This window comes from Streptomyces sp. NPDC001315 (genome assembly GCF_042896175.1).
In the GTDB taxonomy this organism is placed as follows: Bacteria; Actinomycetota; Actinomycetes; order Streptomycetales; family Streptomycetaceae; genus Streptomyces.
In genome coordinates this window covers 171,857-229,527 of the sequence record NZ_JBIAWZ010000004.1, presented here as the reverse complement: position 1 = coordinate 229,527, position 57,671 = coordinate 171,857, and the positions used below count along the sequence as shown (strand labels likewise).

50 protein-coding genes (1 of these 50 cut by a window edge) are annotated in these 57,671 nt (G+C 71.8%); 31 read left to right on the top strand and 19 right to left on the bottom strand.

The window, feature by feature from the left end; genetic code table 11:
• The 10 genes from ACFY16_RS14510 to ACFY16_RS14465 all read left to right on the top strand — a co-directional run.
• A protein-coding gene (locus ACFY16_RS14510) for a glycoside hydrolase family 127 protein (RefSeq protein ID WP_390647440.1) crosses the window boundary here: on the top strand, window positions 1-556 show its 3' portion. Its footprint begins 1,400 nt before the window's first position; only the last 556 of its 1,956 coding nucleotides appear in the window; its start codon lies beyond the left edge, outside the window; its stop codon occupies window positions 554-556.
• A gap of 42 nt (window positions 557-598) precedes the next feature.
• Window positions 599-1,849, top strand: coding sequence for an extracellular solute-binding protein (locus ACFY16_RS14505; protein ID WP_390647439.1), 1,251 nt, complete (start codon window positions 599-601; stop codon window positions 1,847-1,849).
• A gap of 69 nt (window positions 1,850-1,918) precedes the next feature.
• Window positions 1,919-2,896 carry a carbohydrate ABC transporter permease gene (locus ACFY16_RS14500; protein WP_390647438.1) on the top strand — a complete coding sequence of 326 codons (978 nt, stop codon included), beginning with the start codon at window positions 1,919-1,921 and terminating at the stop codon, window positions 2,894-2,896.
• Between the two features lie 59 nt (window positions 2,897-2,955).
• Window positions 2,956-3,717 (top strand): carbohydrate ABC transporter permease, encoded by a 762-nt coding sequence (locus ACFY16_RS14495; protein ID WP_390647732.1) that lies wholly within the window; start codon window positions 2,956-2,958, stop codon window positions 3,715-3,717.
• A gap of 58 nt (window positions 3,718-3,775) precedes the next feature.
• Window positions 3,776-5,548 (top strand): RICIN domain-containing protein, encoded by a 1,773-nt coding sequence (locus ACFY16_RS14490; protein WP_390647437.1) that lies wholly within the window; start codon window positions 3,776-3,778, stop codon window positions 5,546-5,548.
• Window positions 5,549-5,746: 198 nt separating this feature from the next.
• Window positions 5,747-6,877, top strand: a complete 1,131-nt coding sequence (locus ACFY16_RS14485; RefSeq protein ID WP_390647731.1) for an MFS transporter — start codon at window positions 5,747-5,749, stop codon at window positions 6,875-6,877.
• Between the two features lie 107 nt (window positions 6,878-6,984).
• Complete coding sequence (locus ACFY16_RS14480; RefSeq protein ID WP_390647436.1) at window positions 6,985-8,766, top strand: beta-galactosidase; 1,782 nt, start codon at window positions 6,985-6,987, stop codon at window positions 8,764-8,766.
• The gene (locus ACFY16_RS14475) at window positions 8,766-11,171 is read left to right on the top strand and encodes a beta-galactosidase (RefSeq protein WP_390647435.1); all 2,406 of its coding nucleotides are present in this window, start codon (window positions 8,766-8,768) and stop codon (window positions 11,169-11,171) included. Before ACFY16_RS14480 ends, ACFY16_RS14475 begins: the two co-directional genes overlap by 1 nt.
• 226 nt (window positions 11,172-11,397) lie before the next feature.
• Window positions 11,398-12,462: a LacI family DNA-binding transcriptional regulator gene (locus ACFY16_RS14470; protein ID WP_390647434.1), complete on the top strand. Its 1,065-nt coding sequence runs from the start codon at window positions 11,398-11,400 to the stop codon at window positions 12,460-12,462.
• Between the two features lie 130 nt (window positions 12,463-12,592).
• Complete coding sequence (locus ACFY16_RS14465; RefSeq protein ID WP_390647433.1) at window positions 12,593-13,873, top strand: PP2C family protein-serine/threonine phosphatase; 1,281 nt, start codon at window positions 12,593-12,595, stop codon at window positions 13,871-13,873.
• A gap of 140 nt (window positions 13,874-14,013) precedes the next feature.
• Here the strand turns inward: ACFY16_RS14465 and ACFY16_RS14460 are convergent, their stop codons facing one another.
• Together ACFY16_RS14460 and ACFY16_RS14455 are read right to left on the bottom strand one after the other, a co-directional pair.
• Entirely contained in the window at window positions 14,014-15,450 is a 1,437-nt protein-coding gene (locus tag ACFY16_RS14460; RefSeq protein WP_390647432.1) for a sensor histidine kinase, read from the bottom strand.
• A complete protein-coding gene (locus ACFY16_RS14455) occupies window positions 15,447-16,136 on the bottom strand; it encodes a response regulator transcription factor (RefSeq protein ID WP_390647730.1) in 690 nt (229 codons plus the stop codon). The genes ACFY16_RS14460 and ACFY16_RS14455 overlap by 4 nt, the downstream gene beginning before the upstream one ends.
• A 151-nt stretch (window positions 16,137-16,287) precedes the next feature.
• Here ACFY16_RS14455 and ACFY16_RS14450 point away from each other — a divergent pair, with 151 nt between their 5' ends.
• From ACFY16_RS14450 to ACFY16_RS14425, 6 genes are all read left to right on the top strand, one after another.
• Entirely contained in the window at window positions 16,288-17,625 is a 1,338-nt protein-coding gene (locus tag ACFY16_RS14450; protein WP_390647431.1) for a ferric reductase-like transmembrane domain-containing protein, read from the top strand.
• Window positions 17,626-17,644: 19 nt separating this feature from the next.
• Window positions 17,645-18,058: an FMN-binding protein gene (locus tag ACFY16_RS14445; RefSeq protein ID WP_390647430.1), complete on the top strand. Its 414-nt coding sequence runs from the start codon at window positions 17,645-17,647 to the stop codon at window positions 18,056-18,058.
• Between the two features lies 1 nt (window position 18,059).
• Complete coding sequence (locus ACFY16_RS14440; RefSeq protein ID WP_390647429.1) at window positions 18,060-18,800, top strand: FAD:protein FMN transferase; 741 nt, start codon at window positions 18,060-18,062, stop codon at window positions 18,798-18,800.
• 193 nt (window positions 18,801-18,993) lie between these two features.
• A complete protein-coding gene (locus ACFY16_RS14435) occupies window positions 18,994-20,178 on the top strand; it encodes an ABC transporter ATP-binding protein (RefSeq protein ID WP_390647428.1) in 1,185 nt (394 codons plus the stop codon).
• Complete coding sequence (locus ACFY16_RS14430) at window positions 20,175-20,888, top strand: ABC transporter permease (RefSeq protein ID WP_390647427.1); 714 nt, start codon at window positions 20,175-20,177, stop codon at window positions 20,886-20,888. The genes ACFY16_RS14435 and ACFY16_RS14430 overlap by 4 nt, the downstream gene beginning before the upstream one ends.
• Window positions 20,885-21,553, top strand: coding sequence for an ABC transporter permease (locus ACFY16_RS14425; protein WP_390647426.1), 669 nt, complete (start codon window positions 20,885-20,887; stop codon window positions 21,551-21,553). The genes ACFY16_RS14430 and ACFY16_RS14425 overlap by 4 nt, the downstream gene beginning before the upstream one ends.
• Before the next feature lies 1 nt (window position 21,554).
• On the opposite strand, the gene ACFY16_RS14420 is transcribed toward ACFY16_RS14425, so the two are convergent.
• The 5 genes from ACFY16_RS14420 to ACFY16_RS14400 form a co-directional block, all read right to left on the bottom strand.
• Window positions 21,555-22,154 carry an ATP/GTP-binding protein gene (locus ACFY16_RS14420; RefSeq protein ID WP_390647425.1) on the bottom strand — a complete coding sequence of 200 codons (600 nt, stop codon included), beginning with the start codon at window positions 22,152-22,154 and terminating at the stop codon, window positions 21,555-21,557.
• A complete protein-coding gene (locus ACFY16_RS14415; RefSeq protein WP_390647424.1) occupies window positions 22,141-22,575 on the bottom strand; it encodes a DUF742 domain-containing protein in 435 nt (144 codons plus the stop codon). The genes ACFY16_RS14420 and ACFY16_RS14415 overlap by 14 nt, the downstream gene beginning before the upstream one ends.
• Window positions 22,576-22,613: 38 nt before the next feature.
• A complete protein-coding gene (locus ACFY16_RS14410; RefSeq protein WP_390647423.1) occupies window positions 22,614-23,090 on the bottom strand; it encodes a roadblock/LC7 domain-containing protein in 477 nt (158 codons plus the stop codon).
• On the bottom strand, window positions 23,087-25,558 hold the full coding sequence (locus tag ACFY16_RS14405; RefSeq protein ID WP_390647422.1) for an ATP-binding protein: 2,472 nt from the start codon (window positions 25,556-25,558) through the stop codon (window positions 23,087-23,089). The genes ACFY16_RS14410 and ACFY16_RS14405 overlap by 4 nt, the downstream gene beginning before the upstream one ends.
• 183 nt (window positions 25,559-25,741) lie before the next feature.
• A complete protein-coding gene (locus ACFY16_RS14400; RefSeq protein WP_390647421.1) occupies window positions 25,742-25,963 on the bottom strand; it encodes a hypothetical protein in 222 nt (73 codons plus the stop codon).
• Between ACFY16_RS14400 and ACFY16_RS14395 the strand changes: the two genes are divergently transcribed.
• Window positions 25,932-26,891, top strand: coding sequence for an ABC transporter substrate-binding protein (locus ACFY16_RS14395; RefSeq protein ID WP_390647420.1), 960 nt, complete (start codon window positions 25,932-25,934; stop codon window positions 26,889-26,891). The two genes, ACFY16_RS14400 and ACFY16_RS14395, sit on opposite strands and share 32 nt — an antisense overlap.
• A gap of 335 nt (window positions 26,892-27,226) precedes the next feature.
• Here the strand turns inward: ACFY16_RS14395 and ACFY16_RS14390 are convergent, their stop codons facing one another.
• The 3 genes from ACFY16_RS14390 to ACFY16_RS14380 form a co-directional block, all read right to left on the bottom strand.
• On the bottom strand, window positions 27,227-27,682 hold the full coding sequence (locus tag ACFY16_RS14390; protein ID WP_390647419.1) for a tellurite resistance TerB family protein: 456 nt from the start codon (window positions 27,680-27,682) through the stop codon (window positions 27,227-27,229).
• Between the two features lie 128 nt (window positions 27,683-27,810).
• Window positions 27,811-28,278, bottom strand: coding sequence for a DUF6114 domain-containing protein (locus tag ACFY16_RS14385; protein ID WP_390647418.1), 468 nt, complete (start codon window positions 28,276-28,278; stop codon window positions 27,811-27,813).
• Window positions 28,279-28,282: 4 nt separating this feature from the next.
• Window positions 28,283-28,975: a DUF6230 family protein gene (locus ACFY16_RS14380; RefSeq protein ID WP_390647417.1), complete on the bottom strand. Its 693-nt coding sequence runs from the start codon at window positions 28,973-28,975 to the stop codon at window positions 28,283-28,285.
• A 645-nt stretch (window positions 28,976-29,620) separates the two neighbouring features.
• On the opposite strand from ACFY16_RS14380, the gene ACFY16_RS14375 reads away from it, so the two are divergent.
• Window positions 29,621-30,274: a Tat pathway signal sequence domain protein gene (locus ACFY16_RS14375; RefSeq protein ID WP_390647416.1), complete on the top strand. Its 654-nt coding sequence runs from the start codon at window positions 29,621-29,623 to the stop codon at window positions 30,272-30,274.
• Between the two features lie 18 nt (window positions 30,275-30,292).
• On the opposite strand, the gene ACFY16_RS14370 is transcribed toward ACFY16_RS14375, so the two are convergent.
• Both ACFY16_RS14370 and ACFY16_RS14365 read right to left on the bottom strand, forming a co-directional pair.
• Window positions 30,293-31,213 (bottom strand): lytic polysaccharide monooxygenase, encoded by a 921-nt coding sequence (locus ACFY16_RS14370; protein WP_390647415.1) that lies wholly within the window; start codon window positions 31,211-31,213, stop codon window positions 30,293-30,295.
• Between the two features lie 210 nt (window positions 31,214-31,423).
• Complete coding sequence (locus ACFY16_RS14365) at window positions 31,424-32,071, bottom strand: ScbR family autoregulator-binding transcription factor (RefSeq protein WP_390647414.1); 648 nt, start codon at window positions 32,069-32,071, stop codon at window positions 31,424-31,426.
• Between the two features lie 215 nt (window positions 32,072-32,286).
• Between ACFY16_RS14365 and ACFY16_RS14360 the strand changes: the two genes are divergently transcribed.
• From ACFY16_RS14360 to ACFY16_RS14350, 3 genes are all read left to right on the top strand, one after another.
• Complete coding sequence (locus ACFY16_RS14360) at window positions 32,287-33,153, top strand: ScbA/BarX family gamma-butyrolactone biosynthesis protein (protein ID WP_390647413.1); 867 nt, start codon at window positions 32,287-32,289, stop codon at window positions 33,151-33,153.
• A 70-nt stretch (window positions 33,154-33,223) separates the two neighbouring features.
• Window positions 33,224-33,871, top strand: coding sequence for a ScbR family autoregulator-binding transcription factor (locus tag ACFY16_RS14355; protein WP_390647412.1), 648 nt, complete (start codon window positions 33,224-33,226; stop codon window positions 33,869-33,871).
• A 27-nt stretch (window positions 33,872-33,898) separates the two neighbouring features.
• The gene (locus tag ACFY16_RS14350; RefSeq protein ID WP_390647411.1) at window positions 33,899-35,101 is read left to right on the top strand and encodes a damage-control phosphatase ARMT1 family protein; all 1,203 of its coding nucleotides are present in this window, start codon (window positions 33,899-33,901) and stop codon (window positions 35,099-35,101) included.
• On the opposite strand, the gene ACFY16_RS14345 is transcribed toward ACFY16_RS14350, so the two are convergent.
• Window positions 35,078-35,338 (bottom strand): hypothetical protein, encoded by a 261-nt coding sequence (locus ACFY16_RS14345; protein ID WP_390647410.1) that lies wholly within the window; start codon window positions 35,336-35,338, stop codon window positions 35,078-35,080. The two genes, ACFY16_RS14350 and ACFY16_RS14345, sit on opposite strands and share 24 nt — an antisense overlap.
• 179 nt (window positions 35,339-35,517) lie before the next feature.
• Here ACFY16_RS14345 and cyc2 point away from each other — a divergent pair, with 179 nt between their 5' ends.
• Window positions 35,518-37,677, top strand: coding sequence for a germacradienol/geosmin synthase Cyc2 (gene cyc2 / locus ACFY16_RS14340; protein ID WP_390647409.1), 2,160 nt, complete (start codon window positions 35,518-35,520; stop codon window positions 37,675-37,677).
• Between the two features lie 265 nt (window positions 37,678-37,942).
• Here cyc2 and katG read toward each other — a convergent pair whose 3' ends face one another.
• Entirely contained in the window at window positions 37,943-40,156 is a 2,214-nt protein-coding gene (katG, locus tag ACFY16_RS14335) for a catalase/peroxidase HPI (protein WP_390647408.1), read from the bottom strand.
• A 289-nt stretch (window positions 40,157-40,445) separates the two neighbouring features.
• On the opposite strand from katG, the gene ACFY16_RS14330 reads away from it, so the two are divergent.
• Window positions 40,446-40,856 (top strand): Fur family transcriptional regulator, encoded by a 411-nt coding sequence (locus ACFY16_RS14330; protein WP_390647407.1) that lies wholly within the window; start codon window positions 40,446-40,448, stop codon window positions 40,854-40,856.
• A gap of 119 nt (window positions 40,857-40,975) precedes the next feature.
• On the top strand, window positions 40,976-41,578 hold the full coding sequence (locus ACFY16_RS14325) for a PDZ domain-containing protein (RefSeq protein ID WP_390647406.1): 603 nt from the start codon (window positions 40,976-40,978) through the stop codon (window positions 41,576-41,578).
• Here ACFY16_RS14325 and ACFY16_RS14320 read toward each other — a convergent pair.
• Complete coding sequence (locus ACFY16_RS14320; RefSeq protein WP_390647405.1) at window positions 41,571-42,326, bottom strand: metallophosphoesterase; 756 nt, start codon at window positions 42,324-42,326, stop codon at window positions 41,571-41,573. The genes ACFY16_RS14325 and ACFY16_RS14320 overlap by 8 nt on opposite strands.
• Before the next feature lie 244 nt (window positions 42,327-42,570).
• Here ACFY16_RS14320 and ACFY16_RS14315 point away from each other — a divergent pair, with 244 nt between their 5' ends.
• Window positions 42,571-43,698, top strand: coding sequence for an aminopeptidase P family protein (locus ACFY16_RS14315; RefSeq protein WP_390647404.1), 1,128 nt, complete (start codon window positions 42,571-42,573; stop codon window positions 43,696-43,698).
• 64 nt (window positions 43,699-43,762) lie between these two features.
• Entirely contained in the window at window positions 43,763-44,740 is a 978-nt protein-coding gene (locus ACFY16_RS14310; RefSeq protein WP_390647403.1) for an aminoglycoside phosphotransferase family protein, read from the top strand.
• A 60-nt stretch (window positions 44,741-44,800) separates the two neighbouring features.
• On the opposite strand, the gene treZ is transcribed toward ACFY16_RS14310, so the two are convergent.
• Complete coding sequence (treZ, locus tag ACFY16_RS14305; RefSeq protein ID WP_390647402.1) at window positions 44,801-46,546, bottom strand: malto-oligosyltrehalose trehalohydrolase; 1,746 nt, start codon at window positions 46,544-46,546, stop codon at window positions 44,801-44,803.
• 173 nt (window positions 46,547-46,719) lie between these two features.
• Between treZ and ACFY16_RS14300 the strand changes: the two genes are divergently transcribed.
• From ACFY16_RS14300 to ACFY16_RS14290, 3 genes are all read left to right on the top strand, one after another.
• Window positions 46,720-47,271 (top strand): FHA domain-containing protein, encoded by a 552-nt coding sequence (locus ACFY16_RS14300; RefSeq protein ID WP_390647401.1) that lies wholly within the window; start codon window positions 46,720-46,722, stop codon window positions 47,269-47,271.
• A 121-nt stretch (window positions 47,272-47,392) separates the two neighbouring features.
• Window positions 47,393-48,754 (top strand): M14 family zinc carboxypeptidase, encoded by a 1,362-nt coding sequence (locus ACFY16_RS14295; protein WP_390647729.1) that lies wholly within the window; start codon window positions 47,393-47,395, stop codon window positions 48,752-48,754.
• Window positions 48,751-49,278 (top strand): SSI family serine proteinase inhibitor, encoded by a 528-nt coding sequence (locus ACFY16_RS14290; RefSeq protein WP_390647400.1) that lies wholly within the window; start codon window positions 48,751-48,753, stop codon window positions 49,276-49,278. Before ACFY16_RS14295 ends, ACFY16_RS14290 begins: the two co-directional genes overlap by 4 nt.
• Here ACFY16_RS14290 and ACFY16_RS14285 read toward each other — a convergent pair.
• The gene (locus ACFY16_RS14285; protein WP_390647728.1) at window positions 49,254-50,504 is read right to left on the bottom strand and encodes a M14 family zinc carboxypeptidase; all 1,251 of its coding nucleotides are present in this window, start codon (window positions 50,502-50,504) and stop codon (window positions 49,254-49,256) included. The two genes, ACFY16_RS14290 and ACFY16_RS14285, sit on opposite strands and share 25 nt — an antisense overlap.
• A gap of 436 nt (window positions 50,505-50,940) precedes the next feature.
• On the opposite strand from ACFY16_RS14285, the gene ACFY16_RS14280 reads away from it, so the two are divergent.
• Window positions 50,941-52,053 carry a cytochrome P450 gene (locus ACFY16_RS14280; RefSeq protein ID WP_390647399.1) on the top strand — a complete coding sequence of 371 codons (1,113 nt, stop codon included), beginning with the start codon at window positions 50,941-50,943 and terminating at the stop codon, window positions 52,051-52,053.
• Here the strand turns inward: ACFY16_RS14280 and treY are convergent.
• Entirely contained in the window at window positions 52,040-54,451 is a 2,412-nt protein-coding gene (gene treY / locus ACFY16_RS14275) for a malto-oligosyltrehalose synthase (RefSeq protein ID WP_390647398.1), read from the bottom strand. The genes ACFY16_RS14280 and treY overlap by 14 nt on opposite strands.
• 82 nt (window positions 54,452-54,533) lie before the next feature.
• Complete coding sequence (glgX, locus tag ACFY16_RS14270) at window positions 54,534-56,651, bottom strand: glycogen debranching protein GlgX (RefSeq protein ID WP_390647397.1); 2,118 nt, start codon at window positions 56,649-56,651, stop codon at window positions 54,534-54,536.
• 192 nt (window positions 56,652-56,843) lie between these two features.
• Between glgX and ACFY16_RS14265 the strand changes: the two genes are divergently transcribed.
• Entirely contained in the window at window positions 56,844-57,656 is an 813-nt protein-coding gene (locus ACFY16_RS14265) for a Tat pathway signal sequence domain protein (protein ID WP_390647396.1), read from the top strand.
• The last annotated feature ends 15 nt before the right edge of the window (window positions 57,657-57,671 follow it).

Below are 57,671 nucleotides of genomic sequence, written 5' to 3'. Positions count from 1 at the left end.
GGACCGGCCCTGGACCCTGTCCCTGCGCATCCCGCAGTGGTGCCGCGAGTACCGGGTGCGGCGCGGCTCCCGGACGTACGACCAGACGGACGCGCCGGTCACGGACGGCTGGCTGCGTCTGGAAGGCACCTGGGCCCCCGGAGACCAGGTCGTCCTGGAGCTCGGCATCGAACCCCGGCTCACCGCGGCCGACCCACGTGTGGACGCCGTACGCGGCTGCGTCGCCGTCGAACGCGGCCCGCTCGTGTACTGCCTGGAGCAGGTGGACCACCCCGGTGGCGGCCTGGACGACATCGTCATCGACACGACCCGTCCGCTCGCCGTGAAACACCGCCCCGACCTGCTCGGAGGTCTCATCACCGTCGTGGCCGCCGGTCACCGCCGGCGGCTCCTGGATGGCGGTTCGGACGGGGGCTGGTGGCCCTACCGGTCCGCCGAAGCGGCCCCCGGCGTCGCGCCCCGAGCGGGCGAGCCCGTCGAGCTGACCGCGATCCCCTACTACGCCTGGGCCAACCGGCAGGACGGCAGCATGCGCGTCTGGCTGCCCACCTCCTGAGCCCGCCCGTCCTCCCGCACTCATGACAACGAGGTCATCGCAATGAGCAGCACCCACCGCACCCTCCTCGCCTGCCTCGCCGCCGTCGGCACGCTCGCCTCCGTCACCGCCTGCGGGGGCGGCGGCTCGGGCTCCTCCGACTCCTCCGCGAAGTCGGGGACGTACACGTTCTGGGACCCGTACCCGCAGTTCGACGCCTCCTCGGACTGGGGCAAGCGCGTCACCCAGTGCGGCACCGAGGCCGGGGTCAAGATCAAGCGCACCGGGTACGACACCACGGACCTGGGCAACAAGGCGCTGCTCGCCGCCCAGCAGGGCAACGCGCCCGACGTGATGCTCGTGGACAACCCGGTCGTCTCCACGCTGGTGGAGGCCGGGATCCTCAACAAGACGAGTGACCTCGGTCTGGACACGTCCGCGATCCAGAAGAACATCATCGGCGCGGGCACCCTCGACGGCGCCTCCTACGGCGTACCGATCGGCGCCAACACCCTTGCCCTCTACTACAACAAGAAGATCCTCACGGCCGCGGGTGTCGACCCCGCCTCCGTCAAGGACTGGGCGTCGCTGACGGCCGCCCTGAAGAAGGTCAAGTCGGCCGGCAAGAAGGGCATCACCTTCTCCGCGATCAACACGGAGGAGGGCAGCTTCCAGTTCCTGCCGTGGTTCTGGGGTGCGGGCGGTGACCTCACCGAGCTCGACTCCGACAAGGGAGTCGCCGCGCTGTCGCTGTGGAAGCAGTGGGTCGACGCGGGCTACGCGCCCAAGGACGTCCTCCAGAACACCCAGACCACCAGCTGGCAGGAGTTCGCCACCGGCGACTACGCGTTCAGCGAGAACGGCACCTGGCAGCTGGCCAACGCCGACAAGGCCGGTTTCGAGTACGGCGTCGTCAGCATCCCCGGGCAGAACGGCGGTTCGGCGCCGGTGCCGACGGGCGGCGAGTTCGTCACCGTGCCGGTGCAGCAGGACACCGCCCGCTACGACGTCAGCAAGAAGATCGTCACCTGCCTGACCAGCTCCGAGAACCTGCTGGCCAGCGACACCGCCCTGACGTACGTCGCCCCCACCGAGGCCGTGCAGACCGAGCAGGTCAAGGCGAACCCGAAGCTCGAGCCGTGGGTGGCGGCAGTGGCTGCCGCGCGGGGCCGTACCAGCGGCGGTCTCGGCACCAAGTACCCGACCATCTCGCAGCCGATGTGGACCGCCGTGCAGGCGGCCCTGTCCGGCGGCAAGAGCCCCAAGGACGCCCTCGACACCGCGCAGGCGGCGGCCGACAAGGGCAAGGGCTGACGCCGGGCGGCACGGCACCACCACCGCAGGCCGCGTACCGGACACCGCCACCCGCATCCAGGAGTTCGCATGACCATCGCCCGAGTCGACCGCCCCCCGAAGCGGTCCCCGGTCGGGGCCGGAGCGACGGACACCGCCGGCCGGCGCGACCGGGCGGCCCGCCGTGGGCGCCGCAGGAGCCGGCTGACCGCGCTGGCCTTCGTCGCCCCGCTCGTCGCCTACCTCGTCGCCTTCTACCTCTATCCGCTCTACCGCAATCTCGACCTGAGCCTGCGTCACTACACGGTCCGGTCGTTCGTCGCGGGTGACGCCCCGTTCTCCGGCTGGGACAACTTCTCCCAGGTGCTGGACGATCCGACCTTCGGGCCCGCACTGCGCCACACAATGATCTTCACCTTCGTGTCGATCGTCCTCCAGTACGCGGCCGGGCTGGCGCTCGCGGTCTTCTTCAACCGGCACTTCCGGCTGGCCACCACCCTCAGAGCGCTGTTCCTGATCCCGTGGCTGCTGCCGCTCATCGTGTCGGCGTCGACGTGGTCCTGGATGCTCAACAGCGAGTCGGGCGTGGTGAACTACGCCCTCCAGCTCGTCGGTGTCCCGCCCGTCGACTGGCTGACCTCGCCGGACTGGGCGCTGACCTCGGTCGTCATCGCCAACGTCTGGATCGGCATTCCGTTCAACCTGGTCATCCTCTACAGCGGGCTGCAGAACATCCCCGGGGAGCTGTACGAGGCCGCCGCGCTGGACGGGGCGAGCGGCCTGCAGCAGTTCCGGCGCATCACCTTCCCCCTGCTGCGGCCGGTCTCGGCGATCACGCTGCTGCTGGGCCTGGTGTACACGCTCAAGGTGTTCGACCTGATCTGGATCATGACCAAGGGCGGTCCCGGCGACTCCTCGTCCACGCTCGCGACCTGGTCGTACCAGCTCGGATTCGGCACCCTCCTGCCGCAGTTCGGCCCCGGGGCCGCCGTCGGCAACATCCTCATCCTCATCGCCCTCGTCTTCGGGCTGCTGTACATCCGCGTCCAGAGGAGGCAGGAAGCGTGAAGTCCCCCGCGAGCTCCCGCCGCCGGTACACCGTGATCGGCGTCCTGCTCACCGCGCTCATGCTGTTCCCGGTGTACTGGATGCTGAACGTGTCCCTCACCCCGCAGCAGGACATGCGCAAGTCCCCGCCCGACCTGCTCCCGCTGCACCCCACGTTCGAGGGCTACCGGGCGGTCCTGAACGACCAGATGCCGTACCTCGGCACCAGCCTGCTCATCGGCCTCGGCACGGTCGCGGTCACCCTCGTCCTCGCCGCACCGGCCGGCTACTCCCTGGCCAAGCTGCGCCCCCGGGGCGGCGGCCTGCTCGCTCTGGCCCTGCTGATCGCGCAGATGGTGCCGGGCATCGTCATGGCGATGGGTTTCTACGGCATCTTCCTCAACGCCGGCCTGCTGAACTCCTGGTGGGGTCTGATCATCGCGGACTCCACCATCGCCGTGCCCTTCGGCGTCATGATCTTCACTGCGTTCATGTCGGGCATCCCCGACGAGCTCACCGCCGCCGCCCGCATCGACGGCGCCGGCACCCTGCGCACCTTCTGGTCCGTCGTCCTGCCGGTGAGCCGCAACGCCGTGGTCACCGTCTCGCTGTTCGGCTTCCTGTGGGCCTGGTCCGACTTCGTCTTCGCCAACACCCTCGACGGCGGCGGCGACATGCGCCCGATCACCCTCGGCATCTATCACTACATCGGCAACAACAACCAGGAATGGAACGCGATCATGGCCACCGCCGTCGTCGCGTCCGTACCCGCCGCCGTCCTCCTCGTCCTCGCGCAGCGGTACGTGGCCGCCGGGGTCACCGCGGGGGCGGTCAAGGACTGACCGGGACGTCAGCTCCCACCCCCCATCCACCTCCCGTCCGTGAGGAGAGCCGCCGCCCATGCCTGCCCCGATATCCCATGCCCCCGTCCGAAGAGCGCTGTTCCGCCGGTCCGCCGCCGTCGTCGTGGCGACGGCCCTGGCCGCCACCGCCACCGCGCTCACGGGCGCCCCTGCCCACGCGGCCCCCACCGCGTCCACCACGCTGGTCGTCAACGCCAACCAGACCCTGCGGTCCGTCACCCATGTCGCCACCGGCAGCCTGTACGGCCTCGCCGACGGCGGCACCCCGGCCGACAGCCTGGTCCAGCCGCTGAAGCCCAACACGTTCGTGCAGATGGCACCCGGCGGAAAACAACTGCCCAACGGCGAGCCCGCGCCCGCCGGTGACTCCCTGGTCGTCGCCTCCAAGGCCGCCAGGGCAGGTGCCAAGGTCGTCGTCCGGATGCCCGACTGGTATCCGAACTTCCCTTACAAATGGGTGAGCTGGAGCGACTGGCTGTCCGCCGTCGACACCCAGGTCGCCTCGGTCAAGTCCTCCGGAGCCACCAACATCAGCGCGTACGAGCTGTGGAACGAGCCCGACTGGACCTGGGACACCGCCAACGCCGGCGCCTTCGACGCGGGGTGGGCACGCACGTACAAGGAGGTACGCGCCAAGGACACCGCCACTCCCATCCAGGGCCCCAGCCACTCGGCCTGGAACCAGAGCTGGATGAGCCAGTTCCTCACCGACGCCAAGGCCAGTGGCACCGTCCCGGACGTCATCGCCTGGCACGAACTCCAGGGCAGCAAGGACATCGCCGCCCACGTCTCCGCCTACCGCGCGCTGGAGAGCAGCCTCGGCATCAGCCCGCGGCCGATCTCCATCGAGGAGTACGCGACCCCGACCGAGGTGGGCGTGCCCGGCTCCCTCATCGGCTACGTCGCCAAGTTCGAGCGGGCCGGTGTCCGGGACGCGGAACTCGCCTTCTGGAACCACTACGGCACCCTCGGCGACACCCTGACCGACACCGGCGGATCGCCGAACGGCTCGTACTGGCTCTACAAGTGGTACGGCGACATGTCGGGGAACATGCTGACCACCACGCCCCCGGCGCAGACCGGCATCGACGGTGCGGCCTCGCTCACCGGTGACGGCAGGCAGATCAGCGTCATCTTCGGCGGGGGTAGCGGATCGACGGCCGTCACCGTCAACGGACTCGGTTCCCTGTCGGCCTTCGGCGGCACGGTCCACGTGAAGCTGGAGTACACCCCCTCCAAGGGCCGTACGACGGCCGTCTCCGCCCCGTTCACGATCTCCGAGGCCGACTACACCGTCAGCAACGGCGCCATCACCGTCCCCGTGGCGATGAACGCGTCCGACGGCTATCACCTGGTCGTCACGCCCAGCGGAACGTCCAGCTCGCCGGCCGGCCGCTACCAGATCACCAACAAGAACAGCGGGCTCGCCCTGGACACGCGGAACGCCGGCACCGCCCAGGGCACCGCCGTCGTCCAGGCGACCCCGACCACCGGGACCGACCAGAACTGGACGCTGGTGTCCGCGGGTTCGGGCCTCTACAGGATCGTCAACCAGGCGAGCGGACTGCTGCTCGGGATCACCGACATGAGTACGAGCGACGGAGGTACCGCCCTGATCTGGGGCGACAACGGCACGGCCGATCACCTCTGGCAGCTCATCCCGTCCGACGGCGGCTACTACAAGATCGCCAACTACAACAGCGGACTGCTGCTGGGGGTCAACAACATGAGCACCGGCTCGGGCGCCCAGGTCCTCCAGTGGAGCGACAACGGCACCGCCGACCATCTGTGGAGACTGACCGCCCGCTGAGGTGACGTGGTGCCCGCTCCCGTGCCCGCCGTCCACCGCGGGCACGGGAGCCTTGCCGTAAAGCGTGCGTACGACCTTGACGCGTCGAATGTTACCGGTAACACTCGTCTCGTGACCGATCAGACGACCGGGGAACCGGTCACCTCCGCCGCGCGTCCGACGTCCCCGGACAGCGACCCCGTCTTCAGCCCGGCCGCCGTGGTGGCGTCCTGTGTGGGCTTCGTCCTCATCGGTGCCCTCCAGGCCCTGTACGGCCCCTCGATCCCGGCCTTCCGCGAGGAGTTCGGGCTGTCTCCCTCGGCCGCGGGCCTGGGGCTGAGCGCCCACTTCGTCGGCGGAGTCGCGGGCGTGCTGCTCTTCGACCGCTTGTTCGGGCGGATCGGCAACCGGCGCATCCTGGGCAGCTCGTACGCGCTGATGGCGGTCGGCGCGGCGGGTTTCGCGGCGGCGCCGAACTGGCCCGCCGCACTGGCCGCCGCCCTGCTCGCCGGGCTCGGCTTCGGCGGCATCGACTACGGTCTCAACCAGCTGTTCGCCGTCGGTTTCGGCCGCCGTTCGACCGCGATGCTCAACATCCTCAACGCGCACTTCGGGGTGGGGGCGATCCTCGGCCCGGCGCTGATCGGCGCCGTCGGCTCCGCGCACTACCCGGCCGTCTTCGTCGGATTCGCGCTCGCCAACCTGCCGCTGCTGCTGTGCCTGCGGGGCGTGCGTGACCGGGCGCCGCAGCCGGGCGGGGCCGCACCGGAGTCCGGTGGGCGACCCCTCGGCCGCAGCCTCGGCTCGGTGCTCGCCGTGTTCGTCACGCTGTACGTCCTGCACGTCGGCATCGAGGCGGGCGTCGGCGGCTGGGAGCCGACGCACCTGGAGACGGTCGGCTACGGGGCGGGCGTCGCCGCGACCGCCACCTCCGTGTACTGGCTGATGATGACCGTCGGCCGGTTCCTGGTCGCGCCGCTCGCGCTGCGCTTCTCGGCTCGGTCGATCATCGCCGTCTCCTGCACGGGCATGACGGCGTGTCTGCTGCTGGCCGCCGTCCCGGGCCTGGCCCCCTACGCCTACGCGGGCGTCGGGCTGTTCATCGCGCCGATCTTCCCCACCGGGCTGCCCTGGCTCCACCGGGCCGCGCCGAGCGCCCGCCGGGCAGGCGCGGTGGTCATCGCCGCTTCCATGGCCGGCGGTGTCGCGGCCGGCCCCGCTCTCGGCAAGGCCATCGAGTGGTCCGGGGTCCGCACCGTACCGCTGCTGCTGTGCGGCGTCTCGGCGCTGTGCCTGGCCGCGACGCTCTGGATGATCCGCGCCACGCGTCCCGTCCCCGTGTCCGGCTGACCCACGTTCCGCCGGTCATGCCTGTCCCGCTGCCCCCGTTCCGGCGGCAGTGCCTCTCCGTGAACCCCTCTCCGTCCGCACACCCGAGCCCGAAGGGAAGCGCCCGCATGCCCGCTCTGACCACGACCTCCGACGGATTCCTGCTGCACGGCGAACCGTTCCGGATCATCTCCGGCGCGATGCACTACTTCCGGATCCACCCCGACCTGTGGGCGGACCGGCTGCGCAAGGCCCGGCTGATGGGACTCAACACGGTGGAGACGTACCTGCCGTGGAACCTGCACCAGCCCGACCCCGACGGCCCCCTCGACCTCGACGGCCTGCTCGACCTGCCGCGCTATCTGAGCCTGGCCCGGGCGGAGGGACTGCAGGTGCTGCTGCGCCCGGGGCCGTACATCTGCGCCGAGTGGGACGGCGGCGGCCTGCCCTCCTGGCTGACCGCCGACCCGGACATCCGCCTGCGCAGCAGCGACCCCCGCTTCACCGACGCCCTCGACCGCTACCTCGACCTGTTGCTGCCCCCGCTTCTGCCGCACATGGCGGCCGCGGGCGGCCCGGTGATCGCCGTGCAGGTGGAGAACGAGTACGGGGCCTACGGCGACGACACCGCGTATCTCAAGCACGTGCACGAGGCGCTGCGTTCGCGCGGGGTCGAGGAGCTGCTGTTCACCTGTGACCAGGCCGACCCCGCCCATCTGGCGGCCGGTGGTCTGCCCGGCACGCTCGCCACCGCGACCTTCGGCAGCCGCGTCGAGCAGTCCCTGGCCCGGCTGCGCGACCACCAGGGCGAAGGGCCCCTGATGTGCGCGGAGTTCTGGATCGGCTGGTTCGACCACTGGGGCGAGCCGCACCACACGCGCGACGGGACCGACGCCGCCGCCGACCTGGACCGGCTGCTCGCCGCGGGCGCCTCCGTCAACATCTACATGTTCCACGGCGGCACCAACTTCGGCCTCACCAACGGCGCCAACCACGACCACGCCTACGCCCCGCTCGTCACGTCGTACGACTACGACGCCCCCCTCACCGAGTGCGGCGACCCCGGACCGAAGTACCACGCCTTCCGCGAGGTGATCGCCCGGCATGCCGCGGTCCCGCGGGAGCCCGCCCCGGCGCCCGCTCCGAAACTCGCCCCCACCCCGGTGGAGTTGAGCCGTAGCGCCCCGCTGCTCCCGCACGTGGGCGCGCTCTGCGAACCGGTGCGCAGTGCCGCGGACCCGGTCACCGCGGACGACCTGGGACTGCGGGCCGGACACGTCCTGTACCGGACGACCGTCCCGGTGGCCGCCGCGCGCACCGGACTGCTGCACTTCGCGGGCGGCGTCGGCGACCGTGCCCAGGTGTTCCTGGACGGCGCCCCCGTCGGCGTCCTCGAACGCGAGCGCCACGAGGAGGTGCTGCCCGTACACGTGCCGCGCCCCGGCGCGGTGCTGGAGGTGCTGGTGGAGAACATGGGCCGGGTCAACTACGGGCCGCGTATCGGCACGCCCAAGGGCCTGCTCGGCCCGGTCTCCTTCGACGGCACCGCGCTGCACGGCTGGGACTGCCACCCGCTGCCCCTGGACGGGCCGGAGGTCCTGGACGCGGTCCCCTTCACCGCGTCCGACGCGGACACGGCCGCCGTGCCCGCCTTCCACCACGGCACCTTCGACGTCGACGTACCCGCCGACGCCTTCCTGTCGCTGCCCGGCTGGACCAAGGGCCAGGCCTGGATCAACGGCTTCCACCTCGGCCGCTACTGGAACCGCGGCCCGCAGCACACCCTGTACGTCCCCGCGCCCGTCCTGCGCCCCGGCGCCAACGAGCTCGTCCTGCTGGAGCTGCAGGCCGTCACCGGCACCCGCGCCCTGCTCACCGACACCCCCGACCTCGGCCCGGAGAACTCCTGATGACCCAGCCGCACCGCGTGCGCGTCCCCGCGCCCGCCGCACCCCCGCTGACCGGCCATCTGCCGTTCGCGGACGCACCCGGTGTGCCCGACCCGATCGAGGTGACCAGCCGCTGGCTCACCCGCGGCGGCCGCCCCTGGTTCCCCGTCTCGGGCGAGTTCCACTACTCCCGCTACCCCGCCCGGGAGTGGGAGGAGGAGCTGCTGAAGATGAAGGCGGGCGGGGTGACGGTCGTCGCGAGCTACGTCATCTGGATCCACCACGAGGAGACCGAGGGCCGTATCCGCTTCGACGGCGACCGCGACCTGCGCCGCTTCGCCGAACTGTGCGCCCGCCACGGCCTGGACTTCGTGCCGCGCATCGGCCCCTGGTCGCACGCGGAGGTCCGCAACGGCGGCCTGCCCGACTGGGTCCTCGCACGCGGGTGCGCGACCCGCACCGACGACCCCGGCTATCTGGCCCTCGTACGGTCCTGGTTCGCGGCGATCGCCGAGCAGCTGCGCGGCCTCGACCGGGCGAGCGGCGGACCGATCGTCGCGATCCAGATCGAGAACGAGCTCTACGACCGGCCCGGCCACCTGAGCACCCTGAAGCGGACGGCCCAGGAAGCGGGACTGAGCGCGCCGCTGTGGACCTCGACGGCCTGGGGCGGCGTCCAGCTCCCCGGCGACGAACTGCTGCCGCTGTACGGCGGCTACCCGGAGGCGTTCTGGACCGAGGCCGACGGCGGCTGGCCCGACACCTGCCGCAAGCACTTCTTCTTCACCCACCAGCGTGACGACGAGGGCATCGGCGCCGACCTGCGTCCGACGACCGTACGCGGCGCCGATCCGGAGGCCCTGGCCGACCGGTTCCCGTGGGCCACCTGCGAGCTGGGCGGCGGCATGGCGGTCGCTTACCACCGGCGGCCACGCGTCGACACCGCCGACGTCGGCGCGCTCGGGCTGACGAAGATCGGCTGCGGTTCGGTGTGGCAGGGCTACTACATGTTCCACGGCGGCACGAACCCCGCAGGGGAGTCGACGACCCTTCAGGAGTCGCACGCCACCGGCTACCCCAATGACCTGCCCGTCCTGACGTACGACTTCCAGGCGCCGCTCGGCGAGTACGGCCAGGTGCGGCCCTCGTACCACGAACTCCGCCTCCAGCACCTGCTGCTGGCCGACTTCGGGCACCTGATCGCGCCCCTGCGGTCCGTGCTGCCGGAGCGGCTGCCGACGGGGCAGGACGACCGGGACTCCCTGCGATGGGCCGTGCGCGGCGACGGTACCTCGGGCTTCCTCTTCGTCAACAACCATCAGCCGCACGAGCCGTTGCCGGACCACCCGGACACCTCGTTCACGGTCGACTTCGCCGACGCGCCTTCGCTGACGCTGCCGAGCAGTCCCGTCACCGTGCCCCGAGGTGCCTATTTCTGCTGGCCGTTGCGGCTCGACGTGGCCGGGCTGCGGCTCGACTGGGCCACCGCGCAGCCGGTGTGCAGCATCGTCGACGGCGACGGGCGTACGGTCCTCGTGCTGGCCGCGACCGACGGCATCGAGCCCGAACTCGCCCTGGACGCGGGAACGGTGGCCGCCGTACGTACCCCTCCCGGTTCCGGCGAGGTCACCGGGTCCGACGGCCGGGTCCTGGTCTCCGGGCTGCGGCCCGGTACCGACGCCCTGGTCGAGGTGGACACGGCGGACGGCGGACGGGTCGCCCTGCTGGTGCTGGACGCGGCGACGGCACGCACCGTCCACCGGGGGGTGGCGTGGGGGGCCGAGCGGCTGGTGCTGTGCGCGGACGGAGTCGTCTTCGACCGTGACGAGGCGAGAGTGCACAGTGCCGCCGCGCAGCCGTCGTTCGCCGTGCTGCCCACCCCCGAGCAGGCGCCGGTCGCGGCCGGCGCGACGGTGAAGGAGTCGGCGGACGGCGTGTTGACCCGCTACACGCTGCTGCCCGACGGCGAACCCGGCGAGCTGCGTGGCAAGCTGCCCCTCACCTTGGTCCGGCCCGCGGGCCCGGCGCCGGAGCCCGCCACGGGCCAACCGGACCGGGCGAGCGCACCGGCCGACGCGCACTACGACACCGCCGCGGCCGTGTACCGCGTCGACGTGCCGCAGGCGCTCCTGGACCGGGCGGCGGGGACGCTGCTGCGCGTCCACTGGACCGGTGACGTGGCGCGCGCGTACGCGGGGGACAGTCTGGTCGCCGACCAGTTCTTCGCGGGGCGTGGATGGGACATCGGCCTCGACCGGCTGCCCGCGGACGCCCTGCGCGAGGGCGGTCTGCTTTTGAGGGTGCTGCCGCTCGCCCCCGACGCCCGGGTGCACCTGCCGGGCCGGGCGGCCGAGGCAGCACGCACGGCGACCGTCAGGCACGTCGAGTGGATCACTACCCGCACCTGGGTGACCAGGGTGGGCTGAGGGGCGCCGTGGCGGGTCGATTCCGGCCGGGGTTGCTGTGGCGCGGCGTGGGCGGTGGCCGTCTCGCGTTGCTCGCACAGGTGAGTGGGGTCATGGCCCGCGCCTGGGTGACCAGTCATCGTCCGCGGCTGGGCGAACGGGGCGGGCCGGCTCGCGGGGACCGGCCTATCCTGTGGACCTGCCGGGCGGGCAGAACCGTAGGACCGGACCGGAGGAAGCACCCACCATGACCCCCAGCGCGGCCGACGGCCCGGTTCCCAAGGGCCGCAGCCGACGCAACTTCGCGGGCGCGCGCCCCGTGATGGACGACGTGGCGCAGCTGGCCGGTGTCTCCAAGCAGACCGTCTCCCGGGTCCTCAACGACCACCCGGCTGTCCGGGCCGAGACCCGGGAGGCGGTGCGGACGGCCATGCGCACGCTCGGCTACCGCCCCAGCCGCAGCGCCCGCTCGCTGGCCAGCGGCCGGACCCGCATGCTCGGCGTGATCTCCTTCGACGCGGCGCGCTACGGGCCCGCCTCCACCCTGACCGCCATCAACACCGCGGCCCAGGACGCCGGTTACCTGGTGAGTGCCATCGCCCTGGACACGGCCGACCGGGACACCGTGGTCCGCGCGGTGGACCGGCTGTCGGCCGAGGGCGCGGACGGCGTGCTCGCCATCGCCCCCCAGGCCTGGGTCGGCCGGGCGCTGGCGGAGGCCCACCTCGACACCCCGCTGGTGGTGCTGGAGAACGACCTCGGCGACGGCACGCCCCTGGTCACCTCGGATTCCGAGACCGGGGCGCGCACCGCCACCGAACACCTCCTGCGCCTCGGCCACCGCACCGTCCAGCATGTCGCGGGCCCGGCCGGCTGGACCTCCGCCGACCGGCGGCTGGCCAGCTGGCGGGAGACCCTCCAGGCGGCCGGCGCGAGCGTTCCCGACCCCCTCGTCGGGGACTGGAGCGCCGACTCCGGCTACGAACTGGGCCGCCGCCTGGCCGAGCGTCCGGACGTCACGGCGGTGTTCGCCTCCAACGACCAGATGGCGCTCGGCGTGCTGCGCGCCTTCCACGAGGCCGGACGCCGCGTCCCCGACGACGTCAGCGTCGTCGGCTACGACGACATCCCCGAGGCCGCGCACCTGCTGCCCCCGCTGACCACCGTGCGCACCGACTTCGCCGAGATCGGCACCCGCTCCCTGCGCCTCCTCCTGGCCCGCATCGACGGCCCGACCGAGCCGCGGGTCGACCCCGTCGTACCCGTGGAACTGATCGTGCGGCGCAGTACGGGGCCGGCGACACGGGGCTGACGCGGCGGGCGCCCGGTGCGGGTGCCCAGTGCGGGCGCGGCACCGGTCAATGGCTCAGGCATGGGAGGTTCAGGGCCCGGCCTCGTCGGCGGCCGATGCGCTTCGCGTTCGGCTTTGTCACGCTTTGAGGGTGTCCAGAGTCGCGCGATGGTTCCGGTCGCACCGCGAACCCGCCCCGGAGGACGACGCCTCCCGCGCGAGCACGTCCGCCCGTACGGACGACCCGGCGGTGCTCCTGGCAGCGCTGCGGTCGGTGGCGGCCGGGGTCGGTACGGCGCTCGACGAGGAGGTCATCTGTGCCGAGCTGACCCGGGCCGCCGCCGGGCAGGCGGGCGGTTCCGCGGCTGTCATGCGGGTCGACGGCCCGACTGTCTCGGGGTACGAATCGATCGCCGGGGAGACGCACACGCTGCCCGACGTCCGGTGGGCCGCGGCGGTGGCACGCGACATGGCGGCCCCCGCGGTCGACATGTGGCGCGAGCAGCGCGTCGGCCACTCGGCGCCCGGCCGCGTCCGGCCCGCGCTCTGCGTGCCCCTGGCGACCGGCGAGCACCGCTACGGCGTCCTGGTGTGCGCCCGGGAAGGCACGCCGTTCACCCACATTGAGACGGAGGTCCTCGCCCTCCTGGCCGAACGGGCGGCCTCGCATCTGCGGCACGCCAGGGAGCACGCCCGGGTCAGCCGTACCGCGGGGGACCTGCAGCGTGCCCTGCGCGCGGAACCCGGCCGGCCGCACCCCAACCTGGACGTCGCCGTCCGCTACCTGCCCGCGGGGCAGCAGGCCCTGGTCGGCGGCGACTGGTGCGAGACCGTACGGCTCCACTTCGGCCGCACCCTCCTCGTCGTCGGCGACGTCATGGGACACGGCGTGGAAGCCGCCGTCGACATGGCCGCCTACCGCTCCGACCTCAGGGCCCTCGCCTCCGCCGACCTCCCGCCGCACCGCGTGCTGCGCCAGCTGGACGCACTCGCCGACGAGCTGCCCGAGCGCAGACCGGCGACCTGTCTGATCGCCCAGGTCGACCCCGTGCGCGGACAGGTGACGGTGGCGGGCGCGGGCCATCTGCCGCCCGCGCTGATCGACCGGGAGGGCGGGACCTCGCTGCTGCCGGTGCCGGTCGGGCCGCCGCTGGGCACGGGGTTCGGCGGCTACGAGCCGGCCACCCACGAGCTGGCCACCGACCGGACGCTGCTGCTGTTCACCGACGGGCTCGTCGAGCGGCGCGGCGAGGACATCGACCGGTCCCTGGACCGGCTCGCCGGACTCCGGTTCGCGGCCACGGCCGGGGTGGACGACATCCTGGACTCCGTGCTCGACCGCCTGGACGCCCAGCACGCGGAGGACGATGTGGCCGTCCTGGCCGCCCGCCCGCGCCACCCTGTACCGCACTCGCACCCGCACCCGCGCTGAACGTGCTCACACGGCCGTGTCTCCCACGCACTTCGCGCCCTGCCGGATCGGCTTCACCACCCTGCTGAGCTTCACCAGTGCCGTGTCGGTCTCGGTGGCCCGGTCGATGACGGTGAGCCCGACGCGTCCGCGCCCGGATTTCAGTTGCCGCCGTGCGTGAGCGGGAGGCCGACCGTGAACACGGTGGTGCCGGGCTCGTCGCCCAGCTCGATGGTGCCGCCGTGCGCGCGGACCAGCGAGCCGGCGACCGCGAGGCCGAGGCCGCTGCCGCCGCGGTCGCGGCTGCGGGCCTTGTCGACGCGGTAGAAGCGGTCGAAGACCCGTTCCCGGTCCTCGGCCGGTATGCCGGGGCCGGCGTCCTCGACCCGCACCACCGCCGTGTCCTGCTCCAGCGCGACCCGCACCGACACCCGCGTACCGCCCGGGGTGTGCACGGCGGCGTTGGTGAGCAGGTTGTCCAGCACCTGCCGGATGCGGTGCGGGTCGAGGCGCAGCTTCAGCGAGGCCGGGCCGGACGTCACCGTCAGCGGGCGCCCCGGATGGCTCGCCCGGAACGCGGCGGCCGCCTCCTCGACCAGCCCCACCAGATCCGTCTCCTGCAGCCGCAGCGGCGCGTCCACCTCCGCCGCGTCCAGCCGGGCGAGCAGCAGCAGGTCGTCCAGGAGGACGCCCATCCGGGCCGCCTCGGTGCGCAGCCGGGCCAGGTGCCTGTCCCGTTCCTCGGGGGCGTTGGCGGCGGCGTACTGGAAGAGGTCCGCGTAGCCTCGTACGGACATCAGGGGCGTACGCAGCTCGTGCGAGGCGTCCGCGACGAACCGGCGCAGCCGCTGCTCGGCCTCCGCGCGGACCGCGAGGGAGTCGTCGATGTGCTCCAGCATGGTGTTGAAGGCGGTGCGCAGTTCCTCGACCTCCGGGCCGCCGCCCCGCTCGTCGGCGCGCAGCGGCAGCCGCGCCGCCGTTTCGCTGAGGTCGTGCGAGGCGATGCCGTGAGCGGTGTGCGCCATGTCGCTCAGCGGCTTCAGTCCCCGCCGCAGCATGCTCCGGCCGAAGACCACCAGCGCCAGCAGCGCCAGCCCGAAGGCGATCACCTGCACCGTGATCAGCCGGTCGATGGTGTCGTCGATCTCGGACATGGGCGCGGCACTGACCAGCACCACCCCGGGCTCGACCGCACAGGCCCTCAGCCGGTAGGTGCCGGACCCGTCGATGTGCACGGTGCGCATGATCTCCGTGTCGGAGTGCGCCATGCTCCTGGCGAGCGCGGTCAGCGGGCGGATGTCGTGCGGGATGTCGGCGGGCTGCCGCAGCTCGGCGGAGTCGCCCGACACGTCGTAGACCGCCGTGAACCAGCCCCAGTACGGCTTCTGCGTCACCGTGCCGTTGGCCGCGGCGTCCTTGGTCTGCACGGTCTGGACGACCTTCATCTGGTAGCCGAGCTGGTTCTCCAGGTAGTCGCGCATGTACGTCGTCAGTGCGGTGCCGACGACGGCGAACACGACCAGTGCCAGCACACCCAGACCGAGGGCGAGCCGGGTGCCCAGACGCAGCCGGCGGTGGTACCGCAGCCGCCCGATCACTCGGCCGCCTGCCGGATCACGTATCCGAAGCCGCGCACGGTCTGGATCAGCGGTTCGCCCGTCTCGTCGAGCTTGCGGCGCAGCCGGCTGACCACCAGCTCCACGACGTTGGAGCGGCCCCCGAAGCCGTACTCCCACACGTGGTCGAGGATCTGCGCCTTGGTGAGGACGGTCGGCGACTTGCGCATCAGATAGCGCAGCACCTCGTACTCGGTGGGGGTGAGGGTGAGCAGCTGTCCGCCGCGCCGCACCTCACGGGTGTCCTCGTCCATGGTCAGGTCCGCCACCCGCAGCACCGACCGCTGGAACCCGGGCCCGGCGCTGCGCCGCAGCACCGTACGCAGCCGGGCCATCAGCTCCTCCACCGCGAACGGCTTGACCAGGTAGTCGTCGCCGCCCCGGGTCAGCCCCGCCACCCGGTCGGCGACCGTGTCGCGCGCGGTGAGGAACACCACCGGCACCATCGTCCCCGAGCCGCGCAGCCGGTCCAGGACGCCGAAGCCGTCCACGTCGGGCAGCATCAGGTCGAGCACCACGATGTCCGGATGGAACTCCGCGGCCCGGCGCAGCGCCTCCTCACCCGAGTTCGCGGTGACCGCCTCCCAGCCCTCGTAGCGGGCGACCGTCGCCACGAGGTCGGCGATCGGCGGGTCGTCGTCCACGACGAGAAGTCGTACCTTTTCCACCCGCTCATAGTGCTTCACTCGGCTCCCGCCGCCGGCGCGGGGGGACCGCCGCGGCCACTTCGATAACCACTTGAAAGACGAACGACAGCAAAATGACAGCTCCCTGCGGACAAGCTCGGTTACCCCGGACCCGATCAAGGAGCTGTCGCCCGTGACGACCGTCCAATCGCCCCCTGCGCCCCCCACGGCGATACGCCCCAGGGTGGTGGCCCGCACCGGCCTGTACGCCGTGCTGGCCGCGAACGTGGCCGTGGTCGCCTACTTCTTCGCCCAGGCCGGCTTCGCCTCGAACGCCCTGATCGTGCTGGGCCGGCTGGCCGGTCTCTACGGCGCGCTCCTGATGGCGTTCCAGCTGCTGCTGGTGGCCCGGCTGCCGTGGCTCGACCGCCGCATCGGCATGGACCGGCTGACCTCCTGGCACCGCTGGACCGGCTTCGGCATCCTGTGGACGCTGCTCGCGCACGTCGTGTTCATCACCTTCGGCTACGCCGAGTCGTCCGCCATGGACCCGGTGAGCCAGCTGGTGGACCTCGCCGAGACCGTCGAGGGCGTGCTGCGGGCCGTCGTCGCACTGGCGATCATCATCGTGATCGGTGCCGTCTCGGCCCGCTACGCCCGGCGCCGGCTGGCGTACGAGACGTGGCACTTCATCCACCTGTACGCCTACGTCGCGGTGGTCCTCGCGTTCACGCACCAGGTCGCGGTCGGTACGACCTTCACGTCGTCGTCCGCCGCCACGACGTACTGGTACGTCGTGTGGGGCGTGGCGCTGGGTGCGGTCGTCGTCGGCCGGGCGGTGCTGCCGCTGTGGCGCAACCAGCGCCACCAGCTGCGGGTGTCGGCGGTCGTCCCCGAGTCCGACGACGTCGTCTCGATCTACGTCACCGGACGCGACCTGGACCGGCTGCCCGCGCGGGCCGGCCAGTTCTTCCTGTGGCGGTTCCTGACCCGGGACCGCTGGTGGCAGGCCAACCCGTTCTCCCTGTCGGCCGCCCCCGACGGCCGCACGCTGCGGCTCACCGCCAAGACGGCCGGCGACGGCACCGCCGCCCTGCGGCACGTGAAGGTCGGCACGCGTGTCTTCGCCGAGGGCCCCTACGGCGCCTTCACCGCGATGCACCGCACCCGGCCCGAGGCCCTGCTCATCGCCGGCGGCGTCGGTGTCACCCCCATCAGGGCGCTCCTGGAGGAGCTGCACGGCCATGCCGTGGTCATCTACCGCGTCGCCACCGACCGGGACGCGGTCCTCTACGACGAGCTGCGGGACCTCGCCGCGGCCAAGGGCGCCGAGCTGCACCTGGTCACCGGACCGGTCAGCCCCGACAAGCTGGCCCCGAGCGAGCTCGCGCGGCTCGTGCCGGACATCACCGACCGGGACATTTTCCTGTGCGGACCGCCGCCCATGATGAACGCGGTACTCGCCGGCCTGCGCGAGCTGGACGTGCCCAAGCCGCAGATCCACTTCGAGCGCTTCAGCCTGGCGGGATGAGGGAGACGAGGAAAACACCGTGAAGCGAGCAATACCTGTCCTGGTCCTGAGCGTCGCGGGCCTGATCCCGGTGTGGCGCTACGCACCGTCGACCGACACGTCGTCCACCGAGGTCGCCGCGCCCGCGTCGACGCCCTCCTCGTCCTCCTCCTCGGGCTCCTCGGGCGCCTCGTCCCAGGTCGTCGCGGGCACGACGGTGAACACGGAGAAGGGTGCCGTGCGGGTGGAGGTCACGTTCGAGGGCGACAAGATCGCTTCCGTGCGGATGCTCCAGCAGCCGAACCATCCGCAGACGACGGCCGCGGTGCCGAAGCTGATCGCGGAGACACTTCAGGCGCAGAGCGCGGACATCGACGCGGTGTCGGGCGCGACGATCACGAGCGACGGCTACAAGGAGTCGCTCCAGGCAGCCCTCGACGCGAAGGGCGCCTGACGTGAACCGCGTCGAACACGTCATGGGGTTCCCGGTCTCACTGCGGATCGACGACGAGCACGTCCCCGACGGCATCGCGGACGCGGTGTTCGCCTGGCTGCGCGAGGTCGACGAGCGGTTCAGCCCCTTCAAAGCCGACAGCGAGGTGTCCCGCCTCGACCGGGGTGAGCTGTCCGCCGGCGAGGTCAGCCCCGACCTCGCCGAGGTGCTCGGCCTGTGCGAGGAGTACCGGGTCGCCACCGGCGGCGCGTTCGACGTACGGCTGCCCGGCCGGGGCCTCGACCCCTGCGCGATGGTGAAGGGCTGGTCGGTGCAGCGGGCGGCGGAGCTGCTCATGGGCGCCGGCCTGGCCCGGTTCTGCCTGAACGCCGGGGGAGACGTGGTGACGGCGGGCGGTCCGTGGCGGGTCGGTGTACGGCACCCCGAGATCGCCGACAAGCTCTGCACCGTCCTGGAGATCACCGACGGGGCGGTCGCGACCTCCGCGCGCTACGAGCGCGGCGACCACATCGTCGACGGCCGCACGGGCCGCCCGGCCATCGGCCTCCTCAGCGTCACCGTGGTGGCCCCGACCCTGACAGAGGCGGACGCCATGGCCACGGCCGCCTTCGCGATGGGCGAGGAGGGCATCGAGTGGGCCGCCGCGAGGGCGGGCTGCGAGGTCTACGCGGTGGATGCCGGGCGACGGGTGCTGCGGACGCCGGGGCTTCCGGTGGCCGGGGCAGGCTCGGTGCCGGTGTAGGAGACGGTCGGGCGTCCACGCCGGGTACGACGGAGAAGCGGGCCGCCGACAGGGAGTTCGGCGGCCCGCTCGCATCAGGGCGCCAAAGCCCTGCAACATTCCCGGTCTAGACTCTCCCCGCAACGGCCTGCGCAACGACGACCGTGGCCGAAAATGGGCAGCTTTCTGCCAAACCCGAAGGGTATTCGGCGTTTTGATACGGATAGATTCAGTCACCAAGCGGTACCCGGACGGCACGGTCGCGGTCGACCGGCTCTCGTTGGACATACCGGACCGCTCGATCACCGTCTTCGTCGGTCCGTCGGGCTGCGGGAAGACCACGACCCTGCGCATGATCAACCGGATGGTGGAGCCCAGCGAGGGCACGATCCTCCTCGACGGCGTCGACGTCCAGCAGCAGCCGGTCAACACCCTGCGCCGCTCGATGGGTTACGTCATCCAGAACGCCGGGCTCTTCCAGCACCGCACGATCGTCGACAACATCGCCACCGTGCCGCGCCTGCTCGGCTGGAGCAAGGACAAGGCCCGGGCGCGAGCGCGCGAACTGATGGAGCGGGTCGGCCTCGACGCCGCACTCGCCAAGCGGTATCCCTACCAGCTCTCCGGCGGGCAGCAGCAGCGCGTCGGTGTGGCGCGGGCGCTCGCCGCCGACCCGCCGGTGCTGCTGATGGACGAGCCGTTCTCCGCTGTCGACCCCGTGGTGCGCAAGGGACTGCAGGACGAACTCCTGAGGATCCAGGAGGAGTTGGGCAAGACCATCGTCTTCGTCACGCACGACATCGACGAGGCCATCAAGATCGGCACGATGGTCGCCGTGATGCGCACCGGCGGCCGGCTCGCCCAGTACGCGCCGCCCGCCGAGCTGCTGTCCGACCCGGCCGACGCCTTCGTCGAGGACTTCCTCGGCGCCGACCGCGGCATCCGGCGGCTGTCCTTCTTCACCTCCGCGGGACTCGGCCTGCTGACCTCCCCGATCGTCGCGATCGACTCCACGGCCGAGCAGATCGCCGCCCGCGACACCGAGGACGCGCCCTACCTCCTCGTCACCGGCCTGGACGGCAGACCGCTCGGCTGGAGCGCGCCGGAGGACCTCACCGCCGGGGCGATCCGCCCCGAGCAACTCCTGCCGCACGGACGGCCCTTCGAGGCCGGCAAGGACTCGCTGCGCGCCGCGCTCGACGGCGCCGTGCTCTCGCCCACCGGCTGGGCCGTCGCCGTCGACCACGAGGGCCGGGCGACCGGAGTGGTCTCGCAGCAGACCATCGGCGAGGCGATCCGCAGCGCCCACGCCGAAGGACGCACGGCCCCGAAGGCCGGCGGCGAGGCGGTCCCCGACGCCGGCTCCGACGGGCGTACCGCCAAGAAGGTCGCCGGATGAACGGCTTCTTCGACATTCCGAGCGATCTCCAGCACAGCTACTTCGGCCTCATCGGCCTGCACCTGCGCGAAGCCCTGCTGCCGGTCCTGGCCGGCCTGGTCGCCGCACTGCCGATCGCCCAGCTCTGTGTGCGCCTGCGCTGGCTGTACGCGCCCGTCCTGGGCGTGGCGACCGTGCTGTACGCCATCCCCTCCCTGGCCTTCTTCGTCGTCCTCATCGACTACACCGGCCAGACCGAGCTCACCGTGATGATCCCGCTGGCCGTCTACAGCCTGGTGGTGTTCGTCCCGGCGATCGTGGACGGCGTCCGCTCCGTCCCCGAGGAGACCCTCGCCGCGGCCACCGCCATGGGCTTCGGTCCGGTACGCCGGTACGTCCTGGTGCAGTTGCCGATCGCGGCGCCCGCCATCATCGCCGGGCTGCGGGTGGCGACGGTGTCGAGCATCTCGCTCGTCAGCGTCGGCATGCTGATCGGCAACCAGGGCGGCCTCGGCAATCTGCTCAACGACGGCATGATCTACCACCAGCCGCGCCTTGTGTGGCTCTCGGTGATCGGCACGGCCGTCCTGGCCATCCTCGCGGACGCCGTCCTGGTCGCCGTCCGTGTGCTCCTGACGCCCTGGATGCCGCGCGGCACCCGCAGGGCCCGCCCCGCCGCCGAGGCCCGGCCCGAACCGGCCGCGCCCGCTCTGGAGGACGCCGTCCGATGAACGTCATCCACTTCATCAACGCGTTCTTCAGCGACAGCGCCCACTGGCACGGCTACGACGGCATCCCCACGCGGCTGCGCGAGCACCTCCAGTACTCGCTGATCGCACTCGCCATCGCCGCCGCCATCGGGCTGCCCGTGGGCCTGCTGACCGGCCACACCGGCCGCGGCGGCAACGCGCTGGCGTCCATCGCCACCGCCGCCCGCGCGCTGCCCAGCTTCGGTCTGCTGGTGCTGATGTTCATCCTGCTCGGCTTCGGCCTGGTGCCCGTGATGATCCCGCTGGTCGTCCTCGCCGTCCCGCCGATCCTGGTCACCACGTACGAGGCGGTCCGCTCCGTCGACCCCTCGCCCGTGGACGCCGCCCGGGGCATGGGCATGGCCGAACCCCGGGTCCTGTTCCAGGTGGAACTGCCGGTCGCGCTTCCGCTGATCCTCAGCGGTCTGCGCTCGGCGGCCATCCAGATCGTCTCGACGGCCACCATCGCCGCGTACGTCAGCCTCGGCGGCCTCGGCCGCTACGTCATCGACGGCCTCTACCAGCGCAACTACGAGAAGGTGGTGGGCGGCGCCACGCTGGTGGCCCTGGTGGCGCTGGCGACCCTCGCACTGTTCTGGGCGGTCACCCGGCTCACGGTGTCGCCGGGCGTGCGCAGAAGCGGGTGAGTCAGCCCTCGGTGCGCGCCAGCGCCAGCTCCAGTACGACGAGCAGCGCGTCGCGCACCGAGCCCCGTTCCCGGGCGTCGAAGACCAGCACCGGGACGTGGTCGGCGACGGCGAGCGCCCAGCGGACCTCCTCCAGGGTGTGCTCGACCTTCCCGTCGAAGGCGTTGGCCGCCACGGCGAACGGGATCTGCCGGTGTTCGAAGTAGTCGACCGCCGCGTAGCAGTCGTCCAGGCGGCGGGTGTCGACGATGACCAGCCCGCCGACCGCGCCCTCGACGATGTCGTCCCACATGAACCCGAACCGCTCCTGTCCGGGCGTGCCGAACAGGTACAGCTTCAGGGTGGGGTCGATGGTGATGCACCCGAAGTCCATCGCGACCGTGGTCGTGGTCTTGCGCGGGGTGTGACTGAGGTCGTCCACCCCGGCCGCGACCTCGGTGATGGCGGCCTCGGTGGTCAGCGGCTCGATCTCGGAGATCGAGCCGACGGCGGTGGTCTTGCCCACGCCGAAACCGCCCGCGATCACCATCTTCACCGGCAGTGGCGGCCGTACGGCGCTCTGCGTGGCCGTGCCCCGGGTGAGCGGTTCAGTCGGTGTCACGGAGTACCCCTCGGGAGTCGGGGATGGCCCGCAGGCCATCGATAACCCTGCGCAGGACGGATGCGTCGTGGGTGGCGCCCACGTCGGGCACGTGCACCGTCAGCTGCCCGGCGGAGCGCAGGTCCTCGGCGAGGACCCGCACCACGTTCAGGTGCAGCCGCAGCCGGGCCGCGATCTCCGCGATGGACTGCGGCTGCCGGCAGGCGGCGACGATGTCGTGCCGCTCGAAGGAGAGCCGGTCGAGCTCGTCGAGCCCGGTGACGGTGGCCACCAGCTGGGTCTCGACGGGCATCGTCCTGCCGGACTCGGCGTCTCCCGCGCCCGCCACCCGGCCGGCGGTGACCAGGAACGGCCGTACGGCGGGGGCGGGCCCGACCGGAACCGGGGCCGGGTCCGGGGAAGGCGCGGCACCGTCCGCCATGGGTGGCTCTCTTTCTCTCGCGACCGGGCGGCGGCCGGTCAGCGTCGGGACGCGGCGCCGACGCTGTTCTTGAGTTCGAGCACGATCTGGGGGCTGAGCGCGGCGCCGGCCCGGTTGGCGAACACCGTCATCTCGTAGGCGATGTTGCCCAGCTTGGCGTCCTTGTCGGTGACCACGCCGAGCACCGCGCCGCTGCCGATCGCGGAGACCAGGACGTGGCCGCCCTCGAGGTCGATGATGACCTTGTTCAGTCCGCCCAGGCCGTAGTTGCCGGACGCCCCGGCGGCCAGGCTGGTGATGCCGGAGACGATGGCCGCCAGACGCTCGGAGTCGGCGTGTTCGCGCAGCTCGGAGACGGCGATGAGCAGCCCGTCGGAGGACACCGCGATGGCGTCGACCACACCTGCGGTCTCCGTCGCGAAACGGTTGAGCAGCCAGGCGAAGTCGGCTGCGGCGGCCTGCAGGTCGGTCGGGGCGGGGCCGCCGGACGGCGTGTCACCTGTCGACGTACTCACTGCTCGGCTCCTTCCGGGAGGTGGTTCGTGTCGTGCGCGTGGTGGGGGGTCGGTGCGGGCTGGGTCGGTAGGGGATGCGAGGCGGTGTCCTGATGGGCGCGTTCCACGGCGGCCTCGAACTCCTCCAGCGCGGAACGGACGGCCTCCGCGTCGACCGGCCGGGCGGCCTGACGTACGGACTGCTGCGCGGCGTCCGCGGTGGTACGGAGGGTGGCGCCACGGACGCGGCGCCGCAGCGGGCGGGCACCGGTGGCGCCCTCGGCGGACGCTGACGCCTCGGAGCGCGCCGCCGGGATGAGCGGTGCCGGTTCGTCCGCCGGGCCCGGTTCGCGCCGGGGGACGCGGCGGGGGAGGGAGCCCGGGTGGTCGTCGGCCGGTGGGGGCGTGGGTGCGGCGGGCGAGGGGCGAGGCCCGGCGGCAGACGCCGACTCGGCCGGTACGGCGGCTGCTTGTACGGTCCCGGAAGACGTGCCCGAACCGCCGGAGACCACCGCGCTCATCGTCAGCAGCAACGACGACGGAATCGTCACCTCGGCCGTCACGCCGCCGCCCCGGGTGCGCGACAGGGCGACGCCGACCTCCCAGCGACGGGCCAGGCTGCCCACCACGAACAGGCCGAGCACCTTGGTCGGCACCAGGTCCAGGCGTTCGCGGCGGATCAGGCGGCCGTTCTCCTCGTCGAGGCGCTCGGCGCTCATGCCCAGGCCGTGGTCGGCGATCGTGATCGTCGCGCCGGTGTCGCCGGAGCGCACGGTCACCTCCACCGGGCTGCCCGCGGGCGAGAACGACACCGCGTTCTCGAGGAGTTCGGCCATCATCAGCGTCAGGTCGCCGATGATGTCCGGCTCCACCATGACCTCGGTCCCGGCGTGCAGCTCGACCCGCTGGTAGCCCTCGATCTGGCCGAGCGCGGCCCGTACGACGTTGGTGAGGGCGGTGGGGCCGGAGTCCAGGACGGTCTCGCGGATGCCGGCGAGCAGCATCAGGCTGTCGGCGTTGCGGCGCAGACGGACCGCGATGTGGTCGATGGAGTAGAGGTGTTCGAGGAGGGCCGGGTCGGTCTCGCCGCGCTCCACCGAGTCGATCAGAGCCAGCTGACGGGTGGTGAGGTTGCTGACCCGGCGGCCCACGTTGCCGAACATCTCGGCGACGTTGCGGCGGCTGAGTACCTGGCGTTCCAGCAGCGCGACCGCCGTGGCCTGCACCCGGTTGAAGACCTCGGCCAGCTCGCCGATCTCGTCCCGCGCGGTGACCGGCATCGCGCGCAGCAGGGGCGGGCCGTCGTCCTCGGCGTCGTCGTCGGCGACCCGGGCCAGCTCACGGCCGGCCACGTCGGCGACCGTCCGGGCGGCGCCGGTGAGCGCCTGCACCGGACGCACCACCGAGCGGCGGACCGCGACGGAGAAGGCGATCCAGACGACGAAGCCGATCAGCGCGAGGTTCAGCAGCAGACCGGCGCGCCACTGCGCGCTGGACGACGTGGCGTCGGCCCGGTCGGCGATCTGGTCGATGAGCGAGGCGGTGATTTTCAGGCGCGATTCGGCCTGCTCACGGTATCCGGGGTAGGAGTCGATCGACTGCCGGAGCGCCTCGCGGATCTCGCCGGGGGTCACGGCCTGCAGGGCGCCGGGATCGATCTGCAGCTCGGCGTAGTGCTGGGTGACGGAGGCCTGCGCGGCGTTGTGCTCGATGCCGCCGAGCTCGTCGGCCTGCTCCTCGGAGGCGAACCGGGCGAACCGTTCGGCCTGGTAGGTGTACAGCTCGTAGGAGCCGACCGCGCTGGTGAACTCGATGAGCGCGTTGGTGTCTCCGGTGCGCGCCGAGAAGACTCCGGTCTCGAAGGCGCCGTGCGCGGCGTCGGCGCGCAGCAGTGAGTCGAGCAGATTGCCGGTGAAGGTGGCGGCGAGGTCGGCGTTGCGGTCCAGGCCGAGGCCGTTGATGAGGCCCTGGGCTGCGCCCGCGTACGCCGGGTCGATGTTGTCGGCGGGCAGATAGCTCTGCTCGATGGTGTCCCGCAGGTTTTCCAGGCCCTCGATCTCCCTGAGGGCCTGCGCCTCGGCGTCCGGCAGGCGGTCTCCGAAGGTGTCGCGCACTTTCTCGACCTGGGCGTCCACGGCCAGCTGCGCCGTGCGGTAGGCCTCGGACGAGGGCGTGCCGCCGTCGAAGGACGCCTGGTGCCGCACGGACAGCAGGATCGCCTGCTGGTGCTCGGCCTGTATCTGGTCGACGAGTTGTGCGACCTGGGTGCTGTCGCGGACCAGCCGGGCCGCCGACTCCGCGCGGCCGGACTCCTGAATCAGCCCGGTGATGAGGTAGGCGAGCAGTACGGCGACCACGGTGAGCGGCACACCGACGAGGATGTTGAGCTTGCGCCTGAAGGGCCACCGGTCGGCGAAGTCCAGTACACCCCTGCGCGTGGGAGGTGGTGGTGCCGGCCGGGCGGGCGCGTCCACCTGGTTCGTGGACACCGGGCCTCCTTCATGGGTGCTGCACGGTGCGTGACGTATCACGTGACCGGATTCGATCGATTCGGGCTGGTGCGCCGTGCGACGCCAACTGCCGCGAGACTACCTTCCCTTTGAACAATCAATGACCTCGCCCTACGTCAAGAATCCGTCACGACCCGGCTGCGGCGCGTATGTCCGGGTCGTTCATCTTCCGTTCACAACTGGCAGTACATCGAAGCAAATCGGTGACCGGATTCCTCTTGACTGACCAAGAACCGGCTGGATTGGATCGAGCCAGAGATCTTCACCGAGTTCTTCACCGAGTTCTTCACCGAGTTGTTCACCAAGTTGTTCACCGAGTCCTTCACCACCCCCTGAGCCCGGAACGGGAATCGTGACTTCCAACGCCCACAGCTTCAGGTCCATCCGGAGACACCCCGGCGCGGCGGCCGTCGCGCTCGCCGCGGCGACGGCCCTGCTGGCGGGATGTTCCTCCTCCGACGACAACTCCGACGACCCGCTCGCGGGAGGCAAGTCGGACGGCAAGACCGTTGTCGTCGGCTCCAACAACTTCGCCGAGAGCATCCTGATCGCCGACATCTACGGCGAGGCCCTGAAGGCCAAGGGCATCAAGGTCACCTACAAGCCCAACATCGGCAGCCGCGAGACGACCTACGGTCTGCTCAAGAACGGCTCCATCACCGTCCTGCCCGAGTACAACGGCGCGCTGCTCGCCTACCTCGACCCGAAGGCCACGCCGAAGACCATCGAGGCCACGACGGCCGCGATCGGCGCCAAGCTGGACGCCAAGCTGGAGCTGCTGGAGCCGGCACCCGCGCAGGACAAGGACTCCGTCACGGTCAACGCGGAGACCGCCAAGAAGTACAACCTGACGTCCGCGTCCAGCATCGGTGACCTCAAGGACATCGCGAAGGACCTGTCCATCGGGGCCTCGCCGGAGTTCCAGACCCGGCAGCAGGGCCTGCTGGGCCTCAAGTCCGTGTACGGGCTGGAGTTCAAGTCCTTCAAGGCGCTGGACGCGGGCGGTCCGCTGACCCAGGCGGCGCTGAAGAAGAACACCGTGCAGGCCGCGGACCTCTTCACCACGGACCCGACCATCACCAAGGAGAAGCACGTCGTTCTCCAGGACCCGGAGAACCTCTTCGGGTTCGAGAACGTGCAGCCGCTCGTCTACAAGGGCGGACTCTCGCAGGAGGGCGCCGCCGCGCTCAACGCGGTCTCGGCCAAGCTCGACACGAAGGCGCTGCTCGACCTGGACACACAGGTGCAGCTGGACAACAAGGACCCGCTGGACGTCGCGAAGGCGTGGCTGAAGTCGGTCGGCCTGGACTGAGTCCGCCCGGCCCCCTTCCTCCTGGAGGCGGAACATCCGCACCGTCGGCTCGCCGACCGGGCTCGCCGGCGGTGCGGCCGTGCCCGACGTGGACCCCCGAGCCCGTGAACGGGCCCCGGGGTTCCACCGATCGAGGGCTCAGTAGCCGATACGGAAGGTCGCGTCCTGCTGTTCGGTGGCCGTGGAAACGGGGTCGATGCGCAGGACGTAGCCGGTGGCTGAACGGCGCCCGCCGGTCGACATGCAGGGCGTGGGTCAGAGCACCGTCGAGGTCGTCGAGCACGGACCCGTCCTGCCGGGGACCGGGCCGCCCCGCGCCCCCGGCAGGCACCGCTTCAGAGGTCGAACTCGTGCGGCGGCAGTTCGAGGGTGAAGCACGCCTCGCGCACCACGGCCTGCTCCGTCTTGTCGAAGTCGCCGTCCGCCCCGCCGATGACGATGCCGATCTGGATGACGGCACGCGCCTCCGCGGGCTTCTTCTTCGCCTTGGCGATCTCCTGCAACACGCTGACCTTGCCGAAGGCGAAGTCGGCGGTCAGTTTGTTCAGGTTGTCGTCGAAGCGCCGCTGAAGGTCCGTGGCGTCGAAGTTCTGCAGCACCTCGTTGGTGGCGATGAGCTGGGCCACGCGCTGCCGCTCGGCCGGGTCGATGGTGCCGTCCGCCGCCGCGACCAGGGCGCACATCGCCATGCTCGCGTCGCGGAAGGCGCCGCTCTTGAGGTCGTTCTTCTTCGCCACCAACTGGGTCTGCATCGTCGACGCGGACTCCTTGATGCGGTCCCACAGGGCCATGAGAACTCCAGGTGTTCGTAGCCATTGGTTTCTACAGCATCGTAGAAACTAACGGGGCGGCCGATAAGTTCCAGTGACTTCCGGACACCTGGACCGCCGGGCTCACTCCCTCACTCACCCGCCCCGGCTCAGGCAGGTCCTCCCGCCCCGTTCAGCGACGGATCTCCGGTCTGCCGGAGCTGGTCCGCGGCCCGCGCCTCCCGTCGGCGCCGGCGGCGGCTGCGGCGTGGTTCCTGGTCGGGGAGCCAGCCGAAGGTGAGACAGCTGCCGACGACCCCGAGGAGGAGGCCGAGGAAGAAGCCGCCCAGGTTCGAGGTGACCCAGGTGCCCAGGGTGAGGAGGACCCCGGTGATCGAGTAGAAGAGGCGCTGGGTGGGGTTGAAGAGGATCAGCAGCCCGCACAGCACCATGACGGCCGGCAGCAGATAGCCCGCCAGGCCCTGCGCGCCGATGTGCATCACGACCTTCAGCGACGCCTTCTCGGTGAACAGGATCTCCGCCCCGCCCAGGGTGAGCAGCAGCCCACCCCAGAACGGCCGACCGGCCCGCCACCCCCTGAAGGCGGGCCTCAGTCCCTGTCGTGGACGGCCCGGCATCGGATCAGCACGCCTTGTCGCTGAAACTCAGATGGAGGTTCGGCAGCTTGAACACGGCGGCCGTGGTCGCGTAGTTGGTCTGCCGCAGGTTGCCGATGTGGACCGTGTCGGCCTGCTGGCTGAAGACGCCGATCGGGCCCTTCACGCCCGCCTTGTTCAGTTCGCTGGCGTCGTTGCCGATCTCGATGCCGTTGAACTCGGCGTTGCCGGACAGCTCCGTCGAGTCGGTCGTCAGGTCGCTCGCGACCACCTTGTCCTTGCCATCGCCCGCGGTGATGCGCAGGTTGATGCCGCCGAGATCGACGCTCTGGCACAGCTTGGTGAGCGTGGCGTCCTTGATGGCGGAGGTGACGACCAGCACCTGGCCACCGGTGTCGCCCGCGTTGGGGCTGCCGTCCGCCATGGAGTCGAGAGCGCCGAACTGCTCGAAGCCGGTGCCGTCGAGGTCGGTCGCGGTGACCGTGAAGGGCATGCCGGAGATCTTGAACGACACGCCCAGCGCTCCCTGGGCGGTGAGGATCGCCATGCCGGCGGCGACCAGGGTGGCCGGCACCGCCATCACCGCGGCCCGGCGCATACGGACGCGTCCGCGTCTTTCCGAGCCCCCGGGCACCGCGGACGTGTTCGGCGCGGAACCGCTTTCCGGTTTCTCGGGGGTGTTGTCGGCGGACGACGTGAGGTCCGAGGACGAGGCCATGTCTGCTCCCGTGGGCATAGTCAGTGCGGGTTGGGCATCAGCGGCACGTTGTCCTGGCGCGGACAGCGGCTGCGGGCGCAGGTCTCCTCACAACTCCCGGCGTTTGCAAGGGCTTTCATAGTTACGCCGCAGTAGCCGCCGAGGAAGTTACCGATGGTTACAGCAAAGGGTCAAGGGAGTTGTGAAAAAAGGGTGTCGATTGTGCGCCACCTGTGGATCAAGGGGTTCCGGTTCTCCCGTCCGAGCCGCCGGTCGACGTCAACTTCCTTGTCAGGCCTTGACGTTGACTGTGCATCAGGTCTACAACTTGCCCTGGCTCAGCCCGGATCCGTGGCGCCGGATCCGTAGCGCGGCGACCGCCCGCGTTCCCGGCCTCCGTCCGCAGTGACCCTCGAGTCCGAATCCTCCTCGGCGCCGCCACGGTTGCTTCCCCTCCCTGCGAACCGTGACCGGCCGCCCTCCCCCCGGCCGGCCGCCGGCTCCCCCCACGGTCGTCGGCCGGCAGCTGCCGTTGCCGGTCCGTCACGTACGGAGAAGGCGTCACGGGCCGGCAACGGCGGACGCGTCCGCGCGTCCGCACGCACACCATCCCCCTCAACCCCCAACACCCCCCTCAGCCCCCCACTTCGGAGAAGAGGCACCCGTATGCGCACTCGCACCCTCCTCGCCCTCGCCGGCGCCGTCGTCGCCCTGACGCTGCCCGCTGCCGTCCCCGCCTCCGCGGCCGACACCCCCGTCCTGACCACCGGAGGTGCCGCCGGGACCCCCGTCGCGAGCGGCGACACCCTCATCGCGAACCTGGCGAGTGGCACCGCCGCCACCCTCTACTCGAGCGCGACCGGCACGAGCGGCGTCTCGTGCACCTCGTCGCAGTTCACCGCCACGGTCGGGGACAACCCCACCGCGCCGGGCACGGCCACCGAGTCCCTGACGTCGCACACCTTCGACGCCGCCACCTGCACCAGCAACGTCGTCGGCGTGCTGGGCGTCACCAGCATCACGGTCGACAACCTGCCGTACACCACCACCGTGGCCTCGGACGGCACCGTGACCGTGACTCCGGCCGCCGGTTCCACCATCCAGACCACCGTCAAGCTGCGCACCCTGCTGGGCAGCATCACCTGCGTCTACCAGGCCGCGACCCTCTCCGGTACCGCGAGCAACACCGACAACAGCATCGCCTTCGCCAACCAGCAGTTCACCAAGACGTCCGGCTCGTCCCTGTGCTTCGCCAACGGCTACTTCACCGCCAGGTACGCCCCGGTGACGGACGCCGGCGCTTCGGTCCACGTCAACTGACCGTCGCAGGAACGGAGTTCAGCGTCGACGTAGGCGCATGTACAGGGCGGCGCCCCCGGTGAGCACCAGCACCGCGGCGGCGCCGCCCGCCATGAGGGGCGCGGAGGGGCCGGAGCCGGGGTCGGTGGTGGACGCCGCCACCGGCGTGCTGTCGGTGGCCGGGCTCGCGGACCGCGCGGTCCGCGCAGGGGAGGGCGTACTCACCGAGGGGGCCGCCGCACTCCTGCGGGCCTCGGCGGTCGGCGACGGGCCGCCGCTCGCGCGGCCCGCTGCGCTCGCGGACGCGGTGGACTTCGCGGCCTCCGGGAACACCACGTCCGAGCACGAGTAGTACGTGTCCGGCGTGCTGCTGTTCTGCCAGATCGTGTACAGCACCTGGCGTCCCGTCCGGTCCGACGGAAGCTTCGCCGTGAGGTGGTAGGCGCCGTTCGTCAGCTTGGGGTCCCGCACCGCGGCGAACGGCTGTGCAGGCAGGTCGGACCACTTCAGCGGCTTCGCCGGGTCGTAGCCGGGCTTGGTCAGGAACAGCTTGAACGTGCCGGTGTGCGGGATCGTCGAGGCGTACGTCATCGTCAGCGTCCCGCCCGGTGACAGGCGCGTCGACGGCCAGTCCGCGCGGGCGAGGTCGAGGCCCTTGTAGGCGGGCAGGCCCGCGCTGCACAGCTTCCCGTCGGGGATCACCTGTCGGTCCCGGCCTGCCACGTTCGCGACCCGCAGGTTGTCCCAGGCGGCGAAGGACGCGCCGTTCGCGGCCACGGCCGCCCGGCAGGCCGCCGAGCCGGTCGAGTCGCCCTCGGGGGAGCAGGCGAACACCCGGGCGGCCGGATCCGTCGGTGCGCCGTGCGCCGACGCCGGTGCCGCGGTCCACAGACTCAGCAGGAGCGGGCTCAGAGCGGTGGCCGCCAGGGCGGTGCGGCGGTATGCGGTCATCCGGGGCATCCGGAACGTCTCCTCGGCCGGCGCGGGAACGGTCTCGCGGGAACGGGCTGTTGTGTGCAGTACGGTGGCCGGGGCCGATGCGTTCAGCCGACGGCCGGAACCCGGCGCGATGCGGCCCGCGCGACCTCGGACTCCGCGGACGACGTCAACACCACCTACACCGTGGACGCCGCCGTCGTCACCGTTGTCGCCCCCGCCCCGCCCCCACCGCTACGCGATCGGTGCTTCGGTTGCCGTCAGGACTCTCGAGGCGCGGTCGGCCCCGCTGTCGAGGCCGGGCAGCAGACCCGGCACCGCGATACTGGGCAGCATGTGCGCCCACAGCACGGACAGCCGCTCGCCGAGGTCCGTCCGGTCGGTCAGCGCCCGCGACATCAGCTGTATGCCGGTGAACGCCCCGACCAGCAACTCCACCGTGTCCCGCGACCGCACCGTGGGCAGCAACTCGCCCTGCGCGCGCGCCTCTTCCATCAGTTCCGTCAGCCGCTCGGCCCACTGCCGGAACGGCTGCCCGTGATCGACCCCGGACGGTGTCGCCTGGTCGACAGCGAGCCGTACACTGCCCCGCAGCAGGGAGCTGCCCAGCAGCCGCGTGCCGACGACGAAGGTCATGTCGATGATCTCCTGCAACTTGCAGGGCTGCGGCGGCACGGCACCGAACGGCACCTGCTCGTCGAGCACCGCCTGCGCGAGGGACTCCTTGGACGGGAAGTGGAAGTACAGGGCGCCTTTGGTGACTTCGGCCCGCTCCAGCACCATGGCGATGGTCGTGGAGGTGTAGCCGTGCTCGTCGAAGACCGCGCCGGCGGCTTCCAGGATCGCCCTGCGCGTCCTGACGGCGCGCTCCTGTCTTGCCATAAGAGCCCCTCCGCACCGCTGAGTCGGCCGATCCCCGCGATCGCGTGCCGGATCGGCCCGATCTTCGGGCGTCGTTTACTGATCTCATTGAAAACAAACCGGTCGCCTCGTACCCTAACGCTTGCTCGAGTGGGCGCTTCGCCGTCTGCTGTGGCCTTCGGGGGACCGTAGGGAGGGACGTGCCGCGACCCCGCCAGAGTGCCGAGACCCCGTCCATGACGGCAACCGTTCCCCGCGAGCTCGTCCACCGCGGGGCGGTGGCGGAGACCCTCCTCACCGGCTGGAGCCGGACCGTGCCCGACCGGTTCCAGGTGTCGGCGCAGTGGCCGCGATCCCACGAGTTACACGTGTCGCCCGACCGTACCGTGTACGATCCGCCGCTGGTCGTGGAGACCGTACGGCAGAGCGGCACGCTGATCGCGCACACCGAGTACGACGTCCCTCTTGGCCACCACTTCGTGCTCAACGAGTTCCAGGTCGAGACGTTTCCCCAGCACCTGGCCGGCGGTGCGCTGCCCGCCGAACCGACCGTCGAAGTCGCCTTCATCGACGTCCAGTACCGCGGTGCCCGCCCGGCCGGCGCCCGCTACGCGGCCGACGTCCTGCGCGCGGGGGAGTGGGTTGCCCACGCGAATGTCGCGTTCACCTGTCTGAGCGAGCCCGTCTACCGGAGGCTGCGCGGCGGCCGCACCCCGGCCCTCGCCTCCGCCGTGCCCCTGCGGCCCGGGCTGCCGCCCACCGGCGTGGACCGCGTCCTGCCGGCCGACGTCGTCCTGGCCCCGACGGACCGCTCCGACCGCTGGCAACTGCGAGTAGATACCGCACACCCCTTTTTCTTCGACCACCCACTGGACCACGTCCCCGGGATGCTGCTCCTGGAGGCGGCCCGCCAGACGGCCCGGTGGTGGACCGACGGGAAACGGGCACCCGTCGCGTACCACGCCCGATTTCACCGGTACGCCGAGCTGGACAGTCCTACCTGGATCGAGCTGACCAGTGAGGACGGTTCCGAGCTGCAAGTCGTGGGCAGACAGGGGGAGTCGACGATCTTCGAGTGTCTGGTGGGCACCGCGGGGCGGTGAGTTATCGTGGACAGGGCGTCAAAACAAACGGCATGACCCGTTCTTTACGGCCCCCGGGAGTGTCCAGTCGATGGCGAGGCAGCTACGCGCCGAGCAGACCCGCGCGACGATCATCACGGCCGCAGCCGACCTGTTCGACCGGCGCGGCTACGAATCGACCAGTCTGAGCGACATCGTCGAGCACGCGCAGGTCACCAAGGGCGCCCTGTACTTCCACTTCGCGGCCAAGGAGGACCTGGCCCGCGCCATCATGGAACTCCAGTCCCAGGCCTCACGGCAGGTGACCGACCAGGTCGACGACCAGGGCTGCCCGTCCCTGGAGGCCCTGATGCGGATCACCTTCGGCATGGCGCGGCTGTCCGTCGAGGGACCCATCACCCGGGCCGGACTCCGGCTCGCCACCGGCGGAGTCGAGGTACGGCCCCCGCTGCCGCACCCGTTCACGGAGTGGCTGGACCTGGTCACGCGCCGGCTCGTCGGCGCGGTCCGGGAGTCCGACGTCCACCCGGACGTCGACGTCGACGCCGTCGCCCACTCCCTTGTCTCCTTCTTCGTCGGTACCCGCGTCGTGGGCCGCTCCCTGGAACCCGTCGCCCGACTCCCGCGCAGGATGGCGGAGATGTGGCACATGCTGATCCGGGGCCTGGTGCCGGTACCGCGACGCCCGCGCTACCTGGCGCTCGTCACCCGGCTGGAGCGGGAGATCAGCGTCGTGTGATCGGAGCGAGCCGATACGGTGAGCCGCATGCCCGACACCCCCGCCCCGCCCGTGATCCTCGGCAACGAACCCGGCTCCTTCCCGCACAGCGTGCTCGCCGAGCGGCATCCCGCGATCATCCGGCAGGTGCGGGACGCCACTCCGTACGGCCCCGACATCCGCCGTGCGCTGGACGCGCTGCTGGTCAGCTGCGCCGAGGGCGTGCTCGAGCCGCTTCCCGCCGACGCTCACGACCGGGACCGGTGGCAGGCGTGGGGTCTCGGGGAGTACGTGGGCCGGTCCTGGTTCGACGTACCGTGGCTGTGGGCGGAAAGCTACTTCTACCGTCAACTCCTCGAAGCAGTAGGATACTTCGCTCCCGGGTCCTGGCAGGGCATCGACCCCTTCCGCCCCTCCAAGCTCGCCGAGCTCGACGCCCCGGAGACGGACGAGGAACTGGCCGCCCTCGACGACCTCGAGGCCCGCCCGGCCGACGAGCAGGCCAGGGCCCTGCTGCACGGTTCGCTCTGGGGCAACCGCGCCGACCTCGGCTTCCGCCTCTCCGCCCCCGCAGGCCACACCCCCGACACCAGCCCGGCCCTGGTCGCCGACGACAGCGAGGCCCTCTGGTCGCTGCTCCCGCCCTCCGGCACGGGCACCCTCTGCCTGGTCGCCGACAACGCGGGCCGCGAGCTCATCCCCGATCTGCTCCTCATCGCCCACCTCCTCCAACGGCGGCGGGTGGAACGGGCGGTCCTGCACATCAAGCCGTACCCGTACTACGTCTCCGACGCCACCACCGCCGACGTGCTCGACGCGGTCCGCCGGCTCATCGCCGCGCCGGGCGCGGCCGCCGGGTACGGGCGGGGCGTCCGGGACGCGATGGCCGACGGCCGGCTCCAGGTCCGCGCGCACCCCTTCGCCTGCGCCCCACTGCCGTACGAGGCGATGCCCCCCGAACTGCACAAGGAGTTCGGCGACGCAGACCTGACCGTCGTCAAGGGCGACCTCAACTACCGTCGGCTGGTGGGCGACCGCCGCCGGCCCCCGACCACCCCCTTCGCGGATGTCACCGCCTACTTCCCCGGCCCGGTCGCCGCCCTGCGCACCCTGAAGTCCGACGTGATCACCGGCCTCGACGCCCGCACGGAGGACACGCTCGTCGCCGCCGAGGGGCAGCGTTGGCGGACGAGCGGGACCCATGCCCTGATCCAGGTCAACCGGGCGTCAGGTCACCCGTACGGGAGGTGACTTGATGCCGTTGATGAAGCTCGACACAGGTCGTCTCGGCGGGCAGGCCGTCCGCAGCGCGGGCAGCAGCCGTAGCGCCTCCCGGTGGAGCACCCGCAGTTGAAAACGGCTGGCCCGCTCCACGGCGCCGGTGAGCAGCGCGCGGGCCCGCTGTCCGGCGAGCGCCGCGAAACGGTCGACGCGTCCGGGCGTGAACGCCCGGCGCACCGGTCGGCGCGCCGTCGCCGTGCAGCTCATGGGGGAGCACGAAGGGGGTCATGCGAACACGGTGGCCCGGCGCGGGGGGCTCGGCAAGAGCGCGTGCGGCGGAGCGGATCGACTGGGGAAAACCCTGCGATTCGCACCTCGTTCACGCGATGGTGTGGTCATGTCCCGGTCGGCGGATGGGTGTTGAGGGGCACGGGTAGGGCCCGGCCATGACTCAGCCGTTCGAACTCCCGCACTTCTACATGCCGTACCCCGCGCGGCTGAACCCGCACGTCGACGAGGCCCGGGCCCACTCGACGGGGTGGGCGCGCGAGATGGGCATGCTGGAGGGGTCCGGGATCTGGGAGCAGGCCGACCTCGACGCGCACGACTACGGCCTGCTCTGCGCCTACACCCACCCCGACTGCGACGGTCCCGCGCTGTCGCTGATCACCGACTGGTACGTGTGGGTGTTCTTCTTCGACGACCACTTCCTCGACATGTTCAAGCGCACCCCGGACCGCGCCGCGGGCAAGGCCCACCTGGACCGGCTGCCGCTGTTCATGCCGCTGGACCTGTCGGCTCCCGTGCCGGAACCGCAGAACCCGGTCGAGGCCGGGCTCGCCGACCTGTGGGCGCGTACGGTGCCGGCGATGTCCGCCGACTGGCGCCGCCGCTTCGCCGTCGCCACCGAGCACCTGCTGAACGAGTCGATGTGGGAGCTGTCCAACATCAACGAGGGGCGGATCGCGAACCCCGTCGAGTACATCGAGATGCGCCGCAAGGTGGGCGGCGCGCCCTGGTCGGCGGGTCTCGTGGAGTACGCCACCGCCGAAGTGCCCGCGGCCGTCGCCGGGTCGAGGCCGCTGAGGGTGCTGATGGAGACGTTCGCCGACGCCGTGCACCTGCGCAACGACCTGTTCTCCTACCAGCGGGAGGTCGAGGACGAGGGCGAGAACAGCAACGGCGTGCTCGTCCTGGAGACCTTCTTCGGCTGCACCACCCAGGAGGCCGCCGACACCGTCAACGACATCCTCACCTCCCGCCTCCACCAGTTCGAGCACACCGCCCTCACCGAAGTGCCCGCCCTGGCCCTGGACAGAGGCCTCACCGCCGGCGAGGTCGCGGCGGTGGCGGCGTACACCAAGGGGCTGCAGGACTGGCAGTCCGGCGGTCACGAATGGCATCTGCGCTCCAGCCGGTACATGAACGAGGGCGCGCGGTCCGCCGCGCCCTGGCAGAGCCTGACCGGGCCCGGCACCTCCGCCGCGGACATCGGCGCGCTGCTCGCGTCCGCCGCCGCGGAACGCTTGCGCGCCTACTCCCATGTGCCCCGCCAGAAGGTGGGTCCCTCCCTGCTGCCCGACTTCCACATGCCGTTCGAGGTGGAGCTCAGCCCGCACCTCGACGGCGCCCGCGCCCGCCTCACCGGGTGGATGCACCGCATGGGCATGCTGGAGGAGGGCGTGTGGGACGAGGACAAGCTCGCGGCGGCCGACCTCCCGCTGTGCGCCGCCGGTCTCGACCCGGACGCGACCGTCGAGGCCCTCGACCTCAGCTCACAGTGGCTCGCCTGGGGTACGTACGCCGACGACTACTACCCCCTCGTCTTCGGGCACCGCCGCGACCTGGCCGCCGCCCGGCTGGCCACTCAGCGCCTGTCCGCCTGCATGCCCGCTGCCGGCGAGGCGGTCCCGGTCCCCGCCAACGCCATGGAGCGCGGGCTGATCGAACTGTGGGCGCGCACCACGGCCGGGATGACTCCCGAGGCGCGCGGCACCCTGAGGGACGCGGTGAACGTGATGACCGAGAGCTGGGTGTGGGAGCTGTCCAACCAGCTCCAGAACCGCGTCCCCGACCCCGTCGACTACCTGGAGATGCGACGCGCCACCTTCGGCTCCGACCTCACCCTCAGCCTGTGCCGGCTGGACCACGGCCCCGCCGTTCCGCCGGAGGTGTACCGCAGCGGCCCCGTCCGCTCCCTGGAGAACGCCGCCGTCGACTACGCCTGCCTCCTCAACGACGTCTTCTCGTACCAGAAGGAGATCGAGTACGAGGGCGAGATCCACAACGCCGTCCTCGTCGTGCAGAACTTCTTCGGCTGCGACTACCCGACCGCCCTGCGCGTGGTCGGTGACCTGATGAACCAGCGCATGCGGCAGTTCGAGCACGTCGCCACGCACGAACTGCCCGTCCTCTACGACGACTTCGACCTGTCGGAAGAGGAACGGGAGGTCGTGCGGGGCTATGTGGCCGACCTCCAGAACTGGATGGCGGGCATCCTGAACTGGCACCGGGAGGTCGACCGCTACAAGTCCGCGTACCTGGCCCGCCGCGCACACCGCTTCCTCCCGGACCGCCCGCCGGCCCCGGCGCTGCCCGTCGGCTGAGGCCGCACACGGGTCGCGGCCCGGTCGGACTCGCCCCACCACGTCGAGGCGCGTCGAGTACGGCGTCACACGGCCCCGACGCCCGCCCGTGCCGCGTGCTCGACCAGGTGGCGACGATGGTCGGTTCGGGGGCCGTCATGACCATGATCGAATCGGTGGTGCGTTCCGGCCCTTCGGGCGCAGGACGTCCAGGCCGGCCCGCGCGGGCCGGCCTGGACGCCGTGAATCAGACGGGATGATCACGCGAGGTGATCGGACCAGGTGATCAGACGAGGTCGAACCGGTCCAGGTTCGAGACCTTGACCCACGCCGCGACGAAGTCGTTCACGAACTTCTCCTTCGCGTCGTCGCTCGCGTAGACCTCCGCGAGGGCCCGCAGCTCGGAGTTCGAGCCGAAGACGAGGTCGGCACGGGTGCCGGTCCACTTGACCTCGCCCGAGGCGTCACGACCCTCGAAGTGGTTCTGGTCCTCGGAGGTCGACTTCCACGTCGTGCCCAGGTCGAGCAGGTTGACGAAGAAGTCGTTGGTGAGGACACCGGGGGTGTCGGTGAGGACACCGAGCGAGGTCTGGGCGTGGTTGGCGCCCAGGACGCGCAGGCCGCCGACGAGGACGGTCAGCTCGGGGGCGCTCAGGCCGAGCAGGTTGGCCTTGTCGATCAGCAGGTACTCGGCCGGCAGGCGGTTGCCCTTGCCCTGGTAGTTGCGGAAGCCGTCCGCGGTGGGCTCCAGCGCGGCGAACGACTCGGCGTCCGTGTGCTCCTCGGTCGCGTCGACACGGCCCGGGGTGAACGGCACCTCGACGTCGTAACCGGCGTCCTTGGCGGCCTTCTCCACGGCGGCGGCGCCACCGAGGACGATCAGGTCGGCCAGGGAGACCTTCTTGGCGCCGGAGTTGAACTCCTGCTGGATCCCTTCCAGGGTGCGCAGCACCTGCGCCAGCTGGTCGGGGTCGTTGGCCTCCCAGCCGCGCTGCGGCTCCAGGCGGATGCGGGCACCGTTGGCGCCGCCGCGCTTGTCGCTGCCCCGGTACGTGGAGGCCGAGGCCCACGCGGTGGAGACCAGCTGCGAGACGGTCAGACCCGAGTCGAGGAGGTTGGCCTTGAGCGCCGCGATGTCGGCGGCGTCGACGGCCTCGCCCTCGGCCTGCGGCAGCGGGTCCTGCCACAGCAGCGTCTCCGCCGGGACCTCCGGGCCGAGGTACAGGGACTTCGGGCCCATGTCACGGTGGGTCAGCTTGTACCAGGCGCGGGCGAAGGCGTCCGCGAACTGGTCGGGGTTCTCGTAGAAGCGGCGCGCGATCGGCTCGTAGATCGGGTCGAAGCGCAGCGACAGGTCGGTGGTGAGCATCGTCGGGAGCTTCTTCTTCGACGAGTCGTGCGCGTCGGGGATGATCGCCTCGGCGTTCTTCGCCACCCACTGGTTCGCACCGGCCGGGCTCTGGGTGAGCTCGTACTCGTACTCGAAGAGGTTCTTGAAGAACCCGTTGCTCCACTGGGTCGGCGTGCTGGTCCAGGTGACCTCCAGGCCACTGGTGATCGCGTCGCCGCCCTTGCCGGTGCCGTAGGTGCTCTTCCAGCCGAGGCCCTGCTCCTCGATCGAGGCGGCCTCGGGGTCGGCGCCGACGTGGTCCGCCGGGCCCGCGCCGTGCGTCTTGCCGAAGGTGTGACCGCCGGCGATCAGGGCGACGGTCTCCTCGTCGTTCATCGCCATCCGGCGGAACGTCTCACGGATGTCGCGGGCCGCCGCGATCGGGTCCGGGTTGCCGTTCGGGCCCTCCGGGTTGACGTAGATGAGGCCCATCTGGACCGCGCCGAGCGGGCTCTCCAGCTCGCGGTCGCCGGTGTAGCGCTGGTCGTCGAGCCAGGTGGTCTCGGGACCCCAGTAGACGTCCTCCTCGGCCTCCCAGACGTCGGCACGGCCGCCGGCGAAGCCGAAGGTCTTGAAGCCCATCGTCTCCAGGGCGACGTTGCCGGTGAGGATCATGAGGTCGGCCCACGAGATGCTCTGGCCGTACTTCTTCTTGACCGGCCACAGCAGACGGCGCGCCTTGTCGAGGTTGCCGTTGTCCGGCCAGCTGTTGAGGGGGGCGAAGCGCTGCTGGCCGGCCCCGGCGCCGCCGCGGCCGTCGCTGATCCGGTAGGTGCCCGCGCTGTGCCAGGCCATCCGGATCATCAGCGGGCCGTAGTTGCCGAAGTCGGCCGGCCACCAGTCCTGCGAGTCCGTCAGCACCTCAGCGATGTCCCGCTTCACGGCAGCGAGGTCGAGGGCCTTGAACGCCTCCGCGTAGTCGAACTCCTCGCCGAGCGGGTTCGCCACGGCCGGGTTCTTGGCAAGGATCTTCAGATTGAGCCGCTCCGGCCACCACTGGCGGTTGCCGCCGCCCTGAGTCGGGTGCGCGGCGCGCCCGTGCGCGACCGGGCAACCACCTCCGCCCTCCGTTTTCGCGTCGGTGACGATGGCGTCATGGTTCTCGGACATGGGAATCCTTCCGGACGGGGCGGATCACGGCGCTCAGGTACCGCGGGCGGCGGGACAGCCCTGGGCACAGGCCCCAGTGGAGCCGCGGTGAGCGCGTGGAGGCCTCACGCCCCCCACGTCTCCCTCTCCTGCAGTACTGGAGTCGTCCTGTCCCTTGGCTATCGCCGGATCCGATCCTACGATGGACACAGTCTTAGTCAAGAAGCGTGCCAAACCCATATCCAATAGGAACCCGGATGTCCACTGGTAAAATTCGGGTGTCCCACCGAATCCGAATAGGTGAACCGATATGAGTGACCTGCTGGAGCGACTGCGAGGGCGTGGCTGGCGGATGACCTCCCAGCGGCGTGTCGTTGCGGAGGTCCTCGACGGCGACCACGTGCATCTCACGGCCGACGAGGTGCACGCCCGCGCGGCGCAGCGGCTGCCCGAGATCTCCCGGGCGACCGTCTACAACACCCTGGGCGAGATGGTCTCCCTCGGTGAGGTCATAGAGGTTTCCACCGACGGCCGCGCCAAGCGCTACGACCCCAACGCGCACCATCCGCACCAGCACCTCGTGTGCTCCAACTGCGGCACCATCCGCGACGTCCACCCGACCGGCAATCCGCTGGCCGACCTCCCGGCGGTGGAACGGTTCGGCTTCACGGTGTCCGAGGTCGAGGTCACCTACCGCGGGCTGTGCCCTTCCTGCGGCTAGGGCAGGTTTCCGTGGGTCCGGGCAGCATGGCTTCCCACTCCTGACCCCGGGGCAGTCTCACTCGTTCGTGTCTCGTCCCAGGCCGGTGCTCCGGGTAGAGCACCAGCCGGAGGCGATTCATGGAACAGACTGCGTTGCGTCCCAAGCCGATGCCCGGCCGGGAGCCCTCGGGCGGTGCCGGGTCCGGTGCTCAGTCCCGGCGTCCGCATGCCGCGCGACGCCGTGGCGGACGGCTCACGACCCTGTTGTTCGGCCTGTTCGTCGGGACGGTGCTGGTGCTGTCCGGGGTGGGGCTCGGGACGGTGGGGGCCACCGTGATCGGCATGAGCAGACTCGCGGAGCTCCAGCGGCAGGGGGCGGGGCAGCACGGGCCGGGGGCGGCCGGTACCGCGTCCGCCCGGGCCCGCTCGGGTGCCGCCTCGTCGTCCTCGTCGTCGTTCCCGTCGCGGGACGCCTCCGGAGGGACCCTCGGGGTCGAGGCGGTGGACGCCGAGAAGGCCGGGGCGATGGTCGTCGGCGTCCATGTTCCCGGGCCGGGTTACACGGCGGGGCTGGTCCGCGGTGACGTGCTCCTCGCGTTCGGCAGGACCCGTGTCGACTCGGCCGCCGATCTCGCGCGAGCCGTCGCCCGCGCCCGCCCGGGCAAGGAGGTCACGCTGACGATCCGGCACCGAAGCGGCGGCTACCAGCAGTTGACGGCCGTACCCGGGGTCGTCATGTGATCACCCGGAAGTGGCTGGTGAGCCGCCCCTCGTCGTCCAGCACGTGAAACGCGAGCCCGACCGGCGCGTCCCGGTCGGCGACCTGCTCGCCCTCCCAGGGCAGCCGCAGCGTCCACGTCACCCCGGGGCCGACGACCAGCGGCCGGCCGGCGAAGGAGGTGGCGGCCGCCGTGTGCGCGTGGCCGGTGAGGAACCCGGCGATCTCGGGCCTGCGCTCCACGAGGGCGGCGAGCGCCCGGGGCTCGCCCAGTCGGTAGGAGTCGGGCAGCGGGTGGTGCAGCGCCACCGGCGGGTGGTGGAAGGCGAGCAGCACCGGAAAGCGGCCGCCGAGGCCGTCGAGCGTCTCCTCGATCCAGGCGTACGTCTCCTCGTCCAGGGCCCCTTCGTCGTTTCCCGGGACGCTGGAGTCGCACATCAGTACGGCGCCGCCGTCGAAGACGCGCACGCTGTTGACCGGACCGTCGGCGGGCGGCTGCCGGAGCAGGGCCTTGCGGTACGGGGCGCGGCTGTCGTGGTTGCCCGGGCAGGTCAGCACCGGGAACGGTGTGTCGGTGGCCCGTAGCCCGAGGATACGGGCCGCCTCCTCGTACTCCGCCTCCGCGCCGTGGTCCGCGATGTCCCCGGTGACCAGCAGCGCGTCCACCTGTCCTGGCAGCCCCCACAGCCGGTCGCGCACCCGTTCGGCGCGCTCCGTCGCTCGGGTGCTGCCGTCCAGATGCAGATCGCTGATGTGTGCGAGTACCAGCACGGTCGTCGCCCTCCCTGGGTGTCCAGCTATTAATGGGTCACCATGATCTAACCATTAGCACTAATGGCTTATCAAGATTCATCCGTTAGTCGAAGTGGGGGCTGATCGGGAAATCCACTGGTTCGCTCTCGGCGGCGCGCGCCACGATGAGCCACGCAGCTCCGCCCAACCGGCTCGCGCAGCTTCCTACGGCCGGGCAGGATGCTGCCCGTAGTCACCTCTTCGCCCGCCCAGGGAGGCCCGGATGACCGGCAGTACGGCCGCGCCCTTCACCGCCGACGACTACCGGGCCCGGATGGACCGAGCCGCGCACGCTGCCGCGGACGCCGGGCTGGCCGGGCTCCTGGTGGCACCAGGGCCCGACCTCGTCTGGCTCACCGGCTACGCGCCGACCGCGGCCACCGAACGGCTCACCCTGCTGGTCCTCGCCGCCGGCCAGGATCCCGTCCTCGTCGTGCCCACGCTGGAGGCCCCCGACGCGGCCAGGGCCACGGGCGCGCCCGCCCTGACCCTGCGCGACTGGACCGACGGCAAGGACCCCTACGCCGTCACCGCCGGCCTCCTCGACACCTCCGGCCGCTTCGGAATCAGCGACAACGCCTGGGCGATGCACCTGCTCGGCCTGCAGAAGGCACTGCCCGCCACCTCCTACGCCTCCCTCACCGACGCCCTGCCGATGCTGCGCGCCGTCAAGGACGCGGCGGAACTGGAGCTGTTGGCGGCCGCGGGCGCGGCCGCGGACGCGACGTTCGAGGACATCCGGAACGTTCCGTTCGCCGGACGCCGGGAATCAGAGATCGCCATGGACCTCAGCCGACTGCTGCGTCGACACGGACACGCGGTGGTCGACTTCACCATCGTCGGCTCCGGGCCGAACGGGGCCAACCCGCACCACGAAGTGGGCGACCGCGTCATCGAGCGCGGCGACATGGTCGTGCTCGACTTCGGCGGCCTCAAGGACGGCTACGGCTCCGACACCTCCCGCACGGTCCACGTCGGCGAGCCGACGGACGAGGAGCGGGCGGTCCACGACATCGTGCGCGCGGCCCAGGAGGCGGGCTTCCGGGCCGTACGGCCCGGCGTCGCCTGCCAGGAGGTCGACCGGGCCGCCCGCAAGGTCATCGAGGACGCCGGGTACGGCCCGTACTTCATCCACCGCACGGGCCACGGCATCGGCGTCACCACCCACGAGCCGCCCTACATGATCGAGGGCGAGCAGCAGCCCCTCGTCCCCGGGATGTGCTTCTCCGTCGAACCAGGCATCTATCTGCCCGGCCGCTTCGGGGTGCGCATCGAGGACATCGTGGCCGTGACGGAAGAGGGCGGCCGCCGGCTCAACGACACGACCCGCGAGATGGTCATAGTGGACTGAAGGCGTGGTCCGACCACCAGGAGCCCCACCCTCGAGACGACACCCCCGAGCAACGGCGCGACCCATGACCCAGGCACCGACACCCACCGCGGACACCGTCCGCCGACTGGTCCGTTCCCTGATCAAGGAAGGCAAGGAGGGCGAGAGGGGCGGGCTCGGTGCGAACGGTGCCGCCGGACCCGAGGTGCGGCCCGTCGGCGGGGGCGGCGAGCACTCCACGTGGTGGGTCGGTACCCGCCATGTGCTGCGCCTCGCCACCGACCGGGAAGCGGCCGTCCGCCGGCGCCGTGAGCTGCGCCTGCGCGACCTCGTGCGGCCCTATGTCCCCGTGGCCGTACCGGCGAGCGTGGCGCGCGGCGAGTGGGCGCCCGGACTCACTTACACGCTGGACACGAAGGTGTCCGGCGGCTCTGCGGAGGAACACGACGTGTCCGCCGTCGGCGAGGCCGACCTGGCCGGACTGCTCACGGGCCTGCGTGAGGTGCCCGCCCGCCAGGCCGAGACCCTCGGCGTCCCGCATGCCGCCCCGCGCTCCCTGGAGGCGCTGCGCCGTATGGCCGTGGCCGCCGCGCAACTCCTCGGCACGGCGGACGAGTTCGACCCCGCCCGGCTCCACCAGCTCACCCCGCCCGGCGCGGCCCAGCTCGCCGCACAGGCCGGCGCGGCCGTCCTCGTCCACCACGGCCTCAGGGGCGAGCACCTCGTGGTCAGCGCCGACGGCCGGGTGCGCGGTGTCCTGGACTGGACCGACGCGGTCCTCGGCGACCCCGCGGAGGACATCGCCGGGCTCGCGCTCGCCGTCGGAGCCCCCGCCGCCGTACGTGCCGCCACCCTCGCCGGCTACGGCCCCCGCCCATGCCTGCGCGGCCTGTGGCTCGCCCGTTGCGACACGGTCATCCGCCTCGCCGAGCGCCTCCAGGGCCGCGACGACAGCCCACTGCCGCTGCTGCGGACGCAGCTGCGCCGCGCCTGGGAGCCGATCCTGCTGGAGCGGGTGACGGAACTCCGGGAGGAGGAACGGGACGACGAGGAGGAGCTGTGACTCCTGGGCCTGCTTCGAGCTCCGCGCGGCCCGCTCGGCTGCCCCCACCCCCAGGCCCCCTCAGCTCTGTTCCAGCACCACGCACGACGCACCGGGCACCAGCAGTATCCCGTCCGTGTCCGGTCCCTCGACGGGTTCCCACGCGGCGAGTACCCGGGCCGGGCGGGTGCCCAGGGGGATCGCCGCAGGCTCCTTGCCGAGATTCACCGCCACGCGTACGTCGCCACGGCGGAAGGCGAGCCAGCGGGCCTCTTCGTCGTAGGCCACCTTCGTGTCGGCGAGGTCGGGATCGGTGAGGTCCGGTTGTGTGTGCCGCAGCGCGACGAGGCGTCGGTACCAGTCCAGTACGCGCGCGTGGGGCTCGCGCTCCGGCTCGGACCAGTCCAGGCAGGAGCGGTCGCGGGTCGCCGGATCCTGCGGGTCGGGTACGTCCTCCTCGGCCCAGCCGTGCGCGGCGAACTCCCGCCGCCTGCCCCGGCGTACCGCCTCCGCGAGTTCCGGATCGGTGTGGTCGGTGAAGAACTGCCAGGGCGTGCCCGCGGCCCACTCCTCGCCCATGAACAGCATCGGCGTGAACGGAGCCGTCAACGTCAGTGCGGCGGCGCAGGCCAGCAGCCCGGGAGACAGGGAGGCGGCCAGGCGGTCGCCCTGGGCGCGGTTGCCGACCTGGTCGTGGGTCTGGCTGTAGCCGACGAGCCGGTGCGCGGCCACGCGGCTGCGGTCCAGGGCGCGGCCGTGGTGCCGGCCCCGGAAGCTCGAGTACGTGCCGTCGTGGAAGAAACCGCCCGTGAGGGTCTTGGCGAGGGCCGCGAAGGGGGCGCGCGCGAAGTCCGCGTAGTAGCCCTGGGACTCGCCGGTCAGCGCGGTGTGCAGGGCGTGGTGGAAGTCGTCGTTCCACTGCGCGTGCAGGCCCAGGCCGCTCTCCGCGCGCGCGGTGACCAGTCGCGGATCGTTCAGATCCGATTCGGCGATCAGGAACAGCGGCCGGCCCGTCTCGGCGGCGAGCGTGTCCACGGCCCTCGCCAGCTCCTCGAGGAAGTGGCACGCGCGCGTGTCCGCCAGCGCGTGCACCGCGTCCAGCCGCAGCCCGTCGATCCGGTAGTCCCGCAGCCATGCCAGCGCGCTGCCGAGCAGGAAGGCGCGCACCTCGTCCGAGCCGGGCGCGTCGAGGTTGACCGCGGCGCCCCACGGGGTGTGGTGGGTGTCGGTGAAGTACGCGCCGAACGCGGGCAGGTGGTTGCCCGACGGGCCCAGATGGTTGTGCACCACGTCCAGGACCACACCGAGCCCGAGTTCATGGGCCCGGTCGACGAAGCGCCGCAGCGCCTCGGGTCCGCCGTACGGCTCGTGCACCGCCCACAGCGAGACCCCCTCGTACCCCCAGCCGTGCCGGCCGGGGAAGGGACACAGCGGCATCAACTCGATGTGCGTGACCCCCAGTTCGACCAGGTGGCCGAGCCGCTCGGCGGCCGCGTCGAGGGTGCCCTCGGGCGTGTACGTGCCCACATGCAGCTCGTACAGCACCGCCCCGGGCAGCGGACGGCCGGCCCACTCGGTGCGCCAGGCGTACCGCCCGTGGTCGACGACCGCGCTCGGACCGTCCGGGCCGTCCGGCTGCCGGCGTGAACGCGGGTCGGGCAGCACGGGGCCGTCGTCCAGCGCGAACCCGTACCGCGTGCCGTCCCGGGCGTCCGCCTCGCCGCTCCACCAGCCGTCCCGCGCCGGATCACGCGCCAACGCGCGCGTGACGCCGTCGCAATGAAGCGTCACCCGGTCGGCCTGCGGTGCCCACACCTCGAACTGCACGGACGGTTCCCCTTCGTCTGCTCACCGTGATGTAGCCCGTCCATGGTGCGTCAAACGCGATCAATCCGCCTTTGAAAGCGCCCTTTTGTGGCCGGTGTCGTGAGGTACGCGCGCGTGACGGCCGTTTCTGTGTTTTCTGGACACCCGAGGTTCACTGACCGACAATCACGAGCGTGACGTCGTCTTTCGAGTTCCACACGTACCCCGCGCGGCTGTCCGACGCGGAGCGCGACCGGGCGCTGAAGGTGCTGCGTGACGGCGTCGCCATGGGCCGTCTGTCCCACGACACGTTCATCCGGCGCATGGAGCTGGCGCTGGCCGCCCGCCGGTCCGACGAACTGGCCGTGCTCACCGCCGACCTGCGCACGGAGGGCCGCTTCGCGCGCGTGGTGTTCGGCACCGTCGAGGCGGTCTCGGGCTTCACCGTACGGCTGCGCCGGGCCTGGCAGGCCGAGAAGCTGCCCAAGCTGCTGCTGCCGCACCCGGGCGCCGGCCATGCCCTGCGCATCGGCCGGGACCCCGCCAACGGGCTGCGGCTCACCCACGAGACGGTCTCGCGTGTGCACGCCGAACTCAGCCGCCAGGGCGGCATGTGGGTCCTGCGCGATCTCGGCTCGACCAACGGCACGACGGTGAACGGTCGCCGGGTCATCGGCGCGGCCGTCGTCCGCGAGGGCGACCAGATCGGCTTCGGAAGCATCGCCTTCCGCCTCGCGGCGGACTGAACCGGACCCCCATGCGCCCGTGCGGCGCCGAATTCCCTCGCGTACGGCGGTGTTGACGTACCCGTCGCGCCGTGACTGACTGTGCGTACACCATGGACACCAGGTGAACCGACGGCACCACTTGTGGAGGTGTGCCCTGCCGCCACTCCTCCGCTACCCGACCGTGGACGAACTGGGCACCCGGGCGGCGGCACTCGTCGCCCGACGCCCCCGGGACGCCCGGCTGCGCCGGATCGGGACATCACGCGCGGGAACGCCCCTGTGGCTGCTGTCCGTCGGACACGGCACCCGTCAGGCCCTGGTGGTCGCCGGACCGCACGCGAACGAGCCGGTGGGCGGCGCCACCGCCCTGCGCCTGGCCGAACGCGTCCTGGCCGACCCCCGGCTCACCGACGGCGCCGACGCCACCTGGAACCTGCTGCTGTGCCTCGATCCCGACGGCCTGCGCCGCAACGAGGGCTGGCTGCCCGGCCCGTACACCCTCGGCCACTACTTCCGGAACTTCTTCCGTCCCGGCTTCCTCGAACAGCCCGAGTGGCTGCCCGACGGCGCGGCCGCCGCCACGCTCCCGGAGACGCGTGCCCTGCTCCGCCTCCAGGATGAACTGAAACCTTTCTTCCAGTGCTCCCTGCACGGCGTCGACGTCGGAGGCGGCTTCGTCGAGCTGACCCGCGACCTGCCGGGCCTCGCCCGGCGCCTCGCGCACACCGCGGCCCGGCTCGGCATCCCGCGCGAACTCGGGCCCTACGACACCCTGTACTGGCCCAGCCTGGGACCCGCCGTCTACCGGATCCCGCCCCCACGCCGGGGTGACCGGGCCGCGGCCATCACCGAGGCCGCCGTCGAGTCCACCTGGTTCCATCCACAGCGGCACGGCACGGTCACCGCCGTCATCGAGGCACCCATGTGGGGCGTGGCCGCCGTGGAGGACGGCTCCCCGCCGGCCGACCCGGACGAGGCACTGCGCACGGTGAGCGCCACCCTGCGCCACGACACCCGGCTCCTGGAGCTGATCCTCGCGCGGATCCGGCCCCACCTCGCCGGCTCGCCGGACGCGGCGCGCCTGCTCGCACCGGTCGACGACTATTTACTCGTCTGCCCCGGCCTTGCCGACGCGTGGGACCCCGACACCCGTGATCCCGGGCGCCCGCTGCCGCCCCTGCACACCGCCCACCTCGCCGCCCTGGGCATATCCGGACGACGGCTCGCCCTGCGGACGGCAGGGCTGCTGCACCAGCTCGTGCGGGGCGCCGGCCGCGACCCGGCCGGCGTGCTGCCGGATCTGGACCGGCTCATCGACGAGTGGTGCGCCGACTACCACGACTGCGGGGCACGCTGGATCCCCGTCGCGCGTCAGGTGGAGTACCAGTCGCGGGTGGTGCTCGCCACGTTCGAACTCGCCGCGGCGCACGCCCGAGAGGAGACCCGTTCGGGTGAGCGAGGGTGGTCCTCGGAGACCGCCGTGCCGATGCCTCTTGAATGACGTACACGACGCATACGGCACACTCGACGCATAAGGCGCATAAGACGTGCACCTCAAGAGCGAAGAAGGCGTTCGGCGGCCTGGCGACAGCCGCCCTGCTCCTGACCGGCGCGACCCCGGCGACCGCCCAGGACCCGTCGCAGGGCGACTGGCTCTCCCTCACCGTCACCCGGGGCGACACCCGGTCCGGTGACACGCCCGGCACCCTGCTGCGGTGCGATCCGCCCCAGGGACACGCGCGCGCAGCCGAGGCCTGCGCCCAGCTCGCCGCGGTGAACGGCGACATCGGCGCCATCGCGCTCAAGAAGGACGTCTTCTGCACGATGGTGTACGCGCCGGTGACCGCCCGCGCGCGCGGGGAGTGGGGCGGACGGTCCGTCGAGTTCGAGAAGACGTACGCCAACGCGTGCGTGATGGAGGCGTGGACCGGGGCGGTGTTCGCGCTGGACGAGCGACAAGGCCGGGTGGGCGGGGGAGGCAAGGGGCAGCGCCCGGCCCATTACGCCGCCCGGTCGCGCGCGTAGAGCGCGGCCGCGACGACGGTACGGGACTGGTGTTCGACCTGGTGCTCCAGGGGCACCCAGCGGGCCCGGAAGCGTTCCGCGAAGGCGTCGCTCCAGGTCGCCACGAGCCGTTCGAGACGCGGCGCCGCACGGTCGTCGCTCTCCTGAAGGACCCGCAGCAGCATCGCCGCCGCCCGCAGCGGCAGCCGGCGGGCGAACGCGTCGACGCTGCCGACGTACGCCATCGTGGTGTCGGCCGGCGGCGTGTGGATCCAGTCCTCGGCCAGCCCCGGCACCAGCTCCAGCACCCACCTGGCGGCCCGCAGCAGGGGGCCGTCGACGCCCTCCAGGCGCGGCAGGGCCTCGGCGAGCACCCGCTCCACGTCCAGGGCGTCCCGCCGCAGCCGGTGCGCGAGGCGCCGTATCGCGGCGGCGGGAGCGGGGTGCGGGGCGCGGTCGTCGACCAGGTCGCTCGCCCACATCGGCACCTCGACGACCGCGGTCAGACCGCCGTACCGGTGGGCGTGGTACCAGGTGCTGTGCCGTGCGTCGTCCGGCATGCTCGGGTACGCCGCGTCCGCGCCGGGCGCGGGCATCACGTGCACCCCGGGACCGCTCGCCGGCCAGCCGGCGGCGTCGGAGGCGCCCGTCTCCACCGGGATGTGCAGCTCCGCCGCGGACTTGGCGAACGGTTCCGCCAGGCCGGGGATGTCCTTCGTCAACTGCACCCAGCTGCCGCCCAGATCGGTGCCGTGCAGGGTCACCTGGAGGTAGGGCCGCAGCTCGTCTATGACCCCGGTCAGGGCGCGCGTCTCGGGCGGCAGCCGGTCGGGCGGCAGCACCGACGGTGACCACTCCGGCTGCTCCGGTCCCGCGGGCCGGAAGAAGCCGAGGTGGTAGTCGAACAGGCTGCGCGGCGCCGGAGTCACATGCAGGCTCGCTCCGTCCGGGTCCGCGCACAGCAGGAAGTGCCAGGAGGTGTCGGCCCGTAACTCCCGCTCGTGCAGGACCCGTTCGGCGAGTGCGAGGAGTGTGGAGCCGCCGGTCGGCTCGTTCGCGTGGGCGCCGGCGACGACGAGCACGGCGCGTCGGGCATGGCCCACGGACAGCAGGTGCAGCGGCCGGCCGCCCCGCGAGACGCCCACCTGCCGCAGTCTGCACAGGCCAGGCCGGTGAGCGGCCAACGCTCCGGCGGACGCGACCAATTCGGGAACACTGGGGTAGCGCAGCTCCGGCAGGAGACTCACCCCCGACTTGTCCGCCTTGCTTCGCACCCGCAGTACCCCATGGACTCTGTGAACTGTCAAGGACTCGGTGGGGGAGGCGCCAGGGGGCGCCCAGGGGCATTCACCGCCGACAGGCGGGACCAAGAGCGCCGGCAAGGACTCGCCCGTCCGGAGCCGGTGCGGCATGGAGTCACGCACGACGAGCCCGTACGGTCCGGTGCCCACCCGACCCGCCGGGACAGCACCTCCCGTGTCACCCGTACGGCAGTACAGGACAGGCGCCGAGGGCCGCGCGGTGGTCGGCTGGGGACATCCACCCGGACGTACGGCGCGGAGTCCGGATGCGCGTCCCTACGGTGCGCGGCGGACCAGGCGCGACGGCCGGCCGGGAGCGGTCACGCGCGCGTGAAGCACGAATCGAGCATGTGGGAGCCCGGCGGTGCAGTGCCTTACCGGCGTGTCCAGCACGCAGACCGCGGGAGCTCCGCCCGGCACGCCCCGCAGACCGCCGAGTCTGCGCGACCTCCGGACGGCCGCGGCGGACCCGTACCCGCTCTACCGCACGCTGCGCGAGCACTTCCCGCTCCTCTACGACGAGCCGTTCGGCGCCTGGCTCGTCAGCCGCCACGACGACGTCCGCGCCGCACTCACGGACCCGCGACTGGCCCCCGTGCCGTCGCCGGCCGACGGCCGGACCCCGGACCACCGCGAGGCCCTCGCCTCGGTGCTGCGGGGTCCCGCGCTGTCCGCCCTGACGGCGGCCGTCGACCGCGGTGCCTTCGTCCTCGCCCGTCGACTGGCCGGGCGGGAGACGGCCGACCTGGTCACCGAGTTCTGCGACTGGCTGCCCACCGCCACGGCGCTGGCCGCGCTGGGCATCCCGTACGAGGAGACCACGCGGGTGCACCGCTGGTGCCGTGCGGGCCTGGACCACCGGGGCCGGCATCCCGAACTCGACGCCTTCCTGCGCCCGCTCGTGGCCCGCCGCCGGGCACATCCGGGCAGCGACCTGCTGTCCGCCCTGTGCACGGCGGGCGACGGCGGCCACCCGCTGCCCGACGAGGCCGTGACACACATCGCCGGAACGCTGCTCGGCGCGGCGGGCGGCACGACCGCGCGGGCGCTGGCGTCGTTCCTCGGCAATCTCCTGGACCATCCCCGCCAGTTGGACGTGATCCGGGCCCGTCCGGAGCTGGCGGCCGGCGCCTGGGCGGAGTCCCTGCGCCGCGACCCGCCGGTGCACGTGGTGCTGCGCTGGGCCACCGTGCCCTTCGGCGCGGTTCCCGCGGGCGCCACCGTGGCGTGTCTGCTGGGCGCCGCGGGCCGCGACCGCGCCCGATTCGCCGACCCCGACCGCTACGACGCCTTCCGTCCCGACCCCGCTCCACTCGCCTACGGCTCCCAGCCGCACGGCTGCTCGGGCGCCCTGCTGGCCGGGCTCACGGCCGAGCGCGGCCTGCGCGCCCTGCTGACGACCCTGCCGGGCCTGCGCCGTGCGCCCGGGGCGCGGGCCGCTCCGGAGGGCCGCTTCCACCGCTCGCCGCCGGCCTTGCCGGTCACGCTTCGCTAGAGGTGCCGGCGTGCCGCGTTTCGCCGGCGGAGCTGCCGGACGGTCCGTCCGGGCCGACCCGTTCCAGCAGTGCCACCGGCAGCCGCTCGAAAAGTTCCGCCACGCGCGCGTGCCCCTCGAACGCACGGCCCGGAGCCAGCACATCGGCCCACCGCCCCGGAGGCAGCGGCAGACGCGTGTCCTGCCAGCCGCCCGACTCCGTCAGGCGCAGGGACAGGCGTGTCACCGCCGTGACCACCGTTGCGGAGCGTACGAACGCCAGACAGTGAGCCGCCGTCGGGCCCTGCGCGGGCAGCGGCGCGTACGTCGCCGCGGCGCCGAAGGCCTCGGGCCGTCGCCCGCGCAGCCGCAGCGCGGCCCTGGTCACCGTGTCCTTCGCGCCGGGGTCCTCGGGCGGGAACCGCACCGGCCGCCGGTTGTCCGGGTCCACCAGCGCCCGGTATGCGGCCTCCGTGCCCTGGTACAGGTCGGGGACGCCGGGCATCGTCAGCTGGACCAGGGCCGTACCCAGCATGTTCGCGCGGATGTGCGGCTCCAGCGTGTTCCGGAAGGCGGCCACCCGCTCGCCCGGCGCTCCGCACGGGCCCGCCGCGACGAACTGCGCCACGGCCGCCTCGTACGGGGGCTCCTGCTCCGTCCAGCTCGTGTACAGGCCGGCCTCACGCACGTGCTTGAGCAGAGCCCCCTGAACGCGTTCCCCGGACGCGGGCCCGAGCCCGAACACCGTCTGCCAGGCCGCCCACGCCAGTTGGGCGTCGGGCACGCCGTCGCCGTCCCGGCTCACCTCGGCCAGGACGTCGGCCCACCGCTCGGGGCACTCGGTCAGCACGGCGAGGGCCGCTCGGACGTCGGCGCTGCGCTTGGTGTCGTGGGTCGACACGGCGGTCCCCGTGCCCGGCCAGTCGTGCTGCACGCGCGCGCAGTAGGCGTGGAAGTCCGCCGGGGAAACGGCCGGGTTCCCCGGGTTGCCACCGACCTCGGTCGCCGACAGGAGCGGTACATAGCGGTAGAACGCGGTGTCCTCCACGGACTTGGCGCGCAGCGCGGACGCCGTCTGCGCGAACCGCGCACGGAACTCCACATGCCCGGGCCCGTCACCGTGACGCCCGAGCACGAGACCCCGTACGACGTCGACCGCACCGGCCTCCTCGGGCACGACGAAGGCGAGCCGGGCCTCTGCCGCGGCCTCCTCGGTGACGACGGCGGCCGCGTCACCCGAGGTGTACGGCCGGTAGACCTCCAGACGTACGAGCAGCTCCTGCAGCGCCGTACGCAGCGCCCACGGCGCGTGGTCGCGCAGCGCGGGATCCGGTGACGTCGTGCACAGCCGGCCCGCCACCCGGGTCAGCCGGTCGACCTCGGTGGCCAGCTCGTGCGAGAGCACCCCGTACGCCGCTCGCCGCACCGTCGCCGCCCAGTCCCCGCCCCGGTCCGTCTGCGGGACCGCGAACCGCCGGTACCGGCCGAGGAGTTCCCCGGCACCCGCCGCATCCGTGAAGAGACCGTCGATGTGCCTGAGCGCGTCGTAGCCGGTGGTTCCCGCGACGGGCCAGGAGGCCGGCAGGTGCTCCCCGTCCGCCAGGATCTTCTCCACGACCGTCCAGCGGCCCCCCGTCGCCTCGTGCAGCCGCCGCAGATAGCCGTCCGGATCGGCGAGCCCGTCGGGATGGTCGACGCGCAGGCCCTCGATCACGCCCTCGTGGAGCAACTGGAGAATCTTGGCATGGGTGGCCTCGAACACCTCCGGGTCCTCCACCCGCACCCCGATGAGCTCGGAAATGCTGAAGAAACGCCGGTAGTTGAGCTCGGTACGGGCCAGCCGCCACCACACCGGGCGGTACCACTGGGCGTCCAGGAGCTGCGGCAGCGGCAGTTCCCCGGTGCCCTCGCGCAGCGGCAGGACATGGTCGTGGTAGCGCAGGACCTCGCCGTCGACCTCCAGGTGTTCGATCTCCGTGCCGAGCGGGTGCCCCAGCACCGGCAGCAGCATCTGCCCGCCCTGCGCCTCCCAGTCGATGTCGAACCACCGCGCGTACGGCGACTTCGGGCCCTCCCGCAGCACCTCCCACAGCGCGTGGTTGTGCCGCGGGGCCATGGCCATGTGGTTCGGCACGATGTCCACCACCAGGCCGAGACCGTGCTCCCGCGCGGTGCGCGACAGCGCGCGCAGCCCCTCCTCGCCGCCCAGTTCGTCACGTACGCGCGCGTGGTCCACGACGTCATAGCCGTGCGCCGATCCGGGTACCGCCTCGAGGACGGGGGACAGGTGCACATGCGAGACGCCGAGCGTGGCCAGGTACGGCACGGCCGCCGCCGCGGCCCCGAACGGGAACTCGGGCTGCAACTGCAGCCGGTAGGTGGCCGTGGGCACCACCGGGTCAGGTCGCTCAGGTGTCATGGAAACCTACGTACCCGCCCCGCCGCCCTTCGTGTCATCGCCGGACCCACCTCCGCCCGTACGCCGCCGGTCCCGCGTCCGCCTAGGTGGGCCGCCGCAGCACCGTCAGGCTGCGGTCCACCAGGGTCAGCCGGTCCCCGGCCTGCACCTTGGCGCTCGTCCCCGTCGGCACGCCCTCCGGGAGCGCCGTGTCCACCACCACCTGCCACTGCCGTCCGTGGTCGACCGGCACCACGAACTCCAGCTGCTTCGGCGAGGCGTTGAACATCAGCAGGAAGGAGTCGTCGCCGATGCGCTCCCCGCGCGGGCCGGGCTCCGAGATCGCGTTGCCGTTGAGGAACACCGTCAGCGCCGACGCCTGCGCCGAGTCCCAGTCCCGCTGGACCATCTCCTTGCCCTCCGGAGTGAACCAGGCGATGTCCGACAGCTCGTCGTGGGTGCCCTCCACGGGCCGGCCGTGGAAGAAGCGCCGCCTGCGGAAGACCGGATGGTCCTTGCGCAGCAGCACGACGGCCCGGGTGAAGTCCAGCAGCTCGCCGCCGCTGCCGTCGGGGTCGGGCCACTTCACCCAGGCCAGTTCGCTGTCCTGACAGTAGGCGTTGTTGTTGCCCTGCTGCGTGCGCGCGACCTCGTCGCCGTGGCTGATCATCGGCACGCCCTGGGAGAGCATCAGCGTGGCCACGAAGTTCCGCATCTGGCGGGCCCGCAGCTCCAGGACGGCCGGGTCGTCCGTTTCGCCCTCCACGCCGCAGTTCCAGGACCGGTTGTGGCTCTCGCCGTCCCGGTTGTCCTCGCCGTTGGCGTGGTTGTGCTTGGTGTCGTACGACACCAGGTCGTGCAGCGTGAACCCGTCGTGGCAGGTCACGAAGTTGATGGAGGCCAGGGGGCGTCGCCCGTCGTCCTGGTACAGGTCGGACGACCCCGTCAGCCGGGACGCGAACTCCGCCACCGCCCGCGGCTCGCCGCGCCACAGGTCCCGCACCGTGTCGCGGTACTTGCCGTTCCACTCGGTCCACAGCGGCGGGAAGTTGCCCACCTGGTAGCCGCCCTCGCCGACGTCCCACGGCTCGGCGATCAGCTTCACCTGGGAGACCACCGGGTCCTGCTGCACCAGGTCGAAGAACGACGACAGCCGGTCGACCTCGTGGAACTGCCTCGCCAGCGTCGCCGCCAGGTCGAAGCGGAACCCGTCGACGTGCATCTCGGTGACCCAGTAGCGCAGCGAGTCCATGATCAGCTGGAGCACGTGCGGGGATCGCATGAGCAGCGAGTTCCCGGTCCCGGTGGTGTCCGTGTAGTAGCGCGGGTCGTCCGCCAGGCGGTAGTACGACGGGTTGTCGAGCCCCCGGAAGGACAGCGTGGGGCCCAGGTGGTTGCCCTCGGCGGTGTGGTTGTAGACCACGTCGAGGATCACCTCGATGCCGGCCTCGTGCAGCGCCCGCACCGCCGACTTGAACTCCAGGACCTGCTGACCGCGGTCGCCCCAGGAGGCGTACGCGTTGTGCGGGGCGAAGAAGCCGACCGTGTTGTAGCCCCAGTAGTTGTTCAGGCCCATGTCCACCAGACGGTGGTCGTTCACGAACTGGTGCACCGGCATCAGCTCCAGCGCGGTGACCCCGAGCGACGTCAGGTGCTCGATGATCGCCGGGTGAGCGAGCGCCGCGTAGGTGCCGCGCAGCTCCTCGGGCAGGTCCGGGTGGCGCATCGTGAGGCCCTTGACATGGGCCTCGTAGATCACCGTGCGGTGGTACTCGGTGCGCGGCCGCCGGTCGTCACCCCAGTCGAAGTAGGGGTTGACCACGACCGACGTCATGGTGTGCGGCGCCGAGTCCAGGTCGTTGCGCTTGTCCGGGTTGCCGAAGTGGTAGCCGTACACCTCCTCGCCCCAGCGGACCGAGCCGCTGATCGCCTTCGCGTACGGGTCGAGCAGCAGCTTCGCGGAGTTGCAGCGCAGCCCGCGCTCGGGGGCGTACGGGCCGTGCGCCCGGAAGCCGTACCGCTGGCCGGGCATGACGCCCGGCACGTACGCGTGCCGCACGAACGCGTCGCTCTCGCGCAGTTCGACCGCCGTCTCCGAGCCGTCGTCGTGCAGCAGACACAACTCGACTCGGTCCGCGGCCTCCGTGAAGACCGCGAAGTTGGTACCGGCGCCGTCGTAGGTGGCACCGAGTGGGTATGCCTCTCCAGGCCAGACCTGCATGGACACGACTCTTCCAGGTGAACGACCGCGCGGGGGGCGCCTTGGCACCGAGTGTCCCCGAAAGTGATGGAACCACCTATGACTTACGTCCCTCTTACCGAGCGACCAGTGCAGACGCGGGTATGCCAGGTAAGGGCGTACCCGTGGGGCAAACACATACTCCCGGGGATGTAGGGGGAGTAGGGGGAAGATGTGCGCGAAATAGTGCACCGCCATCTGGGAAAGGTGGTGGCCGGTGCGGCGATGGCGGTGGCGGGGACCGCCGTCATGGTCGGGATCACCCTGCCGGGCACGGCAGGGGCCGATGAAACGGGAGGAGGCAAGGGCGGGCAGTCGGCCCGGGAGGCGACCCAGGACCAGGGCGGCGCCGCGGTCGCGCCGGGTGTCGTCGAGCAGGCACCGGCCGAGGGCGAGAAGGGCACGGGTCGCGACCCGCTGACCGACGACGAGATCGAGCGCGTCCAGAAGATCGCGCTGAACCGGCAGCTGCTCACCAGCGGGGAGAACGTGGAGGGCGGACGTGGCCCGCAGCGCGTCGGCGTCGACCTCGCCGAGCCGGAGACCGCGGAGCTGGACGACCCGACCGCGCCACGCCGCGCGGACGTCACGTTCTACGACTATCGGGACGACACGCTCGTCACCAGGACCGTGAACCTCGCCACCGGGAAGGTCGAGCAGACCAGCTCCCAGCACGGCGTCCAGCCGCCGCTGAGCCGTGACGAGCAGACCGAGGCCGCCCGGCTGCTGATCGCCGATCCGGCGGGCGCGGGCCTGAAGGCGGACTACAAGGACGCCACCGGCGAGGAGCTGACCTCGCCGGACCAGCTGCTGATCACCGCCATGGTGTACCGGGCGACTCCGGGCGCCCAGCCGGCCGTACTCGACAAGTGCGGCGAACACCGCTGCGTGCGGCTGTTCCCGAAGGTCAAGAACGGGCCGTGGATCGACGCCAGGTCGCTCGTGATCGACCTCAGCGCCCGCAAGGTCGGCAAGCTCGCCCGCTGAGCCGCCCTCCGTTCG

Coding starts and splice junctions, on each gene's coding strand:
- katG (WP_390647408.1), bottom strand. CDS start 40,156: ATGTCCGAGAACCATGACGCCATCGTCACCGACGCGAAAACGGAGGGC.
- ACFY16_RS14490 (WP_390647437.1), top strand. CDS start 3,776: ATGCCTGCCCCGATATCCCATGCCCCCGTCCGAAGAGCGCTGTTCCGC.
- ACFY16_RS14385 (WP_390647418.1), bottom strand. CDS start 28,278: ATGCCGGGCCGTCCACGACAGGGACTGAGGCCCGCCTTCAGGGGGTGG.
- ACFY16_RS14350 (WP_390647411.1), top strand. CDS start 33,899: ATGCCCGACACCCCCGCCCCGCCCGTGATCCTCGGCAACGAACCCGGC.
- treY (WP_390647398.1), bottom strand. CDS start 54,451: ATGACACCTGAGCGACCTGACCCGGTGGTGCCCACGGCCACCTACCGG.
- cyc2 (WP_390647409.1), top strand. CDS start 35,518: ATGACTCAGCCGTTCGAACTCCCGCACTTCTACATGCCGTACCCCGCG.
- ACFY16_RS14500 (WP_390647438.1), top strand. CDS start 1,919: ATGACCATCGCCCGAGTCGACCGCCCCCCGAAGCGGTCCCCGGTCGGG.
- ACFY16_RS14375 (WP_390647416.1), top strand. CDS start 29,621: ATGCGCACTCGCACCCTCCTCGCCCTCGCCGGCGCCGTCGTCGCCCTG.
- ACFY16_RS14390 (WP_390647419.1), bottom strand. CDS start 27,682: ATGGCCCTGTGGGACCGCATCAAGGAGTCCGCGTCGACGATGCAGACC.
- ACFY16_RS14505 (WP_390647439.1), top strand. CDS start 599: ATGAGCAGCACCCACCGCACCCTCCTCGCCTGCCTCGCCGCCGTCGGC.
- ACFY16_RS14495 (WP_390647732.1), top strand. CDS start 2,956: ATGCTGTTCCCGGTGTACTGGATGCTGAACGTGTCCCTCACCCCGCAG.
- ACFY16_RS14370 (WP_390647415.1), bottom strand. CDS start 31,213: ATGCCCCGGATGACCGCATACCGCCGCACCGCCCTGGCGGCCACCGCT.
- ACFY16_RS14400 (WP_390647421.1), bottom strand. CDS start 25,963: ATGGACCTGAAGCTGTGGGCGTTGGAAGTCACGATTCCCGTTCCGGGC.
- ACFY16_RS14310 (WP_390647403.1), top strand. CDS start 43,763: ATGACCCAGGCACCGACACCCACCGCGGACACCGTCCGCCGACTGGTC.
- ACFY16_RS14345 (WP_390647410.1), bottom strand. CDS start 35,338: ATGAGCTGCACGGCGACGGCGCGCCGACCGGTGCGCCGGGCGTTCACG.
- ACFY16_RS14480 (WP_390647436.1), top strand. CDS start 6,985: ATGCCCGCTCTGACCACGACCTCCGACGGATTCCTGCTGCACGGCGAA.
- ACFY16_RS14360 (WP_390647413.1), top strand. CDS start 32,287: ATGACGGCAACCGTTCCCCGCGAGCTCGTCCACCGCGGGGCGGTGGCG.
- ACFY16_RS14475 (WP_390647435.1), top strand. CDS start 8,766: ATGACCCAGCCGCACCGCGTGCGCGTCCCCGCGCCCGCCGCACCCCCG.
- ACFY16_RS14415 (WP_390647424.1), bottom strand. CDS start 22,575: ATGGCGGACGGTGCCGCGCCTTCCCCGGACCCGGCCCCGGTTCCGGTC.
- ACFY16_RS14425 (WP_390647426.1), top strand. CDS start 20,885: ATGAACGTCATCCACTTCATCAACGCGTTCTTCAGCGACAGCGCCCAC.
- ACFY16_RS14315 (WP_390647404.1), top strand. CDS start 42,571: ATGACCGGCAGTACGGCCGCGCCCTTCACCGCCGACGACTACCGGGCC.
- ACFY16_RS14325 (WP_390647406.1), top strand. CDS start 40,976: ATGGAACAGACTGCGTTGCGTCCCAAGCCGATGCCCGGCCGGGAGCCC.
- ACFY16_RS14430 (WP_390647427.1), top strand. CDS start 20,175: ATGAACGGCTTCTTCGACATTCCGAGCGATCTCCAGCACAGCTACTTC.
- glgX (WP_390647397.1), bottom strand. CDS start 56,651: ATGCAGGTCTGGCCTGGAGAGGCATACCCACTCGGTGCCACCTACGAC.
- ACFY16_RS14355 (WP_390647412.1), top strand. CDS start 33,224: ATGGCGAGGCAGCTACGCGCCGAGCAGACCCGCGCGACGATCATCACG.
- ACFY16_RS14330 (WP_390647407.1), top strand. CDS start 40,446: ATGAGTGACCTGCTGGAGCGACTGCGAGGGCGTGGCTGGCGGATGACC.
- ACFY16_RS14470 (WP_390647434.1), top strand. CDS start 11,398: ATGACCCCCAGCGCGGCCGACGGCCCGGTTCCCAAGGGCCGCAGCCGA.
- ACFY16_RS14290 (WP_390647400.1), top strand. CDS start 48,751: ATGACGTACACGACGCATACGGCACACTCGACGCATAAGGCGCATAAG.
- ACFY16_RS14380 (WP_390647417.1), bottom strand. CDS start 28,975: ATGGCCTCGTCCTCGGACCTCACGTCGTCCGCCGACAACACCCCCGAG.
- ACFY16_RS14365 (WP_390647414.1), bottom strand. CDS start 32,071: ATGGCAAGACAGGAGCGCGCCGTCAGGACGCGCAGGGCGATCCTGGAA.